Source organism: Geomicrobium sediminis (assembly GCF_016908595.1).
In the GTDB taxonomy this organism is placed as follows: domain Bacteria; phylum Bacillota; class Bacilli; order Bacillales; family Marinococcaceae; genus Geomicrobium_A; species Geomicrobium_A sediminis.
In genome coordinates, this window is sequence record NZ_JAFBEC010000009.1 from 111,955 (window position 1) to 169,625 (window position 57,671).

A 57,671-nucleotide genomic window follows, 5' to 3' on the forward strand; every position below is an offset into this window, starting at 1 on the left:
AACGGTAGTAAAGATCTCATTTATTTTTGATATCGATGGAAACTGAACGATTTCTTTTAGAAAGCTCTCGATGACTTGCCGTTGACGAATGTTACGCCCTGAATCACCTAAAGGATCTTCGTAGCGCATACGAACGTATGCCAAAGCTTCGTCTCCGCTTAATTCAGTTGGGCCTTCTAAAAATTCAAATCCACCATATTCAAAAGAAAATGAGTTGGTAACCGTGATCCCATCAACTGCGTCAATTAGATCTGTAAAGCCTTGCATATTAATTGTTACGACATAGTCAATCGGTATATCGAGTAAGCTTTCAACCGTTTCAACTGTCATATCAGCCCCGCCGAATGCGTGAGCATGATTGATTTTATCGATGGTGTTGTGACCGATAATCTCTGTGCGAGTGTCTCTTGGGATGCTAAGCATTTGAATGGAGGATGTTGTTTGATTGACTGTGGCAACAATTAGTGTGTCTGTTCTACCTAACGTTTCATCCTCAGCGTCCAAGCCGAGGAGTAGAAACGAGATGGGGTCATGCTCTTCAACAAGAGCAGGTTCTGGTCGGTGGACGGAAGGATGAGTACGTTCAATGGGGCGGTAGATGTCGTCAGTCGTTTTCGTGAGTGCACCGTAGGAATAGAAAAGAAATACAGCGATACATAAGGCAAGTGTTGCCATGATTGCCCCAACAATTAAATACGTTTTTTTCATCTCATCCCCCTCGCCACAGAATATCGTTTGTTAATGATATGGCTATAGTTCTTAGTTTAGACGGCCCAAGGATAAGTCATTCATAGCATCTGCAATCAATTTATAGGAGTGAATGCGATCGTTAACGTCATGAGCAGGAGTGTGAATCATCACTTCTTCAGTAGGAAGTTCAGCAATTTTTTTTGCGACAACAGCAGGTTCACCGACAATCATCTTTTGTACATATTCTTCGAACTTTGTTTGCTCATCGGATTTGAACCTGTATTGACTTGCTACTTGAATTGAAGGGATCCCGTCGTTTCCATGACCATGATTGACTTGTTGCTGCCAAAGGAAGAGGCTTTTTGCAAGGAGCATCGCTTTTTCGTTCGTTTCAGCACAAAGAGCAGCAATGGTCATCATTGAGTTTGCCTGTGATCCTCTTGTTCGCGGTATAAATTGGTCGTGATAAAGAGTGATTGCTTCTGTTCCATCTGTATCACTCATCCATTGACCGAAGGCGTAACTTATCCCCAGTTTAGCAGCCAGTTCAGCACTTTTTTTGCTCGTCCCAAGAAGCCAAGTTGAAGGTGGTGTGTTTGGAACAGGGGATGCGTGAATGTGTGTAACCGTTTGATCAATGTATGCTAGTAATTCTTGAACAAGATCCGGCATGTTATAAACAGCTTGTAAGAAGTTATCATTAAGTGCATTGGTTACTTCGGCACTCCCACCTGGGGCGCGGCCAAGGCCGATATCAATTCGATCTGGAAAGAGCGTAGCGAGTGTATGATGAATTTCTGCCACTTTAAATGGCTTATAGTGTGGCAAGAGGATTGCGCCAGTGCCTAAACGAATGCAAGAGGTTTTACCGCCAATCCAGGCGAGTAACACTTCAGGTGTAGAAGAAGCTAGTCCATTCAAATCATGGTGCTCGGTTAACCAAAAGCGTGTATACCCTAGTTGTTCGACAGCTTGCGCGAGCGTGGCAGAGTCTATAAGGGCATCTTGTGACGATTTTCCAGCCGCGATCGGGGAGCTATCGAGTACGCTAAGCTTCATGAACATCTCCTTCTTTCTGCAGTGTGAGTGAAAATGTACCGACTTGATCGGGTTCGTATAAGTTCGTAATTGACGTTGAATAATTGATGATGCTCCCATTAAATGAACGATTTTGATCGGGAATTGTAACAAGAAAACGTTGACGATATAAAAGTGTCGTTACAGCATGATAGTCATTTGAATGCACTTGAAATGTAAAGTGGATAGATTGGTCGTCTTCTGTCCAATCCATGGCTTCTATATGGTTGTCATCTAGCATAATGTGTATCATTTATTGTAGCCTCCTCGTGTAATGCTTATGGTGTAGACAATAACAGATAAACCGTTATGAATCGTATGTTTAGGCTTACTAGGGCGCTTTTTAATCGTAGTATGTGCTGGAAGCACACGTCTCATAAGTGCATCGAACGACGATTAATAAGCTACTTTGTGAAATATTTAACAAATTTATATAATAGTTTTTAGAAGTTTTCGTTATGATAGAGAAAAGAATAGCTACTTGGAAAGGAAGTAATGAATTATGCGGGCGTTTTTAAAGAGAAAAGGAATTGACCTTTCTTGGCGTACGTACATTATTACAGCTTTTAGTTATATGACTCTCGGGTTGTTTGCATCATTATTAATTGGATTGATCATCCAGACGCTCGGAAACCAACTGGGAATTGAATTCCTCGTTGATATGGGGACGCTTGCGATGGGGCTGTTAGGTCCAGCAATTGGAGCTGCAGTGGCTTACGGTCTTGGTGCACCGCCACTCGTACTGTTCGCAGCGATTGTTAGTGGAGCAGCCGGAGTTGAACTAGGAGGTCCTGCTGGGGCGTTTTTAGCTTCAGTTCTTGCGGTAGAGTGCGGGAAGATCGTAAGCAAGGAAACGAAGTTCGATATTTTACTTACGCCTTTTGTGACGGTAGTGGTCGGGTATACAGTGGCTGTGCTAATTGGTCCGCCGATTGACTCGGCTATGCGGGAGTTTGGCGGTCTTATTAACTGGGCAACAGAACAGGAACCGTTAATTATGAGTATGATCGTGGCAGGACTTATGGGATTGGCACTAACAGCACCGATTTCTAGTGCAGCAATTGCGATTATGATTGATTTGAATGGATTGGCTGCTGGAGCTGCCACCATTGGATGTTGCGCCCAGATGATTGGATTTGCCGTAAGTAGTTTCCGAGAAAATCGAACGAGCGGTCTCATTTCGATGGGAATTGGGACGTCGATGCTGCAAGTACCGAACATCGTTAAAAACCCATGGATCCTAGTACCACCAACCGTCACAGGGATTCTACTTGCACCCACTGCTGTCATTTATTTTGGGATGATTAACAATGCAGAAGGTGCTGGGATGGGGACAAGTGGTTTTGTTGGACAAATCATGACGTTAACATCAATGGGATTCACGATGGATGTGTTTATTCTCATATTGTTGTTTCATTTTGTGTTGCCAGCTATGCTAGCATTTTTCCTCTCAGAGCTTATGCGTAAGATGCGTTTAATTAAATTCGGTGATATGAAATTAGAGCAATAAGGGCAAAGAACGGTTATACAATGTTTTGAACTAATGATAGAATTTTGCCTATACATAAAAAGGGGATGATTTGAATGCCAACAGTTACGGTGAAAGATAAAGGAAGCTTTGAAGTAGTGTCAGGAACAAAATTAGTACTGGCTCTAGAAGATAACGGCGTCGATATTTTGCATCGTTGCGGTGGGAACGCAAAATGCACGACGTGTCGTTGTGAGATTATTAGTGGTGATCCAGGTACAATGGAGCAACCTGAAATGGATGCTCGCAAGCGAAGAGGGGTAGAAGATGAATCCATTCGTTTGTCTTGTCAGATTAGCGTCGAGTCTGATTTAACAGTAAACCCTATTCGTCTAGCGAGTGTTGAAGGTCTTGATGCTGGACCGCGTCCTACAGAATAACCGAGTGCCAATAACGAAGAAGATAGGGAGTTGAAGTAACAATGTATGAGCAATTGTATAACCGCTTATTATCTGAATACGCTGAGAGCCAAGATGCTCTCGGTGTTCAAGGTGAACGACTTGCCAAACGACTTAGTAAGATTGCCGAAATTGGTTTAACAGCTGATGGTGGGAGTGATCGCATTGGCTTTTCAGAAGGAGAAAAGCGAGCAAAAGAACTTGTTATAAGTTGGATGGAACATGCTGGCATGAGCGTACGCTCAGATGAGGCTGGAAACGTCATTGCTAGATTAGAAGGAAGTGATCCATCGTTACCACCTGTGATCAGTGGTTCGCACGTGGATAGCGTTCCGAACGGAGGACATTTTGATGGTCCGTTAGGTGTGCTATCGTCTTTGGAAGTCGTTGAGGCTTGGGCAACAGAAGGGTATACGCCAAAACGTGCTTATGAAGTGGTGATTTTTACTGATGAAGAAGGAAGTCGATTTAATAGTGGCCTAACAGGAAGCCGTGCAATGACTGGTGCAGTAGATCTTGATCAACAGAGAGCGCTTCGTGATGCTAGTGGTGATTCATTTGAGGAAGTGTTGGCTGCCATTCAACTGAACGCACAAACCTTTACAAAAGCAAAGCGTGAGTTCCAACTTGGAAGTGACTACATTGAGTTACATATTGAGCAAGGAAAAGTATTGGAAGAGCGTAATCTCCCGGTAGGAGTTGTTTCAGGTATAGCTGGTCCAAGGTATTGGAAAATGACCTTCACAGGAGTAGCAGGACACGCAGGCAACACAGCGATGAACCAGAGGCAAGATGCACTTGTAGCCGCGTCACAACTCGTTCACTCAGTTGCATCTTTGCCGATTCGACATAGTGAGACTGCGGTAGCAACTGTTGGGAAATTAACGGTTGAACCGAACGGTGCGAATGTCATTCCTGGTAAAGTAACACTTGTTGTGGATGTAAGAGATATTACAGCTCCGACGAGAGATGTATTATTCGAAGAAATAAAAGAAGTTGCTAACACAATTGCTCAAGAATGGAATGTGTCCTTGGAGTGTGAAGAAACAATTAATGTGGCGCCAGTACCAGTATCACAAGAAACGAAGGATCGATTGCATTCAGTCATAGAAGCAGAAGGGTTTACATCGATTGAGATTCCTAGTGGTGCGGGACATGATGCGATGTTAATGGGAACACAAATGTCTATGGCTATGATTTTCGTGCGGAGTGCAAAGGGTATTAGTCATCATCCGGATGAATGGACGACATTAGCGGACTGTGTTACTGGTGTAAAAGTTTTGAAACGATATGTCGAACAATTGCAATAAATAAATCAAGGTTTTAATGCAAGTGGGTCTCCTCTGTGTGTTATAATATTCTAAACATTTGTGGCGTGGAGGGTACATCAATGTTGCATGAATATTCGCCGGCAACGGTTGGGGGTGAAATTAACCTCTGGTATGAAGCGGTAAAGCGTAACCATCGTGAGCTTGCGGTCCAGCTGAAAGATAAAGTTTCTGGAATGCTTGAGCAAATGCTCCCGGATCATAAGGTCGTCACGTTTTATCAGCTTGTTTCGTTTAAGCACGATAAGTTTCTCGATGAGCATTGGCTGAACCTACCGTATTATAGCAATGCTCCTCAACCAACAGATGAAATGGATTGCCTATTAGATTTTTTTTCGTATTATCTTCATGCCGAGTCGCTTATGGAGAGTAAGGATTATCGAAATGCATTTAAATATTTCTCCCGTGCAGAAGATATGTTAACTCAAATCGATGATCCGGCTGAACGTGCAGAATTTCTTTTTCGATTTGGACGAGCTTGTTATTCCCTTCATTTGTATGGAGAAGCACATCTCCAATTAACAAAAGCATTAACGCTGTATGAGCAACAATATGGGTATGAGCGTGCTCAAGCCAGTTGCAAGATTTATTTATCTGATGTTGAAAACTGGTTAGGAGAAACAAACAGAGCAAGCCAGTTAATCAGTGAGGTTTTAAGAGTTGAAGAGAACTTGGGCGATTTGAAACCAAGGGTATTAGGGGTTTCAGGTCTACACGCAATGAAGGCTATGAATTATGAAGAAGCTCTTAAGCATTTTGAACGTGCGATTAGCGATGATGAATACGCAACAACGATTGATGGTGTCCAATCGAAAATACTTCTAGCTGTCACGTACTTCTTTTTAGAGCAAGACCACCATGCTCGTTTATTGTTAAATCATGCAGAATATGAGGCGAAAGCAAACAATTATGAGAATCTATTAGCCATCTGTCTCATTTTACGTGGGTTGCATGATTATAGAGATCATACTTATGTGGAAGAAGGCCTTAAGCTCTTATCTGAACCTGGCCTTGAACGTGTGTATTATGATACGACCGTTTTCATATCACGGTACTATGAAGATCTTGGTCAACTCGACTATGCGTTGTATTTCTTAAAGAAGACAGTCGATTTGAAATTGATGCACCCGCAATTAACACTCACGTGATTCTATTGAATCACGTGTTTTGTTTTGATTGCACGATTAAATAGATCGTAAGAATCCCACCAACAACTGCTGTGAAACTTGCAAAGACAAAGACTGCTGGTAATGAGTAGTGTTCAGCAATGAGACCTGCCAACCAAGGTCCTAAGAAAATTCCAGCAGCATAATACGATTGATAAAACCCCATAATGGTCGTCTTCATCGACGGAGGAGCAAGGGTGGCTGCTTGCGACAAACAGATTGGTAATACAAACCCTAATGCAAGTCCAATAATCGCATGAATGATGCTAATGGAAAGCAGACCTGTAGACAGAGGAACGGTAAGAAAAGCAATCGCTGACAGAAAAAGACTGCTCATAACAATGATTAACTCTACTTTTTTTGTGAGTTGTATGGTAGCTACCATTAATGAAGAAAGTGCATGGGGCAGGAAGAAAGCCGTCATGAGTAGAACCATTTGTTGCTCATTGATTCCGAGTGTAGCAGCGTAATTTGGTGTGAAACCAAAAATCGAAATAAACATAACACCGTGTGTAATAAGAGCAATCGTTGCGAGAGGCATTAAAGATTTTGTTTTAAGCGTGCGAGTGAAATATTCATGTGCTTGGAGTGTTTGAACTTGAGTCGCATCATGGTCTACAACTTTGACGAATAATGAGAGAACAAGTCCAATGATTGACACAATCACGCCCACCCAAAATGGCGAGAGCCAACCGAAAGATTCCACGAGCAAACCTGCCGTGAGCATACTCGCAAATTGTGGAAGCACAGTAAAAAGTTGCATGGCCCCCATCGCTTTACCTGCTTGGTCTTGATGAACATATTGTGCATAAAGAATCGTCGCCATCACCCACATCGCTGCGGTAACACCTGAGAGCAGACGACCGATTAACACCATTACGAAGGAATCAAAAAAGACGAGAATTAAGCCACTAATCGCAGCGATCACAAACCCACTCACGTAAAGCCCTTTACGAATCGATCGTAGCCGATCGGATAACATCCCTAGTGGAAAGCGTAAAGCAACTTGCAACACTCCATAGCTACCGAGTATGATTCCGATAGCTGCATAAGGAAAAGAGATCTGTTCTAAGTACAAACTAAAGATCGGTACGTATATGTAAGTCGCGAGCCAAAAGCAAAATACGGACGCTAAAAATAGGATATGATCGAGTCTCGTAATTGTCATAAAAGCACCTCCATTCACAAATTCTAACAAATAAAGTATGAGCATTCGTAGTTTTGTGAGCATTTGCAAGAAAATGATTTCTGTTATAGAGTTATAATTAATAGTAATTTATACTTATTGCTAATATATGCTATCCTCGTACTACTTTAAAGAATACGAGGTGCTTGTTAGATGTCAAAGATTGCAGTTGTATCATTTGGTTTAGGTCCGATTGGAGTAGAAATTCTTAAGAAGTGTAGTCTGGAAGAACATATAGAGGTTGTTGGTGGTGTCGATCTTGATCCACAAAAATTAGACTTACCACTATCTGAACTTGTCAGTGAAGCCCCTACTAATCGTCATATTCATGATAATATTTCGAAATTACAATATATTGTAAGTGCTTATGATCGTAAAGTCGCAGTTCATGCTACAGGTTCGCATCTTCCCTCGGTTTGGCCTCAAATCAAAGAGCTTCTTGATCACGGTTTTCATGTCGTATCCACGTGTGAAGAGCTTCTCTATCCTTGGCATCGCTATCCAGAGCTTAGTGCTGAAATCGATCAATATGCGCAACGAAAGGGGAAAGCAGTCATTGGGACTGGTATTAACCCTGGTTTTGTTATGGATACACTCCCGCTCGTTGCGAGCACTGTAACCGATGGAATTACACGTATTCAAATCAAACGTCACGTTGATGCGAGGAAGCGTCGCGTGCCTCTTCAGCAGAAAGTTGGCATCGGCAAGACGGTTGAAGCGTTTGAAGAACTTGCAAAAGACAATGCGATTGGGCATGTCGGTTTGGAAGAATCCTTAAGAATGTTGGCAACAGGTCTTGGAATAACGATTCAAGAAGTTCACGCATCATTACAACCTATTTTGCTTGAGCAGAAACTGTCTCTTCCTTGGATCGATCTGGAAATTGGAGATGTCGCAGGGCAGCTTCAGAAGATGAGTGCAGTCACAGAAGAAGGAATAACACTCGAACTAGAATTAAAAATGGCAGCAGGTGTAGAGTCTCAAGACGCAATTTCTGTCGAAGGGAATGATCATGTGCAATTACTTATTCCTAATGGAATATTTGGCGACACAGCAACCGCATCAATGATTGTAAATGTAGGAAAGTCTCTAGCGTGGCAAGAGCAAGTAGGTCTTGTAACAATGATGCATGGGGGCTTGCCGAGATATCGTTATAAAGGGTGATTAAGGAAATGAACTTATTAGGATTTAGATATTTTCTTGAAGTAGCTCGTACGTTAAATTTCAGTGAGGCATCGAGGTATTTACATGTGAGTCAACCTGGACTTAGCCAGCAGATCTCATCATTGGAAAAAGAGTTAGGATTTAAATTACTGAAAAGAACGACAAGACGTGTAACCTTAACCGATGAAGGTGCTTTTCTCTATGAAAATTTAAAGCCATCTTTTAATAAGATCGAGAACACGATTGAAGAAATTGCAACACTCAAAAAAGTACCACAAGCGATCATTCATATCTCTACCGTACCGTCTGCGGCTAACCTTTGGTTACCAAGTCTCGTAAAGTGGATGGGAGAGACGAATGCTGACGCTGAACTTTACTTAGATGAAACAACTTCTAAAGTGGCAATTCAGTCAATCAAGAAACAAAAGAGCCATATCGCGTTCGTGCGCATGGCACCGGATTCGAGTGAGCTAGATCAAGAAAATCTAAGTACTTATGAGTTAAGTCAACATCCATTAATGGCGGTTGTCTCAAAAGACCATCGTTTTGCAAATGATGACATATTAGATTTAAAACAGTTAAAAGATGAACCGTTTATCCATTATCATCCGAAAAACTCACCAGAGCTTTATTATTTATTAGAAAGAGCCTGTTTACAGGCTGGCTTTGTACCGAACACCATTTGTAGTGGTCCTGAAATTATGACGATTGAAACATTAATCAGTCACGGTTTAGGTGTAACGCTTATGCCAGAAGACATGGTTCAACTTCTTAGAAATGATTCAGTAAAATCGGTGAGACTTTCAGACCAGGTATTAATGAGCTCAATAACAATGATCTGGGAAGATACTCTCTATACACCTCAAGTCACTAGGGAAGTTATCGGCATTGCAAAAGATGAGTTTTCAAGTATAGCAAGTCAACATTTATAATTAAAGGTTATAAATCTATAACAAATACTTAATTAAAAGCGGATAAAGATCATGGTAGGGTTAATGAGGAATCTATTTGTATCTATTTAGAAAAAATTCCGAATTACTACATGATGGGGGTCATTATTGTGAAAAAGTTATTTGGTACGACTTTAGTCGCTGGCGCATCTGTAGCATTACTTGCGGCATGTGGAGACTTTGAAGATGAACTAGAAATCCTCACGGGTGGAGAACAAGGGGCTTATTACCCACTTGGTGCTCAAGTAGCAACAGTAATTAACGACCATGTGGATAGTCACGATGCAGCGCATTTTTCAACAGGTGCATCCGTTGTTAACATTAACGACATTGCAGATGGAAACGGTCACATTGCCTTTTCGCAAAATGATACGGCTTATTATGCAGAACAAGGTGGAAACGATTTCTTCGAAGAGCCAGTTGAGGGCGTACTCGGTCTTGCAACTCTTTATCCAGAAGTCATCCAGATCGTTGCAACTGAATCTTCAGGTATTGAGACAGTTAGCGATTTAGCAGGAATGAGCGTTGCTGTTGGTGATGTTGGATCAGGTACTGAAGTAGTAGCAAGCCAAATTTTAGACGCACATGGTATGTCATATGATGACTTTAGTGTTGAATACCAAGATTTTGGTGATGCAGCTGACAGCTTACAAGATGGCAACATTGATGCAGCTATTATTGTAGCAGGTACACCAACAGGGGCAATTGAAGCATTGTCTGCACAAGCAAATATTACACTCGTTGATGTAGAAGCAGATGCTGCTCAAGCTCTACTTGATGAGTACCCGTTCTATACAGAGTATACAATTGAAGATTCATACGGTTTAGATGCTCCAGTTAATACGCTTGCAGTACAAGCGATGCTCGTTGCACAAGCAGACCTTGACGACGAAGTCATTTACGATGTTCTGACAGCGATTTTTGATAATGAAGACAATTTTGCAAATGCGCACAATGCAGGTACCTTCATTAGCTTAGACACCGCGCTTGAAGGAATGTCGATTGATTTGCACCCAGGTGCGCAACAGTTCTATGATGAAAATCAATAATAAGGTTTCTAAACGAGGAGGGCGATTACTAGCTCTTCTCCTCGTTTTTTCTAGTCTGATTATTGTCGTTCTAATCATGATGACAAGTGAACGTGAACCAAGGCTACAAATTGTTGCAAATGAAACCGGTGAAGTGCTTTTTAACTATGAAGTGTCACCAGGTACCCAGTTTTATCATGAGTACATCCATTCTGTAATGAAAACACCAATTCGCGAGATTTTTATGATTGATAAAGACTACATCATTGTTCCGAAGGAGACATGGACGAAGTCTTTTGGTGCAGGTATTCCATATGCTGAAAATGAGCAAATGGAAATGATTGAAGGGTATTTTATCGTTCCGAGTTCAAGTCGAGAGATTGATTCGATTCGTTTAATGCCTTCGAACATGTATGAGCATACCTTTCAATATGAAGATGAAGAGATCATCGTATTATCAGAATTGCCGGAGGATGTACGGAAGTTAACAATTGAGGTTACAGGAGGATGACCATGTCAGATTTGGATAAGAAAAAATTCAAAGGCGCTGTCGATGCGACAGAGGTCGAAATCCCCGCAGACCTTCCAGATACAGAAGAGATCGAAGGAAGTGACCGGAAAGTCTTCGGCTGGAAAGCATTACTAATCTTAGTAATATGTGTTGGGATGGCCGCTTATCATCTTTATACTGCAGGGTTTGGTCTAATTGTAGGAACAAGGCAACATTTGTTTATTCACTTGATTTTAGGGTTAGTACTCGTATACTTAATTTTCCCACGGAAAAAAGGGTTAAGTCAGCAAACCATTGTATGGTATGACTTCTTATTAGCGGGTGTTGCGCTCGTTGTCGGTCTGTTTGTTATGTACAGTCAGACATCACCAGCAATTCTCTCAGGTCGTATGGATATGATTCATATGATTGCGGGCGTCATCATGATTCTATTAATTATTGAAGCAACTCGTCGAGTTGTCGGTAAACCACTACTTATTATTGCGCTTTGTTTTATAGCATATTATTTCTTTGGAAACCTGTTACCGCCGCCATTCTCACATAGCCGTGCTAACTTTGATACATTCATTTATGAAATGATGTACACGAGCACAGGGATTCTCGGTACACCGCTTTCAGTATCAGCGAACTACGTCTTTATTTTCGTTATGTTTGGTGCAATTTTAGAAGCAACGGGTGCAGGTAAGATGTTTATTGATCTTGCCCTTCGTATGGTCGGACACTATCGTGGTGGACCAGCGAAAGCTGCCGTTGTTGGTTCTGGTTTTATGGGATCGATCTCAGGTAGTTCCGTAGCCAATGCAGTAACGACAGGAACGTTTACGATTCCTTTAATGAAGAAAGTAGGATTTAAACCGCAAGTTGCCGGAGGGATTGAGGTTGCATCATCCTCGAGTGGACAGCTTTTACCACCAGTTATGGGTGCAGCCGCATTTTTAATGATCGAGTATACACCGTATAGTTATGCTCAGATTATGGTCTCAGCCTTAATCCCGGCCGTATTAACGTATATTGCCATTCTTTGGATGGTCCACATTGAATCTGTGAAAAATGACATTAGAGGTTTGGATAAGTCAACGCTTGTTCCTGCCAAGAGAAGTTTATTGCAACAAGGTTACTTAATTATTCCGATTCTAGCACTCGTATATTTTGTGCTCGTTGGAAATACAGTCTTTAACGCTGCGTTCTTCTCAATTGTTATGTTACTGACCGTTGCGGTGTTCGCTCACCGCTTACGTGAGCGCTTTGGTGCAGGGTTATTAATTGCAGCCGTTCTCGCTGGAATCTCTTACCTTATGCACGTATTACTCGGATGGCACATTGAGATCTCAATAATGATAGCAATTGGAATTTTTGTATGTATCTTCTTCGTACTGTTCCAAAAGCGATACAAAATTGAATCCGCACCTGTTAAATTCGGTGTGCGTGAGCTCGTTGTAAGTTTTGAAATGTCAGCTCGTAAGTCGCTTACCGTTGTAACAGCATGTGCGACAGCGGGAATTTTAATCGGGGTTATTAACCTTACAGGTTTGTCTGGTAAACTACCTACAATCATTGTAGGTTTTGCAGGCGACAACCTATTGCTTGCATTATTCTTTACATTTATCGCGTGTTTAATTGTTGGTCTTGGTTTACCAACGACTGCAACCTATGTCATCTTAGCCGCCATGGTTGCGCCGGCACTGATTGAAATGAACGTGCCAATTATGGCAGCTCACTTATTCGTACTCTATTACGGCGTTCTTGCCGATGACACACCACCTGTAAACTTACCGGCATATGCGATATCAGGAATTGCAAAAGCAGATCCGATTATTACAGGGGTACAAGGTTTCAAATACGATACAGGTGCTTTGCTCTTGCCGTTTATCTTTGCAACAAACACAATTATTCTATTGCTTCCAGAGAACGCAGGTCTTTATGCATGGTATGAAATCGTATGGGCGATCTTTACCGCGCTTATCGGTATTCTAGTATTCGTAACGGTTATTCAACGTTATCTATTTACGAATTACCGTTGGTATGAGTGGATCATTGCATTAACATCGTCACTTGTCTTTATTCACGCTTCAGTTTATACAGACTTACTTGGAATTGGATTGTTTGTCCTCTTAATTGTCATCAATAAGATGAGAAAGAAACGACAAGATCAACAAGCTGATCCAGGTCAGGTAGTCACGGCATAATTATAAGAACTCTACTTGAATGTCTTTCGAGTAGAGTTCTTATTTTTTATGACTGAGGGTGAGACAGAGGATAACGTAAATCAATTGGCGAATTGTGTAGTAACTTTGAAACGACAAAAGTGAAAGATTCCCCTTGTACGCTTTCGGGTAGAGAATAACAAGTTAAGAATTCGGTTGGGAGGGGCGAAGAATGGAGCAAGAGTTTAGGCAAATGGATGCCATTGCATTGAGCGAAAAGCTAATAAGTCGTGATTGGAGTGCTAAGGAAGTTGTAGAAGCGAGCATTGCGAGTGCAAAGCAACAGAATCGCGAAATAAATGCGATTGTTTATGAACGTTATGACAAAGTGAGAGCGGAAGCAGAGTATGCGAGACGAGACACACGTTTTGCCGGAGTGCCGTTACTGCTCAAAAATCTTTCACATATGCTAGAGGGAGAAGTCATTGATGCAGGATCGACGTTATTGAAAAAGCGTGTCGCACAGCGAAACAGTCATTATGTCAATCGTTTAAGAAACGCAGGGTTCTTATTTACTGGCTTTACGAACTCTCCTGAACTTGGCATTAAGAATATTACTGAACCTACGATTCATGGGCCGACACGGAATCCTTGGAATAAGGAATATTCACCCGGCGGGTCTAGTGGCGGCGCAGCTGCAGCGGTTGCTTCTGGGATTGTTCCGATTGCAGCGGCGAGTGATGGCGGTGGTTCGATACGAATACCTGCATCTTGGACAGGGCTCGTAGGGCTAAAGCCAACGAGAGGGAGAATGCCTGTTGGTCCTGGTGTAGGAAGACAATGGCAAGGAGCGGCCATCGACTTTGTTGTGAGTCGCTCAGTGAGAGACAGTGCAGCGGTTCTAGATGAATTGCAAACATTTCAACTAGAAGCGGCGTTTCAAATCCCGTTATTTGAAGGTCGATATTTAGAAGATTCTAAGAATCCATTAGGGAAGTTAAAGGTTGCCTGGAGTGATCAATCCCCTGTCGGTACGGAGGTAAGTGAGAGTGCAAAAGAAGCTGTTAGGCAAGTGGCTTACTGGCTTGAACGGGAAGGTCATTATGTAGAGAACTGTTCACCAGGGATTGATGGCACGAACTTGATGGAAAGTTATTATGTGATGAATAGTGGTGAAATGGCGAATGTCCTGGATTCGCTTGAGAAGACGAAGGGCATTACGATCACTGAAGAAGATTGTGAATTGGAGACGTGGATGCTAGCAACTGCAGGCAGACAAATAGGTGCGAATCATTATTCGAAAAGCATCGCTAGTTGGGATGATGCGCTCGTTCGAATGGTTCGCTTTCATGAAACGTATGATTTGTATCTAACTCCTGCGACGGCAGATCACGCACCTAAGATTGGAGAGTTGACCCCTTCAAAGAAGGACAAAGCAAAATGGATCGAGCGCTTAAATGAGTCTGAACCACTGCAACAACAAGCCCTCATTTACGAGATGTTTCTCCCGAGCTTAACGTATTCACCATTTACACAACTTTCTAACATGACAGGTCAACCTGCAATTTCACTGCCGGTCTATCAGTGTAAGAATGGTTTGCCAATCGGCGTACAAGCGATGGCACAAAAAGGTAATGAAGCGTTGTTGCTACGATTAGGAAATGCGCTTGAAGATAGTTATTTATGGCAAGGGGGTTTACGAGACGAATAACGAAGGGTGAAAAGCGATGGATGACCACATTAACATCATAAAAGCACCAGCAAAGCAGAAATTTCCAATCCAAGCGGGCAAAGTACACGTTTCAGAAGAAACGCAACAAAACATTGAACAACATTGGCAAGAAATTAATAAAGACAATACGTTTTTTCGAGGAACATTGTATCGAATGAATGATATAAAGCTAACGGCAGACGAGTTAACGATTGGGATGAAGGAAACAGATTATGCACATCATTTATATGCTAAAAACAATCGTTTATCTAAAGAAGAAGCGTGTCCAATCCTTGCACCTGTTGCGTTTGTCGTTTCATCAGACGGTTACCTTCTCTTTGGAAGAATGGGAGGTCAAACGGCGAAGCCGGGTGTTATTCAGTGTGCAGGTGGTGGGATTGATCAAGAAGATGTGTCGTTAAACGAGATTGATGTGGTCAGTAACGTTACACGAGAAGTAGAAGAGGAACTAGGGATTAATGTAAAAGACGACCGTGAGGTTAAAGCTTTTTTTGCAGATAAATTGGTTTTCCCAGATCGCATGGGGTGGCTTGCAATTGTGTTTCAGCTTCATTCAACGTTCACGAGAGATCAGCTCGTTAAACGGGTGAACAGGCACAATGAACAGCTAAGGAATAAAGGAGAGATTCCAGAGTTCGAAGAAGTTATTACAGTGAAAAAGACTCCTTCGGACATTCGTCAATTTCTTCAAGAGCATCATAAGGAACTCATTCGTTATTTAAGACCACTTCTCTACAATATGCTATAATTTTGGCGTATTAGAATGAGAGGGAGTGAATGAGATGTACGAAGTAACATTAAACAATGGCGTTAAAATGCCTCAATTAGGCTTTGGGGTTTGGAAAGTTGAGAATGATAAAGTAATTCCTGCGGTCGAGCGCGCATTAGAAGCGGGCTATCGTTCACTCGATACAGCGAAAGTTTATGGAAACGAAGCTGGTGTAGGGGAAGCGATCAGAAATTCAGGAGTTAAGCGTGAAGAATTGTTTATCACGACGAAAGTTTGGAATAATGATCACGGATATAACGAGACGTTACAAGCTTTTGAAGCCAGTCTTGAGCGGCTCGGGCTTGACTATGTAGATCTGTATTTGGTTCATTGGCCGACGCCACAGTTTGATGATTACGTCGAAACCTATCGCGCCCTTGAGCATCTTTATAAAGAAGGCAAAGTAAAAGCAATCGGCGTCTGTAATTTTGAGATTGAGCATTTACAACGTCTTCTCGATGAATGCGAAGTTGTTCCTGCTTTAAACCAAGTCGAGTGCCATCCGTACTTGCAGCAAGAAGAATTGCGAGCGTTTTGCGATCAACATAACATTTATGTGGAAGCATGGAGTCCTCTAAACCAAGGAGGAGATAGCTTACAAGACGCTACAATCGTGCAAATTGCGGAAGATGTAAGTCGTACTCCGGCTCAAGTAATTCTCCGTTGGCATTTACAACACAATCGCATCGTCATCCCTAAGTCGGTTACACCAGCGAGAATTATCGAAAATTTACATGTGTTTGATTTTGAGCTAAGTGATGATCAAATGAAGAGAATTAATGAATTAAATCGTAATGAGCGCCAAGGTTTTGCTCCAAATGATATGAATAAGCGATAAAAAAAGAAGACCATTCGTATAAAAACGGATGGTCTTCTTATGCTTATAACTTCCGAATATAACGGATGAGGTGAACGACCCCGACGCCATTAATGACAAAACTCGCCCCAACGATCATTGCCCATAACCATAGAGAAAAGTGGACGATGAATGTTAGAAATAACAGAACGAGTCCGATGAATACAAAAATCATTCCGTTTCTTAGTTGTGGATCCATACTTGACCTCCGTGCTAGACGATTGCACGTTATTATACCATGTCTTTATCCGACATACGCGACTAAACGTTTAGCCGCTTCTAGTAAGTCTTCTTCAGATGTTGCGTAAGATAATCGTAAATACCCTTCACCTGCGCTTCCAAATGCAGTTCCTGGAACGCAAGCGACACCCGTTTCATCTAACAGGCGAAGTGCAAAGTCGCGTATGTTCGAGTCATTGTGCTGAACGTGAACAAATAAGTAGATCGCGCCTGTTGCTTCCATGACCGTAAGGTTCGTCGCTTTTTCTAACGCAGACTGTAGTAGCACTCGTCGTCGTTGGAACGACTCTTTCATCTCAGTGACTGCCTGTTCACCATCTTTTAGAAGTGTAAGGGCGGCTTGCTGGGCAAACCCAGGAGTGCAGGCGGTATTAAATTGGTGGACTCTAAAAATTGCCGGATAATAGGCGGTTGGAGCGTGTAAATAACCGACACGCCAGCCTGTCATCGCATATGCTTTCGAGAAACCATTAATCGTAATCGTTCGTTCTGCCATGCCAGGAAAGCTGGCTATGCTGTAATGTGGTGTTTCATCTGCGATGATTTTCTCGTACATTTCATCGGATACAACAATAAGGTTATGTTTTGTTGCCAAGTTTGCAAGTTCCTGCAATTCTTCCTTTGAGAGAACCACGCCTGTCGGGTTGTGTGGTGTGTTGATGACAAGGATTTTCGTGTTCGGTGTAATCGACGTTTCAATTTGTTCAATAGGTGAAATGAATTTTCCGTTTGCACTTTCCATTGGAATGTGTACCGGTGTTGCTCCTGCCATATGAGCGGCAGAGTCATAATTCGGCCAAGCTGGGCTTGGAATAATGACTTCGTCTCCAGGGTTTAAAAGGGCAAGAAACGTATCCAATAACGCTTCGCTTCCTCCATTTGTGACGATGATTTCTTCAGCTTTGGCGGGAATGCCGTTTTCATTTGATAATTTGCTTGCAAGAGCTTCTCGTAACGCTTGGATTCCTGTGTTCGGGGTATAATGAGTGTCGCCTGCTTTAATGGCTTCAAACGCAGCAGCTTGTGCGATGGCTGGTGTATCAAAATCAGGTTCTCCTAATGTGAGGCGGAACACATCATGACCAGCATTTGCCCGTTCAGCAGCTTTTGCAGAGATTTCCCTGATCTTCGAAAATTCAACGTTCGTCATCCGTTTTGCACTTGACGGTAACATAAATTTGCCCCCTTTTTCATCATCATAGCATGAATATGCAACTCGTACGTATAAAATCCGGTGGACGTTCTCATACTAGTATTGTCTTGACTTAAAACATCAAGGCACCACAAGGATTAGTCCCTTTATTGGGATGATTTTCTCTAACTGGATGACCCCTTTCAATGATTGCGCGCATTGGAAGGGGTTATTTATTTTTGTCTAAAAAGAACGATGCATAATGCCGATGGCTCGGGGCAAACTGTTCAGAGAATTGTTTGAAGGGGGCTGTAAATATGGTCAGAGAGGCTGCACATACGCTTAAGAAAAGTCTTTTATGGGACTTGCTTACGACTGTGGATCATAAAAAAATTGCGATTTTATACTTAATAGCCGGTACGTTATTCTTTGGAAAAGCGGGGCTTATGGCAATTTTAATTCGTATTCAACTTATGATTCCTGAAAATACGTTTGTAACCGGACAAACGTACAACGAATTGTTGTCGATGCACGGTACGATCATGCTTTTCTTGGCAGCAACACCGTTACTTTTTGCTTTCATGAATTACTTCATTCCATTGCAAATTGGAGCGAGAGACGTTGCGTTTCCTTTTTTAAATGCGTTAGGGTTTTGGTTTTTCTTCTTCGGCGGTATATTGCTGAGTCTATCGTGGTTCTTTGGGGGAGCGCCAGATGCAGGGTGGACGGCGTACGTACCATTATCGAGTCGAGATTATGCTGGTATTGGGCTCGATTTCTACGTTCTCGGTCTACAAATCTCGGGGTTTGGAACTTTAATTTCAGGGATTAACTTTATTGTAACGATGATTACAATGCGTGCCCCTGGGATGACCTTGCTTAGAATGCCGTTGTTTTGTTGGACGTCGTTTATTACATCAATGTTAATCGTATTTGGGTTTACCCCACTTGCAGCAGGTTTAGCGTTACTCATGCTTGACCGAATGTTTGATGGGCAGTTCTTCTTAGCAGCAGCAGGAGGGAATGCGGTCATCTGGCCACATATTTTCTGGATTTTCGGTCACCCAGAAGTATACATTCTTGTTTTGCCGGCATTCGGAATGATTTCAGAAATTATCCCTGTATTTTCGAAGAAACGTTTATTCGGTTATACAGCGATGGTATTTGCCACGATTGTCATCGGGTTTTTAGGATTCATGGTGTGGGTTCACCACATGTTTACGCTAAATCTCGGACCAATTACGAATTCAATCTTTGCCATTTTAACGATGTTAATTGGTGTACCGACAGGGATTAAGATCTTTAACTGGCTATTCACGATATGGGGCGGAAAGCTTCGTTTTACAACAGCGATGCTCTGTGCTTCTTCGTTCGTACCGACATTCGTATTAGGCGGGGTAACTGGGATCATGCTTGCCATGTCACCGGTGACGCATTTGTACCACGATACGTACTTCGTCGTTGCCCATTTTCATTACATTATTCTCGGTGGGATTGTGCTCGGCCTCCTCGGTGCGACGTATTATTGGTACCCAAAAATGTTTGGGCACTGTTTAAATGAGACACTCGGTAAGTGGATGTTTTGGATCTTTTACATTGGGTTCCATTTAACATTTTTTATTCAACATATTCTTGGTCTAATTGGTATGCCACGTCGGGTGAACGTCTATCTTGCTGACCAAGGTTGGGATGGAATGAACTTGATTTCATCGATTGGTGCATTCATGCAAGGGGTGGCGATTATCTTGTTATTAATTAATGTCATCTACTCAGCGAAGAAAAGACCGAATCATCCCGTTGATGACCCTTGGGATGGCCGTGCACTGGAGTGGGCGACACACACGCCTGTGCCGGAGTATAACTTTGCGCAAGTTCCTCAAGTAAGATCTCTAGATCCTTTATTTTATGAAAAGATCCACGGAGATGGAAAAATGAAACCTACAGAACCACTTGGTGATATTCACATGCCGAACGGTTCATTCTTACCATTTATGATTGCTCTAGGTTCTTTTATCGCAGGTTTCGGGCTAATCATGAAACATATGGATGCATGGATCAATCCGTATATTGTTGTTGTGCTTGGCTTGCTCGTGATGTTCGGATCAATGGCTGTTCGCTCATGGAAAGAAGATCACGGCTATCACATTACAAAAGAAAACGTTGAGGCTATGGAACGGGAGGCGTTAGCAGATGAGCGAAACCGTTGATGTTTCGAAAGGTTTGCCAGCTCATCCGGAGCGGGCAACATTAGAAGGAAAGAATAAATTCGTAGGCTTTTGGGTGTTCTTATCTGGTGAAGTGACGATGTTTGCCACCTTCTTTGGAACGTACCTTGGACTTCGGAACGGTACAGCAGGTGGACCTGAGGCGGCGGATCTATTCCATATGCCACTCGTATTTATTATGACGATGATCTTACTTACGAGTTCATTAACGAGTGTCATTGCAATTACGGCGATGAAGAAGAATCAGTTTAAAAAAATGAAGCTGTGGATGTGGATCACCTTTTTCCTCGGTGTTGCCTTCCTTGGCTTTGAGATTTATGAGTTCGTGGAGTATGTCCATTATGGGCTAGGCTTTTCAACGAGTGCATTTGCTAGCTCATTCTATTCACTCGTCGGTTTGCACGGTGCACACGTCGTGTTTGGTTTAGGGTGGGTGCTGTTGTTGCTCATTCGTTATAATCGTGCTGGAATTACGCTCACGAACGCTCCGAAGTTCTATATGTTTAGCTTATACTGGCACTTTATTGATGTTGTCTGGGTATTTATCTTTACAGTCGTTTATCTCATGGGTATTGGAGGAGGTTGACGAATATGGCCGACCACTTATCAGAGCCATTTGAGAAAAGCGCAATGACAAACGAAGAGAAAGTAAAAACAGAACGAGAGATGCGCATTCAATTTATCGCCTTTGCATTTATGATTGCATTGACGTTTCTCGCTTTTATTGCAGTCGGTGCAGAAGTTGCACCTCCAGGCTTTGTCATTTCGTTTATTATCTTCTTGGCGTTCATTCAGTTGTTTTTACAGTTGTACTATTTCATGCACTTAAAAGACAAAGATCATGGTTGGGCGAATACGTTTATGGTTTCTGGACTCGTATTATCGATCCCGACGATTGTCGCGTTGATCTTAATTATTGGTGTTGTGAAGTATTAACGAAAAGGCTGTCCTTACAGGTCACTAATCAGTGGACCTTTTAAGGAGCAGCCTTTTTCTATAGAAAACCATTTGAAAACTCCACATTCATCTAATGTCATTACACCATCCACCTATGGATAACGCTACATAAACTGTTATAAGAACATGATGTAGAGGGGTGAATCAGAATGGCAACAAATCAAACAGAACTACTGCTGGAGCTTGCTCTACAAACGAATCCGATTGTAATTGAAAATGATTTTTTGATCAGTCAAACAGTCACGATATCTTACAACGTCACATTCGTAAGTGGAAATGGTGGGCCATATATATTAAGTCGTGAATTAGCGTTTTCGAATTATATGTTCAATATTATTTCGAATAGTTCAATGCAAGTGTCGAACTTAATATTGGATGGGGATGCGATAAACCATCCTATTGGGGACACAACGAATCGCAGTTTGATTGCAGTGAGCGGAGGAAGTTTGTTTTTGGAGGCAGGTTCGTTACTGAGGAACAATAATGCTTATTTAGAAGGGGGAGGTGTCTATCTAAGAGGTAGTGAGAGTGCTGTTAATACACTTGTTATGAGAGGGAATGCTCGAATTACGAACTGTTACACGAGGGTGACGGGTGGTGGTATTATGGTTGCTCTTCGGAATAATGCAGATTCGGTGACCATTTCAGAAGATGCTCTGATTGATTCAAATAGTGCACAATTTGGCGGTGGGGTCTATTTTCGGTCGTATGTCCTAGGTGTAAGTAGCAACTTAAACATAGGAGATAACGTTCAAATTGCAAACAACATGGCTTCTTCAAATGGCGGTGGAGTGTATGTATCCAATTTTATTAATGGAAATACAGTCCCACTATCCTTAACGGTTACTGGCAATGCAGTGATTAGTCAAAATAACGCAAACAACGGAGCAGGTGTGTATGTATTTGCAACAAACGTAGGGGATCAATACGTGCAATCAGGCAATGCAATCTTTGTAGAAAACGTTGCAAATAACAACGGTGGTGCAGGCTTTTTAAACTTCTTATCAAGTAGCCGTGCAAATGTTCTCATGACCGGTGGTACGATAAGGGAGAATGTTGCTAATAACGCATCGGGAGGGTTTCAAGTAACTTCAGCAGGTGGAGGAACTTGCGATCTTTCGAATGTAGCGTTTATAGACAATTCCACGAACAACTCGCAAGCAGGTGGGTTTTATTATGCGAATTCTTCGTCGGAACCTTCTGATATTGCAATGAATGCAGTAGTATTTGAAGGGAATAGAGCAGAAGGAAATGGTGGCGGAGCAATTTTAATCGGTGGACCTGGACTTCTTACAACCACTGTTATAAATAGTACGTTTACAGAAAACGTTGCAGGCTTATTAGGTAGCGGTGGGGGAATTGTCATCAATAGCACCGCAGTCTCAACTACTCAAATTATAGAGTCAATGTTTATGAATAATACTGCAACTGTTGATGGGGGTGGAATATTCTTTGGTCAAACCGCAAATGGAAATGATCAGTTTTCAATTGAATCAACAACTGTGGTAGACAATACAGCAACTCTCGACGGAGGGGGCATACATTTCTCAGCAGCAAACGGAGTATTGACCGCAAGCATCTCTAATACGAATGTATCAAATAATCTTTCTACCAATGGCAACGGTGGCGGAGTGTGGATTGCGGATCCGAATGCGAATCTTATGTTAAGTGGTGCGACAACGATTACAGGCAATACTTCCATTCAAGGGAACGGCGGCGGTATTTATTATAATGCAACAAACGGTGTATTACGTGCTACTGGTCCTGTCGTTATTCAAGATAATGTTGCGAACAACAATTTACAATTAGCTTCTAATAATGGCGGAGGAATTGTTGTTGTAGCTGGCTCAGTAATCATCGAGGATAGTACTCAAATTCTAAATAATTATGCAGGTCGTTACGGCGGTGGGATTTTTATAGGTGTTGGGGTATCGGTAACGGCTATTGGTGGAACAATTTCTGGCAACATTGCAGGACTTATTGGAGGAGCTGTCTATATAAGTACAGGAGGTACGCTAACTTTAATAGACGCAAGCATTATTGGAGTGCCCACTCCAAATGAGGCTCCGATCGGACCAGGGATTTACAACGGCGGAACTCTGAATATAAGTGGAGTAAGAAACATTACCAATGGTCTTTATATTCCTTCTGGTGCTAATGTTGCACAAATTCGAGGTCCTCTCGCTGGGTCAGCTATTCAATTGAACAACACTCCTTATGTTATGACGAATCCTGAAGGTATCCCTATTACTGTAGCGGTCGCTACACCTGAATACCCCCTTCTTAGCCAAAGTGACGCGGATGCTTTCTTAAAACCGGTCACAGGATTTGATGGTTGGGAGGTTCGACTGAATGCAGAACGTACAGCAGTGGAAATCGCACCAGCGGTATACACGATAACGTATGAAAATTTACAAGGCGGTCAGAGCAATAACCCGCAAACGTATACGATCTTTGATTTACCAATCGTATTGAACGATCCTGATCCAATACCAGGATTACGGTTTGTCGGATGGCGAGATGCAGATGGTAATTTCATTACTGTCATTCCAGAAGGGACTACAGGAAACCTCATTTTGTATGCGGTGTTTGAAAACATTACGCCGCCTGTCCCACCTGGACCAGTTGTAACAGGTGAGCAAATGATTTCCCAATCTATTCGAATACGTTGTTGTTGTCCAAAGCCTTGTTCAGGCTGTAATCAATCACCAAAAGCATGATGAAGTGTAAATAAAAAAGAGAAGGCCTGTAAGGTTGTACTATAAACCTCACAGGCTTTCTCTTACTTTTCATTTCATTAAAAAGTCTTTTTAACGATCTTACCGTCTTTCATAACGAACGGGATGTTTCGTTCATCTTCAAGAACGTGGATGCGTTCTAATGGATTTTCATTGACGAGGATTAAATCGGCAACCTTACCCGCTTCAACGGTTCCATGTTCCTTGTCGATGCCCATGCATTCAGAAGCTGTTTTCGTCGTTGCAACAATGGACTCCATCGGGCTCATACCGATGTCGCACATCAGACCTAATTCACGAAGGTTAATGCCGTGAGGGAAGACACCAGCGTCTGTACCCATTGCGATTTTCACACCTGCTTTATAAGCTTTTTGAATACTTTCTTTATGCGTTTCGATGACTTGTTTTGATTTCTCAATGGCAAATGGCGCCATTGTGTTTGAGTGCTCAGCTGCTTCAAGTACGGCTACTGGCGCAAGTAATGTTGGAACGAGATACGTTCCATTTTCAAGCATCAGTTCAATGACTTCGTCATCAATGAAAATGCCGTGTTCAATTGAATGAATGCCTGCACGGATGGCGTTTTTAATTCCTTCTGCACCTTGTGCATGAGCCATGACTTTGACTCTGTTTCTAAATGTTGCTTCTTCGACCATCACAGCAAGTTCTTCTTGAGAAAACTGCGTGAATTCAGGGTGGTCGGTCGGGCTTGAAACACCGCCTGTTGCATGGACTTTAATGACATCCGCGCCAGCGCGAAGCATTTGACGAACGACTTTACGTACTTCTTCTTTGCCATCGCACAATCCGCTTGGCATACCTGGATAGTGAGGGAACGTCGTATCGACACCAGACACGTTCCAATTGTCGCCATGTCCACCTGTAATCGTTAGAGGATTAATGCTCACTTGCATTCTTGGTCCTTCGATGAGCCCTTGATCAATGGCGCGTTTCATCCCAACATCAGCAAAACCAGCGTCGCGGACGGTCGTAATTCCCGTATGTAACGTTTTTTTCAAGTAACCGACGCTTTCGTAAAAACGAAAGGAGAACGGTGTTAATAGCGTATCTTGTACGTTACGCATTTGCATGGCCATATGAACGTGGGTGTCAATGAGCCCTGGAAGTAAATAATTCCCTTCACCATCAATGACCTCAAATGAGGGATCCAATGTAGAATTGCTTGAGGTGATTTGTTCAATTTTTCCGTCTTTAACAATCACGGTTTGATTTTCTTTCGCTTGTGAACCTGTCCCGTCAATGACTGTGACATTTTGAATGGCATAGTTTGTCATGATTAAATCCTCCTAAGATAATGTTCCAATTAAGATACTCGCGATTGCAATCGATCCGACGGTTACAGATGTAAATCCACCGATCAACATAGGTGCTACAAGTTCGTCCATTATTCGCTTGCGTTCCACTTCGTCACGACCTGTACTTCTTGCGACTTCTTCGACAATCAAATAGTCACCTGGAAAACCGTAAAGTGCGGTAAGAACAACAGGGATTGCTTTTGTTGGTTTCCATTTGAAGATTTTTGCGCCGATTAAACCTCCTAGAACAAGTCCCGTAATACCGATGAACATAATTGCTAGTGCAGGAGCGATCGACGCAACAATCTCATTCCAAGTCACCCCAACAAGGGAAGCAAGGACGACGAAAAATAGTGCAACCATGGTAATTCCTGAGCTATTTGCTTGCTCTAACGCTTTTTCTGGGAATGCACGTAAAGCCGTTCCAGTTACACCAATGACAAGCGCGAACAAACTGGCATTAATTCCCGTTATTTGGTCAAGGAATACTGCTAAGGCTCCACCGCAGAAAAGGATGAATAAGATGATAAAGTTACTTTCTAAGTAGCGCTCAGGAATGAGTGGTTTCTTTGCTTGTTTCTTTTGATCTGTGGCTGCAGCAAGCTTCGCGTAATGATGATTATCAGTATCGGTACGAATGCTTTTCGCATAGCGACTAAGTAGAATCGATGTTAATGGCATTCCGATGAAGTTCTGTAAAGCGAAGATCGTAACTGGGATGGCAACAAGCGTTGTCAAACCGGCAGCGCGTAATCCTTCAGCAGTAATTAAGTAGGCAATGATTCCGCCTGTAATCGGACCAGTTCCTGCAACGGCGGTCTCGTAGTTGAACAGAAGAGTGACGATCGTTAATACGGAAACGACTGAAATAAGTAAGCCAATTCCAGTAATAATGACGGCTTGATATTGCTTTTTCATCACAGAGAGAGGAATCATCGTTCCTAAGTGAACGATTAGAATAGGGACGAGCATACTTCCGAAGGCAACAAATGTAGTTGCTTCAATGAATTCAGGCGGAAGTACTTCGGCTTGAAGTAAAATGAATACGATCCCGATGACGACGAGTAATGTCGGAATTTTTGCTCTTGATTTGATAGAGAGAACTTCTCCTAGAGCAACAAGGGCAAGGAAAAATACAGCTAAGTAAATAGGTTCCATAATACGCTCTCTTTCTTTTCTCGATTGTGAATCGGAGTTGTAGTTGTGAATGTCTAGTCTTCGTTGCTTTCTTTTAGAAAAGAAGAGCACGCTCATGAGCGTTTAACGATGGGGATCTGTCGCAAAGAAGCAACATTCGAAGTTGTAGTGGCAATAGTCTGACCACTCAAGGCGCATAATAGCCTCCCTTTTTAAAATTTTCTATAAATAGTAGTATAACGTATAATCCTACATAAGAGAATGGGTTTTCGCTAACTATTGAAGGTAAAATCATGAATTTTGTTTTATAAAGCATGTTTGAAGGATAGCAATTGCTTTATAGAAAAAAGCTTGAACTCTATTTAGAGCTCAAGCTTTTTTCTACATGGTCATCGGGTGGTCTTTTTTCTTACGTCTTCCTAGCAGTTTAATGATGAGTGGGTAGGATAGAGAAAGAATGGTTAATAAAGCGAGACCGATTGTAATTGGTGATGCGAATAGAATCGATACAGGACCGTCATAGATTACTGTTGCACGCATAAAGTTCTGCTCCATATCGTTTCCGACAATCAATGCTAAGATGAGTGGAACGACTGGGTAATTTAACACTCGCAATAGGAGACCGAGTACACCTGCAAGAATAAGAATGTAAAAGTCTACCGTACTATATCCGAGTGTATAGGCACCTAGGAACGAAAGAACGAGAACGAGTGGGTACAATACTTTTGGCGGTGTATGTAGGACTTTAACGAGCATCCCGACCATTGCGATATTAATAATTACAAGAATGATATTACCAATGAACATAGAGTTAATTAATGTCCAAACGAGATCGGGGCTGTTTTCGAACAAGAGCGGACCTGGTTGTATACCAATCATAATGAGTGCACCTAACATTACCGCAGTGGCGCCAGAGCCTGGAATAGCCATCGTAAGCATCGGAATCATCGAGCCGACAGCTGCGGAACTATTCGCGGATTCAGGTGCTACAAGACCTTCGACAGCTCCTTTTCCGTATTCCTCTTTGTTCTTAGCGATTTGCTTTTGTGTACTATAAGCGAGTAAGGAGGAGATTGTACCTCCAGACCCAGGAAGAATACCTAGGAAGAAACCAATGGGACCACTTCGTAAGATCGGTGCGAGTGATTTTTTCCATTGTTCTTTTGTGAACCATTTGCTACCAATATTTTGGTCTGGCTTCTTTGCTTTGTTAATGTTGAACATGTTATAGAGTACTTCACCGAGTGCGTAAATTCCGATAATGATGACAATGAAATCAATACCATCGGTCAAGTGTGGCACATCTAATGTAAAGCGATGAACCCCGGATTGTAAATCAACACCAATCGTACTAATTCCTAGTCCGATAAACATCGTTAAGAAGCCTTTTGCAATATTACCCATGGATAACGCAACGACCGCAGATAGTGCGAAAATGAACAGCATGACATACTCAGCAGGGCCGAAGTTCAAGGCGAACTGAGCGAGTGGGATGGCAAGGAAGATAAAGCCGAAGATCGCCATAACCCCACCGATTAACGATGCGATTGCGGCAATAGACATCGCTTGTCCGGCTTGTCCTTTTTTGGTCATTGGATAGCCATCAAACGTTGCTGCAATCGAAGATCCGTCCCCTGGCGTGTTAATTAAGATTGAACTTCTTGATCCTCCAAACAACGCTCCATAGTAAATGGCAGCCATTAGAATTAAAGCACTGATCGGTTCCATACCGAATGTTAAAGGGATTAAAACAGCAATCCCTGTGGCAGGTCCGAGTCCGGGCAGAATTCCGACAATCGTACCGAGTATTGCCCCAATCACCAACCACATGAGGTTGATCGGTTGGAGCGCTGTATATAAACCATCGATGATAATGCTAAAGTCCATACCGGCAACCTCCTAAGGTAAGCTAATTTCGAGCAAGAAACTAAACGTATACCACGTTGTAAATGCTGTAATGATTGTGACTGAGAGATTCAAGATCCAATGTTTTAAGCCGTTCAGATAGAAGAGTAATGCGCCTAAGAAAAGAATTGTTGAGATTAAGAACCCTAAATGTTCAAAGATCAATGTGTAAACGAGACAGAAGCCAAGCACGATCCCGACGACTTTTAAAGTGCTTTTACGAGACAACATTTCTAAGTCTTCGTTTTGTCTAATGTTCTCTTTTCTCATATTAATTAAGTCGACAATCGAAAAAATCAGAATTCCAGTGCAAATAATGAGTGGAAAATACCGCGGTGCATTCGGTTCACCGAGCATTGCGGGCTGTAATTGAAAGATCATAATTGCATAGATAAGACTTGCGACAATAAAAAGAACAGGTAATGATAAACGGATTATATACATGTGACTACACCTCTATGGCATTAAGCCAACACTTTCAATAATGTCATTAAACAACTCGTTTTGTTCTTCAAGGAAATCTTTTGTTTCGGCACTATCCATATAAAAGTCAAAAAACATATTTGATTCTAAATCCCGTTGCCATTGTTCACTTTCTGCCATTTCACCAAACCATTCATCGTATTGCGCAATTTCTTCTTCGCTCATATCTGGTGGCCCCATTACCCCACGCCAATGGGGGAATTCAATATCAACACCGAGTTCTTGCCACGTTGGTACGTCTGGAAACATCTCCAAACGTTCTGGTGACGTTACGGCATGAATATCAATTTCACCTGCTTCATATTGACTGGAAAGTACAGACATTGAGTTTACGAGAATGTCGATGTGACCTCCGAGCAAAGCATTCATTGCTTCACCACCGCTATCATAAACGAGAACTTGCAAATCTCGCGGTTCAACACCAGAGAGCATAGCAATTTGAGACATAGATAAATGGTAACCGCTTCCAAGTGCAGGGCTAAGACCGAAGATCAACGATTCTGGATCATCTTGTAATTGAGTAATTAACTCATCGGCGTCTTGAACGTCAGCATTCGTAGCTGTTGCCCAAGCGATCCATTCTGTCAGTAACATGACGATCGGTGTAAAATCTTCATAGGATAAATCACTTTGACCGAGCAAGTTGTTTGTCAAAAGAAGACTAGAGTTTACAGAAGTAGAGTGAGCATCTTGGCGCTGTAAATATTGCCAACCGACTTCGCCGCCACCACCAGGCATGTTTTCAACGTTGAAATCTTGGGTAATGATGTCATCACTCGTCATCGCCCGGTGAACGGACCGTGCGGTCATGTCCCACCCTCCGCCAGGAGAAGCTGGAGCGATGAGTTCCATACGTTCTGTTGGGAACTCAGTTCCTTCACTTGAGGCACTTGAATTACAAGCGACAAGCAGTAAAATAGGTAGACTAATTAAAACAGGTTTCCACATACGATCACCTCTGAAGATGTATTCGATGATAGCGCTATCATTATAGGATAAAAATTATTGTATAATGAAAGAAGCGCTTTCTTTTTTTAGACTTAATATCGTATGGGTAACTATATACTAAAAATAATTATAAATAAAATAATAATTTTTTATTAAATCCGATTAAATTGTTTTATAATATTAGCACAATAGGAGGGTGGCTTATGGATCAAAAGGATTGGTTTATGCTCAAGACCATCTTTGAAGAGAAGAATATGACGCGATCTGCAGAGAAACTATACGTATCCCAACCTTCTCTGAGCTATCGATTGAAAAACCTCGAGTCAGAATTTGGGGTCACGTTGTTTTATAAAACGAAAAGTGGATTAGAGTTCACCACAGAGGGAGAGCATCTCGTATCATATGCCAAAGACATGTTGGAGGCATTGCAAAGAACGAAAGACGAATTGCAAGACTTACAAAGCAACGTCCAAGGGACTCTTCGAATTGGAGTCTCGAGTAACTTTGCTCAATATGTATTGCCTGAGATGTTGCACCGGTTTTCTGAGCTTTACCCTAATGTCCAGTTTCACGTGCAATCAGGACTAAGCAATGAAGTCTATGCCATGTTGCAACAGTCACAAGTTCATGTAGCGATTGTACGTAATGACTATACATGGCACGGTGAGAAATATCTCCTGCGTGAAGAGCAGCTACAAGTCATTTCCAAAGAGAGAATTGATCTTAATTCACTTGATGAACGAAGATTAATTAATTATGAAACGGATCGCTCATTAAAAGAAACCATTAATGAATGGTGGATCGACCAGTTTAAGAATCCTCCTACAGTTGAGATGGAAGTCGACCGACTTGAGACGTGTAAAGAAATGGTCAAAAAGAATTTCGGGTTTGCCATTGTGCCTGACATTTGTCTTCTTGAGTCAGATCAGTTGTATAAACAAGGCATCTATAGAAAGAACGGTGAACCCGTTACGAGAAATACGTATTTAATGTATCATCCTCAAACTCAAAATCTATCGATTGTACATCGCTTCATTGAGTACCTTAAAAACAATCAACTCTGATAAAAATATTTTATGAGATACTCTAAAATATTAATATTTCATTTATTGTAAGTGCTTTCTTATACTAGAAGTAACAAAGAGGTACTGCTTATGAGGAGGACTTACAATGGAAAGCTATTCTAAATCGTATGATGTGATTGTTGTTGGTGGAGGAAATGCAGCGTTTAGCGCAGCGATCTCTGCACGTGAAAAGGGTATGGGCGTACTCGTCGTTGAAAAAGGTTCACAAGATAAGCGTGGAGGCAACTCATACTTTACGGATGGTGCGATTCGCATGGCTTATGGTGATCTTGAAGGGCTTCGCTCTGTATATAGTGACTTAAAAGATGAGGATTACGACCGTGTTGATATGCCTGTTTACGGTGAGAAAGAATATTACGATGATATTATGCGAGTGACAAATGGTAAAAGCGAACCCGCTTTAGCGAAAGTCTTAACGTCACAGTCGTATCCGACGATCAAGTGGATGCAATCACACGGAGTGGAATTTATCGTTAACGAAAATCAATACTTTGAAAAAGATAACAAAATGAGCTTCTGGGGCGGTCTGCCAGTTAAAACGTACCAAAAAGGCATTGGTCTCATGACGGCTTGGTGGAAGCGTGCGGACGAATTAGGCGTTGATGTTCTGTATAACACGAAGGGGACGTCACTCGTAAAGTCTGACAACGCAATTACTGGACTTGTTGTTGAGCAAGACGGTAAGGAAATGCAAATCGACACAAAAAGCGTGATCCTTGCATGTGGTGGCTTTGAAGCAAGTGAACAAAAACGAATGAAATACATCGGTGATGAATGGAAAAATGCGGTCGTACGTGGAACCGAGCATAATACGGGTGATGGACTTGATATGGCGATTGAAGCAGGGGCTACGCCAATTGGAGATTGGTCAGCGTGTCATGCGCATACGACAGATTACAATGCACCACGAGTTGGTGACTTTGAGAAGCCAGGAGATATTTATAAGAAGTCATCGTATCCACTTGGTTTGATCGTGAACAATGAAGGCGTCCGATTCGTTGATGAAGGTGCAGATTTTAGAAACTATACGTATGCTAAATATGGGAAAGAAACATTAAAGCAACCTGAACAAAAGGCATTCCAACTTTACGATCAAAAAGTACGTCCTCTTCTTCGAGTAGAGTACGAATTGGAAGAAGCGTCCGTTGTGAAAGCTGATTCTTTAGAAGAGCTTGCAGAGAAAATGAACGTACCGAAAGAGAAGTTCTTGGAAACAATTCACACTTACAATGCGTCTGTTCAAGAAGGTGACTACGATCCAAGTGTAAAGGATGGCAAGTCTACAAAAGGGTTAACTCCAGCTAAATCAAACTGGGCGCTTACATTTGATGAGGCACCGTTTTATGCTTACCCAGTAACGTGTGGAATTACGTTTACGTTCGGTGGTATTAAAGTGAATGACCAAGCAGAAGTACTCGATTCAGAAGAGCAACCTATTGGTGGTCTCTATGCAGCAGGTGAGATGGTAGGCGGTTTGTTCTATGAGAATTACCCAGGCGGTTCTGGACTAATGTCAGGGGCAGTATTTGGGAAGTTAAGTGGAGAAACCGCAGCTACCTACGTTGAGAGTGTGACTACGAAGGCATAAGCAACATCATCGCCTGCAGATTGTCGAGAAAGCCCTGTTTCTAAGACCAGGGCTTTCTTCCTTACAGTCCAGTGGATATGTAGGTATTATAATCATTTTAGTTTCTAGATCGCTAACTACGATGAACTTCATCGTAGTTTTTTTGTTATCGCTTCACCTTTTTCAATAAATCGGGTATAATATAGATTAATCACATTAATTTACTTGGGATTATATCGAAAGTAGGTGGAGCAGTCATGGGAAAGATTGTTGAGGCAACAGTTAATGATACTTGTCACATATTGAATTTACAAAAGTTAGCGTATGTTTCTGAAGCGGAGATCTACAATGACTACACCATTATGCCACTAAAAGAAGATCTTGAGACAGCTAAGAAATCGTTTGAGAAGAATATAGTATTGAAGTACGTGGAAGACGACGTAATCATCGGCTCTGTTCGTGCGTTTCAAGAGGATGGTGTCTGTTACATTAACAAATTAATGGTTCATCCTGCTTGTCGGAATCGAGGAATTGGTCAAGCGTTAATGGAAGAAATTGAAGTTAAGTTTGATCCAGTCGTGTACAGGTTGTTTACCGGTGCAAAGTCTGAAAAGAACATTTTCTTATATGAAAAGCTCGGATATAGCGTTTATCGTACGGGTAAATTTGATTTCGAGGATACAGAGTTTGTATTTATGGAGAAGGAACAAAGGCCAGTATGAGTTTACATCCAGCGATTAGAGATATTATTGAACGTAGTCAGCATGAACAATTGCCATCCTCTTTGGAAGAAATTGAGCAGCTAAGAAGTGAATACGTAAAAGCGCGACATGCAAGTAGCATGCCCGAAGCGATCGTTGCCTCGTCTGAGGATTTATCGGCAATAGATGGTGAACGCTCTGTTCCAATTCGTTTGTATACGCCTAAAGGTACGGCGCCGTTTCCTGTGATCGTTTATTACCACGGGGGCGGCTTTGTCGTTGGGGACCTTGAAACGATCGATGGATTTTGTCGTTATCTCTGTTACAAAAGTGAAGCGATTGTCGTATCAGTTGATTATCGACTTGCTCCAGAGCATCCGTTCCCAGCTGCGTTTGAAGACGCGTATGTGGCAGCGAAATGGGCAGCAACAAATGCTCAGCAATACGGAGGGGAGCCAAAGCGATTAACGCTTTCAGGTGATAGCGCTGGTGGGAATTTGGCAGTCAGTGTGATGTTGAACAATCAACTTCATAACGATTTTGTAGTAGATGCACAGTTGTTGTATTACCCGTGGCTCCTTCTTAATGATCAGTCTGACGCTCATCTCGTTCATGGAGAAGGATTAAATCTAACGACCGCTCAACTTCGTTGGTACGAGTCATGTTATGCGCCTAGCCAGTGTTGGAAAGCGAATCCGCTATTAGGTTCTGCATCCGGTGCACCACCATCAGTCATTATCACCGCAGAGCACGACCCACTGCGTGATGATGGACTACGCTATGCAGAACACTTACAAGTAGCAGGCACAAAAACGGTCGTTCATAATTATTCAGGGCTTGTGCATAGTTTTATTCATATGATGAACGAAGTAGATGAGGCTAGAGAAGCGGTCGATACGAGCATTACGGAATGGAAGCACCAACGATTAAAGTCATACCAATAAACGGCATCGCTCATCATGAGTGATGCCGTTTTAGTATTCTGAGGGGTGCCTTCACTGCAACAACGAAAAAAAGCTCCCACAAACTTGTGGGAGCAGTAGCATTAATCGTTTTTGGAAACACCCCAGAACACAAACCCGTCTTGATAACGGAAGTTGTCAATATACTCCTGGGTCGTTGCCACCCGTTTGAAATCTCCAATACGTACGACAGGGATATACTCCCAGTACCACTCAAGAACTTCATCGTATTTGTCTTGTGCTTCTTCAAGTGTGGCAGAAGCACGGAAGTCATCGACAACCGACGGCACTTCACTCCAACCTGGATAATCCGGGTTCATGAAAACATTTGAGCCTGGCTCTGCTGCCGATACGTTCGCTAATACAAAGATGTCATAAGCATTTTCATCTTGGTTCATTTCAAGTAATGTTGGCCAGTCGTACACTTCGATTTTTACATTGAGACCCATTTGTTCCATCTGTTGTTGAAGAACGACTGAACCGTTGTACTGATCCTCGTAATCACGGGTCGTGATAATCGTAATTTCTTCCCCGTCATAACCGATGTCACTTAAATAATCATCCATATTACTCGAGTCGTTCGTGTTGTAGATGTCTTGACCGACATCGCTTGGCCATTGTTCGAGTTGATGGTACATCATAATATTGTGGTTGAGAACGTAATAGTCATCACTTGCATAAGCACCTGTTAAAATGGCTTCACTATCAATGGACGTTGCTAAAGCTTGTCTTGCATCTTGTTCTGTAAAGAATCCTTCTCGTTTATTGAAGTGAATTGTCAAATAGGCGCCTGGATACGTATGGTTTGTTAAATTTGGATCACTTTCAAGCTGATCAGCGTTATCAAATGGCACTGCATGAGCGACGTCAAACTGTCTGGACTGCATGCCTGAAACACGGGTAGAAGAATCCAAAATGAATTCAAAAAGCAATTCATCAACAAGAGCTTCTCTCGCACCTGCAAGACCATCAGCTGGTTCATCGCGGATAGCGTAGTCTTCAAACTTTACGAGTTTAATATGTTGGTCTTGAATCCATTCATCGAATTTGAATGGACCAGTTCCAATGTACTCTTTAACGCCAGTGCCATCAGCTTCTTCAGCAATCTCAGCAGGCATAATGGCTGGGAAACCTACGCTGTTAAAAGCAAGGATAGGCAGGGCAGTTGCCATCGGCTCACCTAAATCTAATACGACCGTCTTGTCATCAAGTTGTTCAATGGTTGCCTCATCGGGAAGCTTGTTGCCGTTACCTGGGGAGTCTAGCCACTTATCCATCGAAGCAACTACATCTTCAGCGGTCATCGTTTCGCCGTTATGAAAGAGAACATCTTCTCGCAAAACGAACTCAATGGCAGTACCGTCTTCGCTTAATTCATAGGATTCCGCCAGCATCGGTTCGATGTTGTACGAGGAATCGACCGTTACGAGACTTTCATAGACGTGCCGCATCATATCCGACGTTGCAATTGCCGATGATTCATGTACGTCAAGAATCGGAGGTTGTGCGGAGTAAGCAACTTTCAACTCTCCTCCAGTCGTTGCTCCTTCTGTTGGTTCAGCAGAGCTTTCTGTATCTCCTGAGTCATTACCACATGCGGATAGAAGAACAGTGCCAATCATGGTAACCAAAGCAAACCTAGGAAACTTTTTCATGTTTGTCATCCCTACCTTTAGTTAGAGTCGTGTTTGCGATCTTTCGCTGTCCATTCAAGGATATGGTTAGCAAGTACATTCGCCGTTTTAAGGACACTATCAATTTCAACGTATTCATCAGGAGAGTGAGCGCCTGAACCGACGGGTCCAAAACCGATGCCTGGTCGATTGTAGTATTGTGTGAAGCGTGCATCATTCCCGCCTGTTCTGCCGATGATTTGTACGTCATTCGTATCGAGCACGTCTTTCGCTGTTTGAAGAAACTCTTGTACATAGTCATCATCAGGATCTTGATACCATGCTTCTGTTGTCCAGCCGTACCACTCAATTTGTGGGGGGTGTTTTCTTAACCACCCATCATCTTCGACAGCGTTTAAGATTGTCTTCTCCACTAAGTCACGAATTTGTTCCCGTGTTTCACCAGGGATAAAACCGATGCGACATTCAATGGTTGCTTTCCCTGCAACATTGGACGCCCAGTCACCAGCTTGGAACGTTCCGATATTTAAGTTGACGGATTGCTTATCAGAACCACGTTGATAAAGTTCAAATTGAACTTCTTCAGCGCGAGTTTCTTCAAGCTGTTGAAGCGCATGATAAATCGGATACATTTTACTGATCGCATTGACGCCATCTTGGGTTCGGCTTGCATGGGCGGTTTTACCGTACACACTTACGCGAAAGTACATTACGCCAGTATGAGAAACGGTGACGTTTAAGCTGTGAGGTTCTGTCGTAATAAATCCGTCAGTGACGTACCCTTCGTCAAGACAAGTGAGCGCACCACCTGCACCGCCGGACTCTTCTTCAATCGTGCTGTGCAATTGAACGGTTCCAGCGGGCTTTAAGCCAAGATCAAGTAATGCCTTTAGTGCAAACCAGTTCGCAAGGAGACCGGATTTCATATCCATAGAACCGCGACCGTATAAACGATTTCCTTCAATAATTGCGGCGTACGGATCTTTCGTCCAGAATTCGATCGGCTCTGCGGATACGACATCAACGTGACCTTCGAGTGTGAGTGATCGTTTATCGGAGTCACCATGGTAGATGCCGATTACATTGTAACGGTTATCAAAAGAAAGGCCCGAACTGGAGAAGCCTTCATGATCTTGAATCTTTTCATAGTCTGGCTGAACGGTGACGGTCTCTAGACCAAGATCTTCATATTTTTGTTTCATAAAATGAATCATCTCTTGTTCAGTACCAACTACGCTTTTCATGCGTACGGCTTCTTGGATGGCTTCAACTAACTCTGTCTGGTTTTCGTTAATATAGTGATCAATTCTTTCCTTTGCAGAAAGCTGGACTTTCATAGATTCTCCTCCTCGTCTCTCACTAGATTTTGCTATTTAGGTTCGAACTCTTTTGCTACAGCAGGGGATATACCACCAGCTTTTGCAGGTGGGCCAATGCTGATCATATCGACGACAACCATTGTAGGACCTGGTTCTTGAACAGCGTTTTCTAGTGCTTCTCCAAAATCATCGGTCGTTTTTACGCGAGTTGCCTGAAAGCCGATAGATTGGGCAAGTTGAATGAAGTCTGGTGTGTGCAAATCAACAGCAACACGGCGTCCGTATGTTGCATCTTGGATGTTACGCAATACACCATAGCCGTGATCATCAAAGAGAACGACGACTAATGGGAGCTTTTCTTCAACAGCGGTTGCCATCTCACCTAAATTCACCATGAAACCGCCGTCTCCAGCGAATACGAGGCATCTTTGGTTTGGTTGTCCAATTTGTGCGCCAATCGCTGTAGGTAAGCTCTGCCCGATTCCTCCTCCTGTTGCGTGGATGGACGTTCTAGGCTCATAAATCGGGATAAGTCGGTGTCCCCATTGATAAGCTGGAAGTGTAATGTCACGAACGAAGATGGTGTCCTTTGGCATGACACGGCGCATATGATCGGCAATTTCTCCATATGGACTCATCGCTTCGCGTAGCTCACGGTCTACTTGAACTTTGACTGCTGTTACTTCAGCTAAGAAGCTTGATTTATCGGTGAATGATTCTCCTTCAAATTGCTTTGTAAGGGCATCGAGTATGTCATAAGCGTCACCGATGAGTGCATGTTGGCAATCATAGTTTCGGTTAATCGATAGGGCGTCGGCATTAATCGTAATGTGCTCATCTGGAATTGGGACAGAATAGTTTCCCGTTTCGTTCCAGCGAAAGCGTACGCCAATACTGATCAGTAGATCGGCTGACTTCAAAAGGTCGATCGTCGGTTTGGTTGCCGCATAATTTCCGATGCATTGTGGATGGTCTTCTGGTATGGCACCTTTTCCAGACTCGCTCGTAATAACAGCTGCGCCAATTTGCTCTGCGAACTGTGCAAGTAATTGATGTGCAGAAGCTTTCACGACACCTCCACCGACCCAAAGCACAGGTCGCTTTGCTGATTGAATTTTCGAAAGAACTTCTGAATCGAGCGTAAATGTTCCCCGATTTAGTTGTGGTTCTTGTTGAATGATGGAACGATTGACGAGCTTTGATTGCATATCAATCGGAATTTGAATTGTAATCGGTCCTGTAGGCTGTGCTTTCGTCTGTTTGATTGCTTCACGTACGACTGTCTGGATGTTCGTCGGGTCAGTCACTGCAATGGCCGTTTTACATGCACCGTCCATCATTTTTAATTGATCTTTGCATTCATGAATGTACCGTTTAGACGTTCCGACAAATGCACTCGCCACGTCTCCTGTAAGGTGTAAAAGTGGTGTGCCTGCATTCCAGGCTTCTGTCAACGCACCAGCCGCGTTGCCAGCACCGGCTCCTGTACTCGTAAGAACGACACCGAGCTTTCCGGTAGAGCGAGCATATCCGTCAGCCATATTTACGGCACCGCTTTCGCCACGAGCGTTGACGATTTTAATCTTATTGCTTCGAAGGAGCGCATCGTACATCGGCATGTTATGAATACTGACAATTCCGAAAACGCACTCGACACCTTCTCGTAGTAACTCTTCAACGATTAAATCTGCGGCTTTTTCTTCGGTACTAATCTTCACTTCTGAGGAACTCATACTATACCTCCTAAATAATAATACGTTACCGTTAGTATTTGTCTTGCGAATGAAATCTCCTTCTAAATAATAAAAAAATTTACGATATAAATTGTGAAGAAGTTAGATAACCTGACAAGGAAAAGGAAGAAAAGCCTTTATAAATAAAGCATTTCGCACATTATTCAATGCGTTCATTTTTCGTCAAAAAAGTTGGGGGAAATAAAGATACTATTATTATAATCATGAAAAAAGCCCACGATTACGAAATCGTGAGCGTAAGATTTATTTGCGTGAGCCAACGTGCTGGATGTAATCCGTGATAAATGCTTTGGCATCAACGTGTTTCGCGACGTGTACGTTCGGGGTTCGCTGTAGTCCGTTTTTATAATCACAGACCGTTTGACCGTCACATAGCGTGCTGTTCGTTTCCACATCGACGTAGTAAGGGAACGTCGTCACGAAAGGTTTGCCGATTGCTACGGCAATGGCGAGTGGGTCGTGCATCGCAATTTCTTTTAAACGATTTCGCTCCCAGGAAACGTTGAAATAAATAGCTGTTGCTTCTCGAATAAATGAATAATAGCTCGTTCCTTTTAGGGACTCTACGTCCTCTTTTGACATCAGGGCTTGTTCTGTAACATCTAAACCAATCATTGTCAGTGGAACACCGGAATGAAGGACTAGCTTGGCAGCTTCTGGATCAACATACATGTTAAATTCAGCAGCAGGAGTTACATTGCCGTTCCCATTCACAGCACCGCCCATAAAGACGACCTCTTTTAGGCGATGTGCGATTGAAGGATCCTGCTGTAAGGCAAGCGCAAAGTTCGTCATTGGCCCGGTAAGAACGAGGGTGATTTCACCAGGATAGTCATGCGTAATGCGAATGAGATAGTCCCATGCGGATTCTTTCTCAGTGCGATCGATAAACGGTACGTCGTGGAGGGCACCTCCGATTCCATCATCACCGTGAACCGCATGTTCAAAAAATGCTTGTCGTACGAGTGGTTGATTGGCACCTGCAAAGATCGGAACGTCTAAGCCAATCAAATCCAATACTTTATGTGTGTTGCAAATGGCTTTATGTAGTGAAATGTTGCCGGATACGACCGATACACCAAGAACGTCTACGTTGGGTTGATGAGCGAGTAGCAATAGCCCGAGAGCGTCGTCAATGCCAGTATCGACGTCTACAATTATTTTTTTTGTCATGATTGTCCCCTTTTCAATAAAGCTGCATGCTACACTTATAGAATAGTTCAAAAAGAAAGGTAACTCCAGTAATGAATGAAAACCCGACCGGGAAGAAGCGGTACGCACTAGCGTTAATATTGAGCATGTTGACGGTGCTCGGACCGCTTAATATCGATATGTATTTACCTGCTTTTCCCGACATTGCCAGCGATTTGTCGACATCACAATCCCTTGTGCAAGCAAGTTTAACGGCTTGTTTATTAGGACTTGCAATCGGGCAACTCGTAATTGGGCCGATCAGTGATGCAAAAGGGCGTCGAATGCCGCTTATGATTTCTGTGTTGTTATTTGTGCTTGCCTCATTGCTCTGTGCGGTAGCCCAAAACATTGAAACCCTTATTGTTGGACGCTTTCTTCAAGGATTCACAGCGGCAGCAGGGTTAGTTGTCTCTCGAGCTGTGGTTCGAGATGTGTTTGATGGAAAAGCGTTAACGAAGTTCTTTGCATTACTGATGGTTATTAATGCCGTTGCTCCTATTGTTGCGCCGATTGCAGGTGGTGCACTCCTTGCAATTCCAGCGTTTGAATGGGATGGAATTTTCTATACGTTGTCGTTCCTCGGCTTGATTGTCGTTGGAATTGTTTATTTTAGCTTAAAAGAAACACTGCCAGAAACAAAGCGTTCACCAAGTTCCTTTAAACATATCGTGTCAACTTTTTATGAGTTGTTAAAAGACCGGACGTTTATGGGGTTTGCTCTTGCGTTAGGGTTTGCACATGGCGGAAGCTTTGCGTATGTAGCAGGAACACCGTTTGTTTATCAAGGCATTTACGATGTGAGCCCACAACTGTTTAGCGTGTTGTTCGGAATTAATGGGCTTGCGATGATCATTGGTTCGTACGTCATCGGACGCTTTAGTGGCATCATTCGTGAACGAACACTGTTGTTTACAGCGCTTATCATTGGGGTGAGTGCCACGTTCATTTTGTTCGTCATGACGGCGATTGAAGCGCCACTCGCTGCCATTGTGATTCCAATCTTTGTCTATATGACGGGAATGGGAATGATTTTGACGAGCTCATTTACGCTAGCTATTGCAAAACAAGGCCACCGGGCAGGGAGTGCAAGCGCGTTGCTTGGTGTATTCCCGCTACTTATTGGAGCCGTCGTGGCGCCGCTTGTTGGATTAAATGAAGGTTCAGCGGTACCGATGGGGCTGATCTTGTTTAGTACTTCGCTACTCGCATTAGGGGCATATGTAATCTTAGCTAAGACGAAGAAAAATCAATAGAAGTCAGGAGGATCAAAGATGATTAAAAAAATCGAACATGTTGCACTCGTAGTCAATGACTTAGCACATTCCATTGAATTTTATCATCGTTGTTTTGGGTTTAACGTACGGCTTAAAGGAGAGAATGAAACACGTGAAATGGCGTTTCTTTATCTAGAAAATGAGCCAGGCGTTGAGATTGAATTGATTCGGGATAAAGTTGATTTAGGAAATTATGAAACGAAGAGTGTGATCAACCATATTGCATTTACAGTGGAGCGTTTAGATGAGGAAGTAGAGAAGCTGAAAGAAAAGGGAGTCACATTCCTAACGGATACACCAAAACCAACGTTAGATGGTGGAACGATGATCCTTTTTCACGGTCCTGATAAAGAGCTGTTGCAACTCGTCGAGCGTGGCACATCGTAAAAGCAAGGTGGAGATCACAAGGTCTCTGCCTTTTTTTATGGACTGAATTACGTGTTCAAAGCAACTTTATGAGGGGAAGGTGAGGCATTTGACTCCGAAGAAGAGGCGTTTACTCGTCGGGATCTTACTATCCACGTCTTTTTTGAGTGTACTAAATCAGTTTTTATTAATCACCGCTTTCCCACAGATTATGTCTGACTTTCAAATCAACGCAACAGAAGTTCAATGGTTAACGACAATTTTTATGTTATCAATCGCGATTCTCGTTCCGATTACGGCGTACTTAATCGATCGCTTTACAGCGAGAGCGCTATTAATGGCTGCTGTGTTGAGTTTTTTGGCAGGAACATTTGTTGCAGCGATAGCACCGAATTTTGAAACGCTCCTCGTCGGGAGGGTGTTGCAGGGCGCTGGATCTGGCATGATGATGCCACTCATGCAGACGATTTTGTTACTCGTGTACCCTCGAGAACAACGGGGATATGCAATGGGGCTCGTTGGACTCGTCATTAACGTTGCTCCTGCAATTGGTCCAGTCATTTCAGGCGTGCTAATCGAAGCATTTACGTGGCGAGCGGTATTTGTTCTCACGTTGCCCCTCGCGCTTTTTTTACTCGTACTTATTTATTTCTTTATGGAAAACGTTACGAAGCAGCGTCCGACGAGCATTGATATATCGTCGATTTTACTATCTACTCTCGCTTTTGGTGGGATTTTGTACGGAGTGAACAGTACCGATGACTCTGCATTGGCTACGATTTTAATTTGGGTCGGGTTTTTGGCGCTCATCCTCTTTGTCATCCGTCAGTTTAGACTTGAAACCCCCGTACTTGAGTTGCGTACGTTTCGTTCGCCATTGTTTGCATTGGTCATTGTCATTACAACGCTGTCATTTAGTTTATTGATCGCTGGAGAGACGATCTTGCCGATGTATGTACAAAATGTTCAGTTGTATTCAGCTTTTCATTCGGGATTAATTATCTTTCCTGGAGCGATTACGCTCGCTGTTATGTCACTCGTAGCAGGGAAATGGTTCGATCGTTATGGAGGACTTCGTCTAGCGCTAATCGGGTTTGTGTTGTTATGTAGCTCTTCAATAAGTTACGTATTCATCTTGTCCCAAGAGACTCCCGTCGTCGTCACAGCATTATTGTTCATGGTCTTTATGGCAGGCATTGCGATGATTAATATGCCGCTTACGACAGCGGCATTAAATGCACTTCCGAATGAATGGATTTCTCACGGAACAGCAATTACGAATACCGTACGACAATTCGGTGGTTCGATCGGTCTTATCTTTATTATTTCGTTTATTACAAGAGCTGCCCCAGAAGCGGGTGGTGCGAATCCAATCGCTTTTTTAGAAGGGGTACAAGCAGCGTTTTTAGCAGCGTTTGTCTTTTCTTTAGTTGGCTTGTTGTTAACCCTACTGTTGTTCAAAACGAAGACGAGCTAAAAACTACACATAATCTCCACATTGGCTCCATTGTTCCTCCATTTAGAATGAGTATACTGTAAGTTGTAAGCACATAGTTTGGGGTGAACGAACGTGTGGAAGAATGTAGGTATGATTAGTGTGTTTCTTTTTGCGGCATTTGCAGGTATGCTGATCGCAAAAGAAAGTATTCAAGTAGAAGATGACGATGAAGCAATCACTTTTGAGGTGCCTCATTTAGAACATTCAATTGATGACAATGAATCTGTATGAAACTTTACATCGAACAAGGAAACAGCTGCCGGTGGCAGCTGTTTTTTTATGAGCGTGTGTTATCTACTCGGGCAAGGACTGCAATCGTTGGTGCTTGTCCTGTATAAGTCGTACCCGAAACATCATCAAAATATTTTTCAACAAGAAATCCAGCGTCAATGAGCTCTTGCTCTAGTTGCTTCAAAGTGAAGTATTCATTCCAAATGTAGTGAACGACCGTTTCTTCTTCTGTTGTAACCACTGTTTGTTCGAGCGTAATGTTTTTTGTGTAACGGGTATTTTTCGTTAATGTAAGATGTGGTTCATTGGACCAAAATCCTGAGGATGGATGATGTTCCCAAGTCATCGCTTCTTCAAATGCATCGTATTGATGCATTGAAAAGACATCGAGAAATAACTGACCTTCAGTAGTAAGCGTTTGTTTTAAATTGTGCAGTAATGTTTTGCGATTTTCTTTAGATAAGGCGCCATAATCACAATAGATCATCGTTGCGAAATCATGAAGCATCTCGGTTGGAGGTGGTTGAAGGTAATCGTGCACATAATAGGTGCTCTGACTGTCATGAGCTTTTGCATATTCAACTGAGCGACTAGAAAAATCAAGTCCAGTCACGTTATGCCCAAGTTTTGCAAAGCGTTTCGTATAAAGACCAGGTCCACATCCGAAATCAATGATTCGTGGGCCAGCGATTGTCGAGATAAATGCAGCGGATTTGTCAATAAAGTGGTGATTGCGGGTAGCGCCCTCAAACGAAGGATCAAGGTGTGCTTGTAACATGTTTTTGGAGATGTGTTCGTTTGTCCAAATCGAACCTTCAGATGGGGTGAACACTCGGTAATGTTAATACGTGAGATGGAATTGTAAACACGTTTTGTTCCTCCAATTTGAATACATACAGAGACTCGTGAGAGTGTCTGTAGTAGTTTTAAGAATCAATGAATGAGAGATCGACCTTTCATGTATGTCACATTATCATGGTAGAATTACGAATAGCAAACGAGAACGAGGAGGGGTTTCAATGACGACCATTGCAATGATCGGGATTGGCGCAGTAGGTGCTGTTTACACAAATCTATTAAACCAAGACGAAACGACAGAACTTTATTGCGTGATGGATGATAAACGAAAAGAGCGATACGTACGAGAAGGGATGAACGTAAACGGTAAAGAAACCAAGTTGAACTACGTCACACCAAGTGAGGTGAACAAAGAGATCGATTACGTGATCTTTACTGTTAAGAATACACAACTTCATGCAGCGATGGATCTCGCACAGTCCATTGTTGATGAACGTACGACGTTTTTATCGCTATTAAATGGGATTGATAGTGAACGAGAGTTATCTGAGCGGTTTGGTGAAGATCGTGTATTGTATGGCTTGACGAATGGAATTGATGCAACAAAAAACCTTCATGACGTGTTCTATACATATCCTGGAACTCTGTATTTTGGTGAAAAACGTAATGAACAGGTCACCGAACGTGTACAACAGTTACAAGCTGTGTTTGAGCGAGCGCAAATCCCTTCGGTTGTCCCCGTCGATATGGAACGTCAATTGTGGCATAAATTTATGGTGAACGTCGGTGTAAATGCAGTGACCGCAATCTCGCGCTCGACACACGGAGTTTTACGTGACTCTGAAGAACTATTGAATGTGAGTAAGCGGGCGATGAATGAAGTTATTCAGGTTGCAAACACAAGCAACATTGCTCTTACAGAATCTATGATTGATGAGTTCTTTGAAAACGTTTGGACGAAAGTAGGATACAGTGGAAAAACATCGATGTTGCAAGATATCGAGGCGAAAAGAAAAAGTGAGAATGATTATTTTGCAAAACGAGTCATTGAGGTGGCGCAAAAACATGGCATTTCAGTACCTGTTAATGAAACGTTATATGCATTCGTACATCATGAAGAAAAGCGCTTTTGAAATGACGAAATGTCATTAATGTCAGATTATCGCACGATCTTTTTTGAAAAAATGACTGGACATTTGAACGAGGAAGCTATAGAAATAGAACTATAAACACATTCGCTTTCGTAGAAGAATCGACATCTTTAGTGGGGATTTTACAAAAAATTCCGTTGAGTTCAGGGGGCCTACATGAATAACGCAGACATCGTATTAAAGAGCCGTGCAATTTTTACAGGAAATGAAGAACAGCCGTTTGCGGGCGGTCTAGCAATCTCAGGGAATAAAATCGTCGCTGTTCTAAAGGACGAAACGATTCAATCTTACATAACGGATGAAACGACCGTGTATGAATACGGTGATCAACTGATCATGCCAGGGTTCTACGATTTCCATGTTCATTTATTTGCAGGCAGTTTATCCGAGCAAAGCGTGTTACTTCATGCAGCGAAATCAGAAGAAGAGGCTGCACAAATGGTGAAAGTATTTGCTGATGCGCATCCTGAAGATGAATGGATTTTCGGTTTTCGTTGGTATCATATTTATTGGGATCGTCATGAGTTGCCAACAAAATCGACCCTTGACCGACTCATTCCAGATCGGCCTGTCTTCTTGTTCAATGATGAGTGTCACGGTGCATGGTTAAACAGTAAAGCGCTAGACATTTTAGGCATTACGAAGGATAGTGAAAATCCCCCGTTTGGTGAAATTGTGAAAGATGAGTATGGAGAACCGACTGGCTTTTTGTATGAGACTGCAATGGGTTTCGCTCAACAAGCGTTTGATTCGTTGTCAGAAAGTAAAAGAAGGCAGCTGTTGCAGACATTTCTAGAAAAAGCTGCGAGTTATGGGGTTACATCTGTTAGCGATATGCTTCCGTTACCAGGGTTATCGCTTGGAGATTTAGAGATGTACAGAACGTTCGAAGAAGAAGGGACACTTACGACGCGGATTCATTTTATGTCCGCATTGGATGGAGATTTAAATCAACCGAAACACCTTCGTGACACGTACAAGACTGACAAGCTAAAGTTCAATGGGCTAAAGCAGTTTCTTGATGGTGTACCCATTGCGTATACTGCGCTTTTAGTGGAGCCGTATTCAGATAAGCAGGAGACCATTGGAGATACGCTAATTCCGTCAGATGTTGTACGAGAATGGGTTGTTGAGGCTGATAAGGAAGGATTTCGAGTGCGCTTGCATGCATGTGGTGATGGGGCCGTTCGACTCGGTCTAGACTGTTACGAAGCTGCACAAATTGCAAATGGTGTACGAGATTCAAGGCATACAATTGAGCATATTGAAGTCATTCATGAAACGGATTTACCGAGGGTAGCACAGCTCGGGGTGATTGCGTCTATGCAACCAGAACATTTAGCAGCAGCAGAAAACTTTAATGACAATGTGTATGTTGATCGTTTAGGGAAAGAAAGAGAACCTTTAACGTGGCCGATTCGAACGTTGCAAGACCAAGGAGTAGCAATTGCTTTTGGTACGGACTTCCCAGTTGTAGGGCTCGATCCTTGGTTAGAAATTTATCGAGCAGTTACGAGAAAGCATGATGACGGTCTTCCTGAAGAGGGTTGGAATGCAAAAGAAAAAATTTCACTTCAACACGCGTTGCAACACTATACGAAAGGGTCTGCACATGCAAGCTTCACTGAGGACCGGCTCGGAACGTTAGAAGTAGGCAAGCTTGCTGACGTTATTGTGCTAAAGCAAAACCCCTTCACATCATCTGAAAGTGAATTGAAGGAGATCAAAACAGCGCTTACGATCATGGATGGAAAGGTCGTTTATGAAGCGTAAGTCGATCATTCATGAACGTAAGGAGGTGTCCGCAGTTTTTCTTTGCTAGCCTATTATTTGAAATAAGGGGGTCTTTAAAATGAACAAGTTTGCAATCGGTACATTGTTTCTAGGGGTTGCTGTTCTTAGTGCTTGTGGTAATGGTGGAAACTCAGATTCTGACGTTGCAGGGGGTGAGCAGGAGCTTGCTAACGAGTTGTATTTCTTTAACTGGGGTCATAACATTGATGAGCAAATTCTCGCTGATTTTGAAGAAGAGTTCGGTGTAGAGGTCATTTATGATACGTATGCGTCCAATGAAGAGATGCTTACCCAAATTAATAGCGGTGCAATCTCCTATGACATTATCATCCCAACAGACTATTTTATTGATCGAATGATTCAAATGGATCTACTTGCAGAGCTTAACATGGAAAATATTCCGAACTTTGAAAATATCGCAGAGGAGTTTCAAGATCTGGAGTTTGATCCAGAGAATCGTTACTCTGTTCCTTATCTTTATGGCAGCACGGGCTTAGCGTACAACACAGAAGTGTTTGAGGAACCACCGACAAGTTGGGAAGTACTTTGGGACCCAGAATATGCTGGCAAAGTAACCGCGCATGACACATCTCGAGACTTTGTGTCGCTCGCTTTGCAAAGACTCGGTAAAAGCATTAACGATTTAGACGATGCTAGCTTAGAAGAAGCACAAGGGATTTTAGGTGACCTTAATGCGAACGTTTTGAAGTATACGACTCAACCAGCAGCTGAACTCATTAGTGGACAGTCGGTCGCATCACTCGCTTATTCCGATCAAGCTGGAATTGCGATGGCAGAGAATGACGCAATTGCTTATGTTTTACCTGAAGAAGATGGTGGCATGCTTTGGATGGATAATTTCGCAATCCCATCGAATGCGAATAGTCAGTATACAGCAGAGGTCTTTATCAACTTCATGTTAGATGCAGAAGTAAGTAAGATGCTCACCGATTACATTCCGAGCAGTAACCCAAACGCGGCTGCTAGAGAGCTCATGTCAGAAGAAGAGTTATCGAATCAAGCTTCGTACCCTGACATTCCTGAGTCATCAGAATACTATGTTGATCCTACACAAGATGAAACGAGAGCAATCAACCGAATCTGGAACGAAGTTCGAGCACAATAGGAATACGAGTCAACAGCCTTCTAGTGACATAGAAGGCTTCTTTAAGAAGGGAGAATTCAGGTTGAATGAGACGATGGTAGAAATTAAACAAGTAACAAAAGCATTTGATGAAGGCATTGCAGTCAATAATCTCAATTTAACCATTCGTGCAAAGGAATTTATTACAATTCTTGGACCGTCTGGGTGTGGGAAGACGACGACGTTACGGATGATTGCAGGCTTTGAAACACCTACATCAGGTGAGATTTGGCTTTCAGACAAAGAAGTGGGGCGATTAGAGCCGTATCAACGCGACGTGAATACCGTCTTTCAAAGCTACTCGCTATTCCCTCACATGACTGTTTTTCAAAATGTCGCTTTTGGGCTCAAGATGAAGAAGATGAAAAAAGATCAAATTGCAGCAAAAGTGAAAGAAGCACTGGCGCTCGTCCAGCTCGAGTCGTTTGCTGATCGAAGTCCAAAGCAATTAAGTGGTGGTCAACAGCAACGGGTCGCCATCGCAAGAGCGATCGTTAATGATCCGAAAGTGTTATTGCTCGATGAGCCACTCGGTGCGCTTGATTTGAAATTACGCAAACAAATGCAATTGGAATTAAAACAATTGCAACAACGCTTAGGGATTACGTTTGTTTATGTCACGCATGATCAAGAAGAAGCGTTAACGATGTCAGATCGAATCGTTGTCATGAATAAAGGTGAAATTGAACAGCTAGGGACGCCTCAAGAAATCTACGAACATCCACGAACACCATTTGTAGCAAGCTTCATTGGTGAAGCCAATGTATTATCGGGTGAGGTGCAAGAAGTTCAAGTTGACCACGTTGTTGTTGCAATCGGAGACATGTTTGTGATCGCTAATCATAATCCAGACGTGAAAAAGGGAGATGAGATTCTTTTTTCAATTCGTCCTGAGAACGTTCAATTCTATGAGTCTAATGCGACACCGTTTACTGTATCAGCAACGTTACAAGAAATCATCTACGCCGGTGCGATTATTAAATTTATATGTGAAACAACGAGTGGGCAACGATTAATCGTTCAAGCTAGTGGCGATCGGTTGCGTACAGTAAAAGAGGGAGATGAGATGATTATTGGTTGGGATGCGAAGCATGCGATCGTATTGTCGGCGTAAGAATAGCGGGTGTGGACAATGAGAAAAAAGACGAAAATTATACTCGGTATTTTCTCAGTTATGGTGTTTTTGTTTTTTTACATACCTTTGTTTGTAGTGATGGCATTCTCATTTAACGATTCGAGTGTAGGTACGGTATGGACGGGATTTACAACGCAGTGGTATGAATCACTCTTTTCTAATCGACAAATTCTAAGTGCCGTGCAAAATAGTCTTTATATTGCTGTTGTTACGACCATTATCTCGACGATCCTCGGTACGTTAGCAGCGATTGCTCTGTATCACTATAACTTCCCGGGCAAGCGATTTTTGAATGTAATCTTCTACATTCCAGTGGCGATGCCTGAAATTGTTGTCGGCATATCATTGCTCGCGCTTTATGCGATGGTCGGAATGACTCTAGGCTTAAATACGGTCTTTCCGGGTCACGTTGTTATGGCGACTTCCTTTGTTATGCTCGTTGTTATGGCACGGTTACATGGATTTGATCCTGCGATGGAAGAGGCTGCTAAAGACTTGGGCGCAAACAAATGGCAAACATTTTGGCGTGTTACATTTCCGCTGATTTTTCCTGGAGTACTGGCAGCGTCATTGCTCGCGTTTACGATTTCACTTGATGAATTTGTAGTTGCGTTTTTCACAACAGGCCCTGGTTCTAATACATTACCTGTTCTTATTTACTCAATGGTTCGACGTGGCGTCTCTCCTGAAATTAACGCCTTATCGACGATTATGCTTATCTTTATCGTCATTGTCGTCCTCATTGTTGGACGAGTACTCATTCAAATTCAATCAAGAGGGGGAGATCGTCCATGAAACCGATTCGGAATGCTTACGCTCTCCTTTCTCCAGCGATTGTCTGGTTAACACTCTTTTTAGTCGTTCCGGTGGCACTGATTACAGTGATCAGTTTCTCAACAGATGGTGGATACGGTCTCATTATTTATGAGTTTAGCTTAGATGCTTACATTCAAGCTTTTGATCCATTTTATTTACAGATTATTTGGCAATCGGTCGTGTGGGCATTTGTCTCCACCGTTATTTGTTTAGTCGTAGGCTATCCGTTTGCTTACTTTATTGCTCATTCAGGTAAATGGAAGAATATCTTGTTAATTCTCGTTATGATTCCTTTTTGGAGTAACTTGTTAATTCGTCTATATGCGTGGGTCATTTTATTAAATAATGAAGGGGTGATTAATCAATTCTTGCTATCAATTGGCTTGATCTCAGAGCCAATCACAATGTTATATACTCCATTTTCAATTGTCGTTGGGATGGTTTATGGGTTTTTGCCGTTTATGATCTTGCCAATTTATGCGTCAATTGAGCAGTTAGATCGAAGGTATCTAGAAGCTGCAGAAGATTTGGGAGCAGGTCCTGTTTCAACGTTTTTGCGTGTAACATTGCCGATTACGATGCCTGGGGTGATTGCAGGTGTATTTATGACATTTATTCCGGCAGTTAGTGTTTTTGTGATTACGGACTTACTCACAGGAAACCGCTTAGTCATGATCGGAAATGTGATTCGTGACGCTTTCGTCGTTGAAATGAATTGGCAGTTAGGTTCTGCGCTATCCATCTTACTCATGGCGCTCGTATTATTGTCTGTATTAATTTTCACACGCTTTACGTCTAGTCGATCAAAGAAAGCGACACGTTAACACATCGTTTAATCTAGGAGATGGAAATATGGAAACTTTATCAATGTGGGAAGCAACATCAACACAGCGCCTACATCGCACATCGTTAGATCAAGATGTATCGACAGATGTTGTCATAATTGGTGCAGGTTATACAGGGTTATCGACCGCCTACCATTTGCAAAAGCAAGGCATTCAGACGGTTGTTCTCGAGCAGAGTTATGTCGGCTCTGGAGCGAGTGGTCGAAATGGGGGTGAAGTGTTAACGGGTTATCACGGTTCAATGAAGCATTGGATGGAGAAAAAGGGAGAACAGGCGGCAAAGGAAATGTTCCAACTATCATTAGATGCGATTAACCTCGTGGAACAAATCATTCGCGAACAAAACATCCAATGTGACTTCAAGCGTAATGGTGATTTCTATGCGGCTTATAAAGAAGCAGATTTAGATGCGATGAAAGCCGAACAAGAAGTGCTACACAAGCACTTTGATCATACAGTAGAGATCGTTGAACGAAACGAACTTCGAAACGAACTTGCGACATCGTTTTACGTCGGAGGAAGGGTAGATCCAAAAAGCGCTCACTTTCATCCGTTTAACTATGCGGTCGGTCTTGCAAAAGCCGTCGAAGGGCACGGAGGAACGATTTTTGAACGTACGGAAGCTTTAGCCATCAAGCGTTCGAAACAACAAGTCGTCATTAAAACTGAGAAGGGCACGGTGACGGCAAAGGAACTCGTCATTGCCACGAATGGCTATGCTGGACCCTTGCATAAAACGATTCAAAGATCGGTCGTCCCGGTTGAAAGCATTATGATTGCTACAGAACCACTGCCAGAAAAGCTCGTAGAAAAGCTAATTGTACATGATCGTGCCGTTGCTGATTCTAAGAACCTCTTATATTATTTCAGGCGTACGGCAGACAATCGACTTGCTTTTGGAGGGTCAGGAAGAAGCTCATCAAAACGAGATCAAAAGCGATTGTTCGAAAATTTACACAAAGGAATGTTGACGGTTTTCCCACAATTGTATGATCGCAAGATTGCATTCGAATGGGGCGGGAAAGTTGCATTTACGACTGAAAAGTTGCCTTACATCGGTCAATTAGACGATGGAACATATTATGCGTTTGGTTATGCAGGACATGGTGCTGCAATGTCTTCAATGCTCGGTAAACAACTAGCTGAAGCCATTTATTCTCATACGCCCGTGTCCATTCCGCTAGCGAAACGCCAATTGCAGACGATTCCATTCCATCAACACTATCAAAAAGGGATTTCATTGATGAAGTTTTATTATAAGCATCAAGATCGTCGCTAAATCTGAAAAGAGGAAGGATAATCATGCTTAAAACAGAATCGTTGGATGAACCGTTAATACGAGCAATGAAACCGAATGATATTATAGATGTCGCAGCATTAGCTGCAAAGGGATTCGGGAACGAACAGATTGTATTCAAAGAAAAGCATTATGAAAAGCACCTTGAGCATTTTCCAAACGGTCAGTTTGTTGCGGAATTAGAAGGGAAGATTGTCGGTTCTTGTTCGAGTCTCATCGTGGATATGAGTGATTATGCGAAACAGCATACAATATCAGAGATTACGGGTAATGGCTATTTCCACAATCATAACGGTGATGGAACCCATCTTTACGGTGCAGATGTAGTGGTTCATCCGTCGTATCGTGGACGTAAAATTGGACATCGTCTCTATGAACAACGGAGACAGCTATGTAGAAAGTTAGGGCTAAAAGGGATTATGTTCGGTGGACGAATCCCTCACTATCATCGCTATGCTCAAGAGTTGTCTGCGGAGGAATACTGTCAGCGAGTCATTAATGGAGACTTACAAGACCCGGTGATGAGCTTTCAACTAGGGCAAGGCTTTCAATTTCAAAGAGTGCTTGAAGGATATTTGCCAAAGGACCATGAGTCTTTAGAATACGCAACGTTAATGGAATGGAAGAATACAGACGCGTAAAAAAAGGGAAGCCATCGGCTTCCCTTAAAAAATTCCTAATTCTTCTTCACAATCAGGAATTCATAAATTAATTGATCTAATTCTCTGGATTTCTCTAGTACGTCGGGGTTATTCAGGCCCTTCTCTTGGGCAAGTGTGTTCATTTCATTACGGAGTAGGTCGATGTTGTTCGTTACTTGTACGAGTGGTTGCATCCGGTTCCCCCCTTAAAGAAAAAATCTCTAGCAGAGAAATTAAGATAAGTACGAGTACTATTACGTACATATTACCCGTTAAATAGCATAATTGAAACCAAAATTATTGCAATTTTAGTGAATTTTTTTACTAAACTCGTTTCCCCCTTGCTTTATAGCGGTTCTTTAGATCGAATATAAACATAAAAGCGTAAGCTTTTTACTTGTATGGATGAAAATTTGAGGAAAAATGAAGCGATCAGAGTCACGTTGCCTTAGCTATTCGATAACACATGCATTATGCATATATACATACTAAATGAGAGTTTTCCCTTGCTGAATCAAGTTTTGTTTGGCATATAATTTGCAGTTTACTTAGGAAAAGGTATAAGGGGGAAACATCTTGGAGTATGGAATCATGTCAGTTATACCCATTCTCATTTTAATTGTGGGCATTATCGTTACGAAGCGATTACAGGAAATGCTCATATTATCGGTATTTGTATCAGCGTTACTACTCTATGGGACAGGTTTTTTTACTGGGTTCATTGAACTCCTGTATATGGCGATGGCAAGTGATACGTTTCAATTTCTTGTGTTGATTATTTTTGGATTTGGTGCGATGATTGCTATTTTTGAGAAGTCAGGGTCGTTGCTTGGGTTCGGGAGTACGTTAGCGAGATTCGCGACAACTCCTAAGAAGAGTCTATTAACGACGTGGTTTCTCGGTTTAATTATATTTATTGATGATTATCTGAATGCATTAGCTGTGTCGTCCTCCATGAGAAGCATTACCGACAAGAAGCTAGTGCCCCGTGAACATTTAGCATATACCGTCAATGCCACTGGTGCATGCATTTGTGTGCTAGTACCATTTACAAGCTGGTCAGCTTTTGCAGTTGGTGTTGTGAATGATTATAATCTCGGATTTTTAGATTATGTTGCAGCGATTCCGTTCATGTTCTATCCGCTTGCTGCAGTCATTATTGCATTGCTTCTAGCTGTAGGGCTCTTACCGAAAGTAGGGCTAATGAAAAAAGCTTATGAACGTGTGGAACAAGGTGGTCCGACGATGCCTGAGGAAAAAGGTTCGGCAATTGTTAAAGCTACGATCAATACGGATGTAAAGAAATCAAGCCCGTTAAATTTCATTATTCCAATTATCGTTCTAGTGATTGTTATGATGTACTTTGATAATGATCTCATACACGGAATCATTGCGGCGCTCGTCGTTCAAGCAATCATGTACATATCGCAAAGAATCATGACACCGACTCAGTTCATGACCAACTTTGGAGAAGGTCTGACAACGATGACGACGCTTGCGTTTATAATTCTTCTCGCATTAGCGCTCGGTGAAGGAAATCGAGAGCTCGGTTTATCTGAATATATGATTGAAGTGTTCACGGTTTTCATATCGCCTCAATTACTACCTTTAATCGCCTTTTTGGCGTGTGGATTTATTGCGTTTATTACAGGGAATTTCTGGGCGTTAATCGTACTAGTTGCTCCAATCTTTATGCCTTTGTCGTTTGAGATGGGTGTGAATCCGTCCTTAATGATTGCAGCGATTATGTCAGGGGTTGCTCTCGGTAGTCAGGCGTGTTTTTATTCAGATGCCATTTTTATGACCTCTGCCGGGACAGGTGTATCCCCAGTATTGCAAGTACGAACGATTATGCCTTACGTAGTGTTAGGGGTCATCATCGCGACATTGTTATTCCTAGGTGCAGGCTTTATTTTCTAGTACTTCGTTTGATGAAGACAAGCGTTTCGCAATAGGTGAAGCTAGGGAGAGGTATGATTGCGAAGAAACGTGGATCCAATTAAGAAGAAGCCCAGATCATATGATCTGGGCTTCGTACACACTCTATTAGAGTCCAATCGATAGATACTTCGTCTCGAGGTATCCTTCGATTCCTTCAGGGCCACCTTCGCGACCGATTCCACTTTCTTTCATTCCTCCAAACGGAGCTTGTACAGCAGACGGACCACCGTCATTCCAGCCGATAATCCCGTAATCTAAGTTTTCGGCAATGTAGAGTCCACGACGGTAATTCTCTGTAAAGTAGTAAGCAGCTAAGCCGAATGGTGTATCGTTGGCAATCGCGATTGCATCGTCAATTGACGTAAAGGTCGTAATCGGTGCAACGGGACCGAAGGTTTCTTCATGCATGATCGTCATCTCATCCGTTACGCCGTCAAGAACGGTTGGATGCACGAAGTAGGTTCCTTTTTCCTCGTCTTGATCAAAAGAACCACCTACGAGTATGCTTGCACCTTTTTCTTTTGCGTCGTTAATTTGGCTAACAATTTTATCGAATCCGTTTTTGTTAATGATCGGGCCGATGTCTGTTGTGGGATTCGTACCGATGCCGACTTCTAGTGATTTAACTTCTGCAGCTAATTTGGACGCAAACTCGTCTTTAATCGCTTCGTGAACGATAAGGCGATTTGCGCAAATGCACGTTTGCCCCGCATTGCGATATTTCGATGCAACGGTTTGCTTAACTGCAAGATCAAGGTTTGCATCTTCATCAATAATTAATGGCGCATGACCACCAAGTTCCATGGATACTTGTTTAACGGTGGTGGCGCTCTGTTTCATGAGAAGCTTACCGACGTTTGTTGAGCCTGTGAACGTTACTTTCTGAATGATTGTGCTTTCCGTAAACTGCTTCCCAATCATGACGCTATCGCCGTTCACCACTTGCAAAACGTCTTCAGGAATGCCTGCTTCGTGGCCTAATTCAACGAGTCGAATGGCAGTAAGTGGTGTGTCTGGGGCCGGTTTAATAATGAAACTACAGCCTGCTGCTAGTGCAGGTGCTGCTTTACGCGTAATCATCGCAGCAGGGAAGTTCCACGGTGTAATGGCAGCGACAGGACCAACGGCTTGGCGAGTGACGACAATTCGTTTTTCCGTCGAAGAAGCAGGAACGGTTCGACCGTACACACGCTTTGCTTCTTCAGCGTACCACTCAATATAGCCAGCTCCGTAGACAACTTCGCCTTCAGCTTCTTTTAAAGGCTTACCGTTTTCAGCTGTAATGAGCGCTGCGAGTTCTGCTTTGTGCTCAAGTATTAAGTTATACCAAGTACGAAGTCGTTTGCTACGATCTTCAGCGGTCGTTTTTGACCAAGTGCGGTAGCCTGCTTCAGAACGTTCAATCGCTGCTTTAACGTCTTGTTCAGTCTGCAGGGAGATTGTATCTACAATCTCACCTGTGGCTGGGTTTTTGATTTCAATCGTCTTTGTTGTAACTGTCATGTATGACACTCCTTACGCGTTTTGAAATGCAGCTTGAACGATATCAAGACCTTCTGCAAGTTGCTCATCTGTGATGACGAGTGGGGATAGGAAGCGTACGACGTTTCCATTCACACCTGCAGTAAGAAGAAGCAATCCATTTTCATTTGCATACTTTGCAATCGCTGCTGTACGCGCTTTATCAGGTGTCTTCGTTTCGCGATCTGTGACGAGCTCAATGGCCACCATCGCTCCTAAGCGGCGGATTTCCCCGATGCCGTTATCTGTTTTCATCCATTCGTTCGCACGATCTTCAATCGTTTGACCGATGTGTTCAGCGCGCTCATTTAATTTTTCTTCTTCAATAATGTCAAGAACAGCAAGTGCTGCGACGCATCCGAGTGGGCTACCTGCATACGTGCCGCCAAGCTCTCCAGGATCTGCTGCATCAACGATGGCAGAACGACCGACAACACCACTGATTGGAACGCCTGCTCCCATTGATTTCGAGACAGTCACTAGGTCTGGAACAATATCGAAGTGTTCAGATGCGAACAATTTACCCGTTCTTGAAAATCCTGTTTGGATTTCATCAGCAACAAAAACGATGCCATTGTCTTTACAGAATTGAGCGACGTGTTGTACGAAGCGTTTCGGAGGAACGATAAACCCGCCTTCACCTTGTACTGGCTCCATGACAACACAAGCAACCGTTTCAGGAGCAACTTGTGATACGAAAAAGTTGTTAAATTCTTCAATGATGAAGTCTGTGTAACGCTCTTCACTCATTTCTTCAGGGCGCTTGTACAGATACGGGTAAGGCGCTTGATACACTTCAGGAGCAAAGGGACCGAACCCGAACTTGTAAGGCTTTACTTTACTCGTCATGCTCATCGTCATGTTCGTACGTCCGTGAAAGGCTCGGTTAAACGTAACGATCGCTTGACGACCAGTGTATTTACGAGCCATTTTAACCGCATTTTCTACGGCTTCAGCACCAGAGTTTAGGAACAAGGCTTTTTTCTCGTGATCTCCTGGTGTGAGGTGAGAGAGTTTTTCTGCCAGTTCAATATACGGTGCGTACATCATGACGTTAAACCCAGGGTGAATGAATTGATCAATTTGCGCTTTGATTGCTTCGTTGACTTTCGGATGATTGTGACCGACGTTAATCGTACCGATTGCCCCTGCGAAATCAATGTACCGGTTGTCATCTTGGTCGTAAACAATTGCACCTTCACCGTTTGCAGCGATGTTTCGGTTACCGTTTCCAACACCTCGTGCAACGTAACGATCTCGTTTTTCTTGCCATTCAGCCGTGCTTACGTTTGTTTGAACTGTCATGATAAATGCCTCCCATAAGTAGTATTTTCTTTTTATTTTGACTGTATATCTGTAAAATAAAAAGCACCAAAAATAAAAATTTGATGGTAC

General features: G+C 42.6%; 52 protein-coding genes (1 of these 52 running past the window's edge). 33 read left to right on the plus strand and 19 right to left on the minus strand.

Translation table 11 applies throughout. From position 1 onward, the window contains the following. The 3 genes in view from JOD17_RS15625 to JOD17_RS15635 are tightly spaced (at most 51 nt apart) and all read right to left on the minus strand, a layout consistent with a single transcriptional unit that may run on beyond the window. Window positions 1-708, minus strand: partial view of an LCP family glycopolymer transferase gene (locus tag JOD17_RS15625; protein WP_204698868.1) — the 5' portion only. Its footprint begins 195 nt before the window's first position; only the first 708 of its 903 coding nucleotides appear in the window; its start codon is at window positions 706-708; the stop codon falls past the left edge of the window. Window positions 709-759: 51 nt separating this feature from the next. Further along, window positions 760-1,749 carry an LLM class flavin-dependent oxidoreductase gene (locus JOD17_RS15630; protein ID WP_204698869.1) on the minus strand — a complete coding sequence of 330 codons (990 nt, stop codon included), beginning with the start codon at window positions 1,747-1,749 and terminating at the stop codon, window positions 760-762. Continuing rightward, window positions 1,739-2,020 carry a DUF3219 family protein gene (locus tag JOD17_RS15635; RefSeq protein WP_204698870.1) on the minus strand — a complete coding sequence of 94 codons (282 nt, stop codon included), beginning with the start codon at window positions 2,018-2,020 and terminating at the stop codon, window positions 1,739-1,741. The genes JOD17_RS15630 and JOD17_RS15635 overlap by 11 nt, the downstream gene beginning before the upstream one ends. A gap of 249 nt (window positions 2,021-2,269) precedes the next feature. Here JOD17_RS15635 and JOD17_RS15640 point away from each other — a divergent pair, with 249 nt between their 5' ends. The 4 genes from JOD17_RS15640 (at window position 2,270) to JOD17_RS15655 (ending at window position 6,169) form a co-directional block, all read left to right on the plus strand. Beyond that, window positions 2,270-3,277 carry a PTS sugar transporter subunit IIC gene (locus tag JOD17_RS15640; RefSeq protein WP_204698871.1) on the plus strand — a complete coding sequence of 336 codons (1,008 nt, stop codon included), beginning with the start codon at window positions 2,270-2,272 and terminating at the stop codon, window positions 3,275-3,277. A 74-nt stretch (window positions 3,278-3,351) separates the two neighbouring features. Then, complete coding sequence (locus JOD17_RS15645; RefSeq protein ID WP_204698873.1) at window positions 3,352-3,675, plus strand: 2Fe-2S iron-sulfur cluster-binding protein; 324 nt, start codon at window positions 3,352-3,354, stop codon at window positions 3,673-3,675. Window positions 3,676-3,716: 41 nt separating this feature from the next. After that, complete coding sequence (locus JOD17_RS15650) at window positions 3,717-5,003, plus strand: Zn-dependent hydrolase (RefSeq protein WP_204698875.1); 1,287 nt, start codon at window positions 3,717-3,719, stop codon at window positions 5,001-5,003. 80 nt (window positions 5,004-5,083) lie between these two features. Next, complete coding sequence (locus JOD17_RS15655) at window positions 5,084-6,169, plus strand: response regulator aspartate phosphatase (protein WP_204698877.1); 1,086 nt, start codon at window positions 5,084-5,086, stop codon at window positions 6,167-6,169. A gap of 10 nt (window positions 6,170-6,179) precedes the next feature. Here the strand turns inward: JOD17_RS15655 and JOD17_RS15660 are convergent, their stop codons facing one another. Continuing rightward, window positions 6,180-7,355 (minus strand): MFS transporter, encoded by a 1,176-nt coding sequence (locus tag JOD17_RS15660; protein WP_204698879.1) that lies wholly within the window; start codon window positions 7,353-7,355, stop codon window positions 6,180-6,182. A 171-nt stretch (window positions 7,356-7,526) separates the two neighbouring features. Here JOD17_RS15660 and JOD17_RS15665 point away from each other — a divergent pair, with 171 nt between their 5' ends. The 8 genes from JOD17_RS15665 (at window position 7,527) to JOD17_RS15700 (ending at window position 16,509) form a co-directional block, all read left to right on the plus strand. After that, on the plus strand, window positions 7,527-8,537 hold the full coding sequence (locus tag JOD17_RS15665) for a hypothetical protein (RefSeq protein ID WP_204698881.1): 1,011 nt from the start codon (window positions 7,527-7,529) through the stop codon (window positions 8,535-8,537). 8 nt (window positions 8,538-8,545) lie between these two features. Further along, window positions 8,546-9,469: a LysR family transcriptional regulator gene (locus tag JOD17_RS15670; protein ID WP_204698883.1), complete on the plus strand. Its 924-nt coding sequence runs from the start codon at window positions 8,546-8,548 to the stop codon at window positions 9,467-9,469. Between the two features lie 128 nt (window positions 9,470-9,597). Further along, window positions 9,598-10,536: a TAXI family TRAP transporter solute-binding subunit gene (locus JOD17_RS15675; protein WP_204698885.1), complete on the plus strand. Its 939-nt coding sequence runs from the start codon at window positions 9,598-9,600 to the stop codon at window positions 10,534-10,536. Further along, window positions 10,520-11,026 carry a DUF1850 domain-containing protein gene (locus tag JOD17_RS15680; RefSeq protein ID WP_204698887.1) on the plus strand — a complete coding sequence of 169 codons (507 nt, stop codon included), beginning with the start codon at window positions 10,520-10,522 and terminating at the stop codon, window positions 11,024-11,026. The genes JOD17_RS15675 and JOD17_RS15680 overlap by 17 nt, the downstream gene beginning before the upstream one ends. 2 nt (window positions 11,027-11,028) lie before the next feature. Continuing rightward, complete coding sequence (locus JOD17_RS15685; RefSeq protein WP_204698888.1) at window positions 11,029-13,212, plus strand: TRAP transporter permease; 2,184 nt, start codon at window positions 11,029-11,031, stop codon at window positions 13,210-13,212. A 190-nt stretch (window positions 13,213-13,402) separates the two neighbouring features. Beyond that, window positions 13,403-14,881 (plus strand): amidase family protein, encoded by a 1,479-nt coding sequence (locus JOD17_RS15690; RefSeq protein WP_204698889.1) that lies wholly within the window; start codon window positions 13,403-13,405, stop codon window positions 14,879-14,881. Window positions 14,882-14,897: 16 nt separating this feature from the next. After that, window positions 14,898-15,650: an NUDIX hydrolase gene (locus JOD17_RS15695; protein ID WP_204698890.1), complete on the plus strand. Its 753-nt coding sequence runs from the start codon at window positions 14,898-14,900 to the stop codon at window positions 15,648-15,650. Between the two features lie 34 nt (window positions 15,651-15,684). Further along, window positions 15,685-16,509 carry an aldo/keto reductase gene (locus JOD17_RS15700; RefSeq protein ID WP_204698891.1) on the plus strand — a complete coding sequence of 275 codons (825 nt, stop codon included), beginning with the start codon at window positions 15,685-15,687 and terminating at the stop codon, window positions 16,507-16,509. A gap of 43 nt (window positions 16,510-16,552) precedes the next feature. On the opposite strand, the gene JOD17_RS15705 is transcribed toward JOD17_RS15700, so the two are convergent. Together JOD17_RS15705 and JOD17_RS15710 are read right to left on the minus strand one after the other, a co-directional pair. Continuing rightward, complete coding sequence (locus JOD17_RS15705) at window positions 16,553-16,726, minus strand: hypothetical protein (RefSeq protein WP_193745061.1); 174 nt, start codon at window positions 16,724-16,726, stop codon at window positions 16,553-16,555. A 45-nt stretch (window positions 16,727-16,771) separates the two neighbouring features. Further along, on the minus strand, window positions 16,772-17,941 hold the full coding sequence (locus tag JOD17_RS15710) for a pyridoxal phosphate-dependent aminotransferase (RefSeq protein WP_204698892.1): 1,170 nt from the start codon (window positions 17,939-17,941) through the stop codon (window positions 16,772-16,774). 275 nt (window positions 17,942-18,216) lie between these two features. On the opposite strand from JOD17_RS15710, the gene JOD17_RS15715 reads away from it, so the two are divergent. The 4 genes from JOD17_RS15715 (at window position 18,217) to JOD17_RS15730 (ending at window position 23,801) form a co-directional block, all read left to right on the plus strand. Beyond that, on the plus strand, window positions 18,217-20,106 hold the full coding sequence (locus JOD17_RS15715) for a cbb3-type cytochrome c oxidase subunit I (protein ID WP_204698893.1): 1,890 nt from the start codon (window positions 18,217-18,219) through the stop codon (window positions 20,104-20,106). Next, on the plus strand, window positions 20,090-20,710 hold the full coding sequence (locus tag JOD17_RS15720) for a cytochrome (ubi)quinol oxidase subunit III (protein WP_169966587.1): 621 nt from the start codon (window positions 20,090-20,092) through the stop codon (window positions 20,708-20,710). The genes JOD17_RS15715 and JOD17_RS15720 overlap by 17 nt, the downstream gene beginning before the upstream one ends. A 5-nt stretch (window positions 20,711-20,715) precedes the next feature. Continuing rightward, window positions 20,716-21,060: a cytochrome C oxidase subunit IV family protein gene (locus JOD17_RS15725; protein ID WP_204698895.1), complete on the plus strand. Its 345-nt coding sequence runs from the start codon at window positions 20,716-20,718 to the stop codon at window positions 21,058-21,060. Between the two features lie 170 nt (window positions 21,061-21,230). Next, window positions 21,231-23,801: a beta strand repeat-containing protein gene (locus tag JOD17_RS15730; protein ID WP_204698896.1), complete on the plus strand. Its 2,571-nt coding sequence runs from the start codon at window positions 21,231-21,233 to the stop codon at window positions 23,799-23,801. Between the two features lie 77 nt (window positions 23,802-23,878). Here the strand turns inward: JOD17_RS15730 and JOD17_RS15735 are convergent, their stop codons facing one another. The 5 genes from JOD17_RS15735 to JOD17_RS15755 all read right to left on the minus strand — a co-directional run bounded on the left by JOD17_RS15735 (window position 23,879) and on the right by JOD17_RS15755 (window position 29,608). Next, complete coding sequence (locus tag JOD17_RS15735; RefSeq protein WP_204698898.1) at window positions 23,879-25,114, minus strand: metal-dependent hydrolase family protein; 1,236 nt, start codon at window positions 25,112-25,114, stop codon at window positions 23,879-23,881. A gap of 12 nt (window positions 25,115-25,126) precedes the next feature. Further along, a complete protein-coding gene (locus tag JOD17_RS15740) occupies window positions 25,127-26,293 on the minus strand; it encodes a hypothetical protein (RefSeq protein WP_204698900.1) in 1,167 nt (388 codons plus the stop codon). Between the two features lie 360 nt (window positions 26,294-26,653). After that, window positions 26,654-28,159, minus strand: coding sequence for a tripartite tricarboxylate transporter permease (locus JOD17_RS15745; RefSeq protein ID WP_204698902.1), 1,506 nt, complete (start codon window positions 28,157-28,159; stop codon window positions 26,654-26,656). Between the two features lie 12 nt (window positions 28,160-28,171). Then, window positions 28,172-28,621 carry a tripartite tricarboxylate transporter TctB family protein gene (locus JOD17_RS15750; RefSeq protein WP_204698903.1) on the minus strand — a complete coding sequence of 150 codons (450 nt, stop codon included), beginning with the start codon at window positions 28,619-28,621 and terminating at the stop codon, window positions 28,172-28,174. 12 nt (window positions 28,622-28,633) lie between these two features. Then, entirely contained in the window at window positions 28,634-29,608 is a 975-nt protein-coding gene (locus tag JOD17_RS15755; RefSeq protein ID WP_204698904.1) for a tripartite tricarboxylate transporter substrate binding protein, read from the minus strand. Between the two features lie 203 nt (window positions 29,609-29,811). Here JOD17_RS15755 and JOD17_RS15760 point away from each other — a divergent pair, with 203 nt between their 5' ends. The 4 genes from JOD17_RS15760 to JOD17_RS15775 all read left to right on the plus strand — a co-directional run bounded on the left by JOD17_RS15760 (window position 29,812) and on the right by JOD17_RS15775 (window position 33,905). Beyond that, complete coding sequence (locus JOD17_RS15760) at window positions 29,812-30,672, plus strand: LysR family transcriptional regulator (protein ID WP_204698905.1); 861 nt, start codon at window positions 29,812-29,814, stop codon at window positions 30,670-30,672. A gap of 106 nt (window positions 30,673-30,778) precedes the next feature. Then, a complete protein-coding gene (gene tcuA, locus JOD17_RS15765; protein ID WP_204698906.1) occupies window positions 30,779-32,281 on the plus strand; it encodes an FAD-dependent tricarballylate dehydrogenase TcuA in 1,503 nt (500 codons plus the stop codon). A gap of 236 nt (window positions 32,282-32,517) precedes the next feature. Then, window positions 32,518-32,982 (plus strand): GNAT family N-acetyltransferase, encoded by a 465-nt coding sequence (locus JOD17_RS15770; RefSeq protein WP_204698907.1) that lies wholly within the window; start codon window positions 32,518-32,520, stop codon window positions 32,980-32,982. Beyond that, window positions 32,979-33,905, plus strand: coding sequence for an alpha/beta hydrolase (locus tag JOD17_RS15775; RefSeq protein ID WP_204698908.1), 927 nt, complete (start codon window positions 32,979-32,981; stop codon window positions 33,903-33,905). Before JOD17_RS15770 ends, JOD17_RS15775 begins: the two co-directional genes overlap by 4 nt. 101 nt (window positions 33,906-34,006) lie before the next feature. On the opposite strand, the gene JOD17_RS15780 is transcribed toward JOD17_RS15775, so the two are convergent. From JOD17_RS15780 to JOD17_RS15795, 4 genes are all read right to left on the minus strand, one after another. After that, entirely contained in the window at window positions 34,007-35,578 is a 1,572-nt protein-coding gene (locus JOD17_RS15780; protein ID WP_239575616.1) for an ABC transporter substrate-binding protein, read from the minus strand. A 17-nt stretch (window positions 35,579-35,595) separates the two neighbouring features. Next, window positions 35,596-36,894, minus strand: a complete 1,299-nt coding sequence (locus tag JOD17_RS15785) for an ArgE/DapE family deacylase (RefSeq protein WP_204698911.1) — start codon at window positions 36,892-36,894, stop codon at window positions 35,596-35,598. 32 nt (window positions 36,895-36,926) lie between these two features. After that, window positions 36,927-38,609 (minus strand): thiamine pyrophosphate-binding protein, encoded by a 1,683-nt coding sequence (locus JOD17_RS15790; RefSeq protein ID WP_204698913.1) that lies wholly within the window; start codon window positions 38,607-38,609, stop codon window positions 36,927-36,929. Between the two features lie 264 nt (window positions 38,610-38,873). Next, window positions 38,874-39,803 (minus strand): nucleoside hydrolase, encoded by a 930-nt coding sequence (locus JOD17_RS15795; RefSeq protein WP_204698914.1) that lies wholly within the window; start codon window positions 39,801-39,803, stop codon window positions 38,874-38,876. 71 nt (window positions 39,804-39,874) lie between these two features. Here JOD17_RS15795 and JOD17_RS15800 point away from each other — a divergent pair, with 71 nt between their 5' ends. From JOD17_RS15800 to JOD17_RS15815, 4 genes are all read left to right on the plus strand, one after another. Continuing rightward, window positions 39,875-41,077 (plus strand): multidrug effflux MFS transporter, encoded by a 1,203-nt coding sequence (locus JOD17_RS15800; protein WP_204698915.1) that lies wholly within the window; start codon window positions 39,875-39,877, stop codon window positions 41,075-41,077. 18 nt (window positions 41,078-41,095) lie between these two features. Next, window positions 41,096-41,485: a VOC family protein gene (locus JOD17_RS15805; RefSeq protein WP_204698916.1), complete on the plus strand. Its 390-nt coding sequence runs from the start codon at window positions 41,096-41,098 to the stop codon at window positions 41,483-41,485. A gap of 79 nt (window positions 41,486-41,564) precedes the next feature. After that, window positions 41,565-42,941 (plus strand): DHA2 family efflux MFS transporter permease subunit, encoded by a 1,377-nt coding sequence (locus JOD17_RS15810; protein WP_204698917.1) that lies wholly within the window; start codon window positions 41,565-41,567, stop codon window positions 42,939-42,941. Between the two features lie 93 nt (window positions 42,942-43,034). Next, on the plus strand, window positions 43,035-43,193 hold the full coding sequence (locus tag JOD17_RS15815) for a hypothetical protein (RefSeq protein ID WP_169966568.1): 159 nt from the start codon (window positions 43,035-43,037) through the stop codon (window positions 43,191-43,193). 46 nt (window positions 43,194-43,239) lie between these two features. On the opposite strand, the gene JOD17_RS15820 is transcribed toward JOD17_RS15815, so the two are convergent. Beyond that, on the minus strand, window positions 43,240-44,025 hold the full coding sequence (locus JOD17_RS15820; protein WP_204698918.1) for a methyltransferase domain-containing protein: 786 nt from the start codon (window positions 44,023-44,025) through the stop codon (window positions 43,240-43,242). A 187-nt stretch (window positions 44,026-44,212) separates the two neighbouring features. Here JOD17_RS15820 and JOD17_RS15825 point away from each other — a divergent pair, with 187 nt between their 5' ends. The 8 genes from JOD17_RS15825 (at window position 44,213) to JOD17_RS15860 (ending at window position 52,814) form a co-directional block, all read left to right on the plus strand. Continuing rightward, entirely contained in the window at window positions 44,213-45,124 is a 912-nt protein-coding gene (locus JOD17_RS15825; protein WP_204698919.1) for a ketopantoate reductase family protein, read from the plus strand. 174 nt (window positions 45,125-45,298) lie between these two features. Then, window positions 45,299-46,915 carry an amidohydrolase gene (locus JOD17_RS15830; RefSeq protein ID WP_204698921.1) on the plus strand — a complete coding sequence of 539 codons (1,617 nt, stop codon included), beginning with the start codon at window positions 45,299-45,301 and terminating at the stop codon, window positions 46,913-46,915. A gap of 79 nt (window positions 46,916-46,994) precedes the next feature. After that, window positions 46,995-48,062 (plus strand): ABC transporter substrate-binding protein, encoded by a 1,068-nt coding sequence (locus JOD17_RS15835; RefSeq protein WP_204698923.1) that lies wholly within the window; start codon window positions 46,995-46,997, stop codon window positions 48,060-48,062. A 61-nt stretch (window positions 48,063-48,123) separates the two neighbouring features. Further along, a complete protein-coding gene (locus JOD17_RS15840) occupies window positions 48,124-49,194 on the plus strand; it encodes an ABC transporter ATP-binding protein (protein ID WP_420827946.1) in 1,071 nt (356 codons plus the stop codon). 18 nt (window positions 49,195-49,212) lie between these two features. Continuing rightward, window positions 49,213-50,010: an ABC transporter permease gene (locus JOD17_RS15845; RefSeq protein WP_204698925.1), complete on the plus strand. Its 798-nt coding sequence runs from the start codon at window positions 49,213-49,215 to the stop codon at window positions 50,008-50,010. After that, a complete protein-coding gene (locus tag JOD17_RS15850) occupies window positions 50,007-50,855 on the plus strand; it encodes an ABC transporter permease (RefSeq protein ID WP_204698926.1) in 849 nt (282 codons plus the stop codon). Before JOD17_RS15845 ends, JOD17_RS15850 begins: the two co-directional genes overlap by 4 nt. Before the next feature lie 28 nt (window positions 50,856-50,883). After that, window positions 50,884-52,155 carry an NAD(P)/FAD-dependent oxidoreductase gene (locus JOD17_RS15855; RefSeq protein ID WP_204698927.1) on the plus strand — a complete coding sequence of 424 codons (1,272 nt, stop codon included), beginning with the start codon at window positions 50,884-50,886 and terminating at the stop codon, window positions 52,153-52,155. 23 nt (window positions 52,156-52,178) lie between these two features. Further along, window positions 52,179-52,814 carry a GNAT family N-acetyltransferase gene (locus JOD17_RS15860; protein WP_204698928.1) on the plus strand — a complete coding sequence of 212 codons (636 nt, stop codon included), beginning with the start codon at window positions 52,179-52,181 and terminating at the stop codon, window positions 52,812-52,814. A gap of 35 nt (window positions 52,815-52,849) precedes the next feature. Here the strand turns inward: JOD17_RS15860 and JOD17_RS15865 are convergent, their stop codons facing one another. Next, complete coding sequence (locus JOD17_RS15865) at window positions 52,850-53,008, minus strand: aspartyl-phosphate phosphatase Spo0E family protein (protein WP_081831659.1); 159 nt, start codon at window positions 53,006-53,008, stop codon at window positions 52,850-52,852. Between the two features lie 382 nt (window positions 53,009-53,390). Between JOD17_RS15865 and JOD17_RS15870 the strand changes: the two genes are divergently transcribed. Then, complete coding sequence (locus tag JOD17_RS15870) at window positions 53,391-54,734, plus strand: Na+/H+ antiporter NhaC family protein (RefSeq protein WP_204698929.1); 1,344 nt, start codon at window positions 53,391-53,393, stop codon at window positions 54,732-54,734. Between the two features lie 126 nt (window positions 54,735-54,860). Here the strand turns inward: JOD17_RS15870 and JOD17_RS15875 are convergent, their stop codons facing one another. Together JOD17_RS15875 and gabT are read right to left on the minus strand one after the other, a co-directional pair. Next, window positions 54,861-56,258, minus strand: a complete 1,398-nt coding sequence (locus JOD17_RS15875; protein WP_204698930.1) for an NAD-dependent succinate-semialdehyde dehydrogenase — start codon at window positions 56,256-56,258, stop codon at window positions 54,861-54,863. 12 nt (window positions 56,259-56,270) lie between these two features. Beyond that, window positions 56,271-57,581, minus strand: a complete 1,311-nt coding sequence (gabT, locus tag JOD17_RS15880) for a 4-aminobutyrate--2-oxoglutarate transaminase (RefSeq protein WP_204698931.1) — start codon at window positions 57,579-57,581, stop codon at window positions 56,271-56,273. Window positions 57,582-57,671: the final 90 nt, after the last annotated feature.

Coding starts and splice junctions, on each gene's coding strand:
- JOD17_RS15630 (WP_204698869.1), bottom strand. CDS start 1,749: ATGAAGCTTAGCGTACTCGATAGCTCCCCGATCGCGGCTGGAAAATCG.
- JOD17_RS15635 (WP_204698870.1), bottom strand. CDS start 2,020: ATGATACACATTATGCTAGATGACAACCATATAGAAGCCATGGATTGG.
- JOD17_RS15640 (WP_204698871.1), top strand. CDS start 2,270: ATGCGGGCGTTTTTAAAGAGAAAAGGAATTGACCTTTCTTGGCGTACG.
- JOD17_RS15645 (WP_204698873.1), top strand. CDS start 3,352: ATGCCAACAGTTACGGTGAAAGATAAAGGAAGCTTTGAAGTAGTGTCA.
- JOD17_RS15650 (WP_204698875.1), top strand. CDS start 3,717: ATGTATGAGCAATTGTATAACCGCTTATTATCTGAATACGCTGAGAGC.
- JOD17_RS15655 (WP_204698877.1), top strand. CDS start 5,084: ATGTTGCATGAATATTCGCCGGCAACGGTTGGGGGTGAAATTAACCTC.
- JOD17_RS15660 (WP_204698879.1), bottom strand. CDS start 7,355: ATGACAATTACGAGACTCGATCATATCCTATTTTTAGCGTCCGTATTT.
- JOD17_RS15665 (WP_204698881.1), top strand. CDS start 7,527: ATGTCAAAGATTGCAGTTGTATCATTTGGTTTAGGTCCGATTGGAGTA.
- JOD17_RS15670 (WP_204698883.1), top strand. CDS start 8,546: ATGAACTTATTAGGATTTAGATATTTTCTTGAAGTAGCTCGTACGTTA.
- JOD17_RS15680 (WP_204698887.1), top strand. CDS start 10,520: ATGATGAAAATCAATAATAAGGTTTCTAAACGAGGAGGGCGATTACTA.
- JOD17_RS15685 (WP_204698888.1), top strand. CDS start 11,029: ATGTCAGATTTGGATAAGAAAAAATTCAAAGGCGCTGTCGATGCGACA.
- JOD17_RS15690 (WP_204698889.1), top strand. CDS start 13,403: ATGGAGCAAGAGTTTAGGCAAATGGATGCCATTGCATTGAGCGAAAAG.
- JOD17_RS15695 (WP_204698890.1), top strand. CDS start 14,898: ATGGATGACCACATTAACATCATAAAAGCACCAGCAAAGCAGAAATTT.
- JOD17_RS15700 (WP_204698891.1), top strand. CDS start 15,685: ATGTACGAAGTAACATTAAACAATGGCGTTAAAATGCCTCAATTAGGC.
- JOD17_RS15705 (WP_193745061.1), bottom strand. CDS start 16,726: ATGGATCCACAACTAAGAAACGGAATGATTTTTGTATTCATCGGACTC.
- JOD17_RS15710 (WP_204698892.1), bottom strand. CDS start 17,941: ATGTTACCGTCAAGTGCAAAACGGATGACGAACGTTGAATTTTCGAAG.
- JOD17_RS15715 (WP_204698893.1), top strand. CDS start 18,217: ATGGTCAGAGAGGCTGCACATACGCTTAAGAAAAGTCTTTTATGGGAC.
- JOD17_RS15720 (WP_169966587.1), top strand. CDS start 20,090: ATGAGCGAAACCGTTGATGTTTCGAAAGGTTTGCCAGCTCATCCGGAG.
- JOD17_RS15725 (WP_204698895.1), top strand. CDS start 20,716: ATGGCCGACCACTTATCAGAGCCATTTGAGAAAAGCGCAATGACAAAC.
- JOD17_RS15730 (WP_204698896.1), top strand. CDS start 21,231: ATGGCAACAAATCAAACAGAACTACTGCTGGAGCTTGCTCTACAAACG.
- JOD17_RS15735 (WP_204698898.1), bottom strand. CDS start 25,114: ATGACAAACTATGCCATTCAAAATGTCACAGTCATTGACGGGACAGGT.
- JOD17_RS15740 (WP_204698900.1), bottom strand. CDS start 26,293: ATGGAACCTATTTACTTAGCTGTATTTTTCCTTGCCCTTGTTGCTCTA.
- JOD17_RS15745 (WP_204698902.1), bottom strand. CDS start 28,159: ATGGACTTTAGCATTATCATCGATGGTTTATATACAGCGCTCCAACCG.
- JOD17_RS15750 (WP_204698903.1), bottom strand. CDS start 28,621: ATGTATATAATCCGTTTATCATTACCTGTTCTTTTTATTGTCGCAAGT.
- JOD17_RS15755 (WP_204698904.1), bottom strand. CDS start 29,608: ATGTGGAAACCTGTTTTAATTAGTCTACCTATTTTACTGCTTGTCGCT.
- JOD17_RS15760 (WP_204698905.1), top strand. CDS start 29,812: ATGGATCAAAAGGATTGGTTTATGCTCAAGACCATCTTTGAAGAGAAG.
- tcuA (WP_204698906.1), top strand. CDS start 30,779: ATGGAAAGCTATTCTAAATCGTATGATGTGATTGTTGTTGGTGGAGGA.
- JOD17_RS15770 (WP_204698907.1), top strand. CDS start 32,518: ATGGGAAAGATTGTTGAGGCAACAGTTAATGATACTTGTCACATATTG.
- JOD17_RS15775 (WP_204698908.1), top strand. CDS start 32,979: ATGAGTTTACATCCAGCGATTAGAGATATTATTGAACGTAGTCAGCAT.
- JOD17_RS15780 (WP_239575616.1), bottom strand. CDS start 35,578: ATGAAAAAGTTTCCTAGGTTTGCTTTGGTTACCATGATTGGCACTGTT.
- JOD17_RS15785 (WP_204698911.1), bottom strand. CDS start 36,894: ATGAAAGTCCAGCTTTCTGCAAAGGAAAGAATTGATCACTATATTAAC.
- JOD17_RS15790 (WP_204698913.1), bottom strand. CDS start 38,609: ATGAGTTCCTCAGAAGTGAAGATTAGTACCGAAGAAAAAGCCGCAGAT.
- JOD17_RS15795 (WP_204698914.1), bottom strand. CDS start 39,803: ATGACAAAAAAAATAATTGTAGACGTCGATACTGGCATTGACGACGCT.
- JOD17_RS15800 (WP_204698915.1), top strand. CDS start 39,875: ATGAATGAAAACCCGACCGGGAAGAAGCGGTACGCACTAGCGTTAATA.
- JOD17_RS15805 (WP_204698916.1), top strand. CDS start 41,096: ATGATTAAAAAAATCGAACATGTTGCACTCGTAGTCAATGACTTAGCA.
- JOD17_RS15825 (WP_204698919.1), top strand. CDS start 44,213: ATGACGACCATTGCAATGATCGGGATTGGCGCAGTAGGTGCTGTTTAC.
- JOD17_RS15830 (WP_204698921.1), top strand. CDS start 45,299: ATGAATAACGCAGACATCGTATTAAAGAGCCGTGCAATTTTTACAGGA.
- JOD17_RS15835 (WP_204698923.1), top strand. CDS start 46,995: ATGAACAAGTTTGCAATCGGTACATTGTTTCTAGGGGTTGCTGTTCTT.
- JOD17_RS15845 (WP_204698925.1), top strand. CDS start 49,213: ATGAGAAAAAAGACGAAAATTATACTCGGTATTTTCTCAGTTATGGTG.
- JOD17_RS15850 (WP_204698926.1), top strand. CDS start 50,007: ATGAAACCGATTCGGAATGCTTACGCTCTCCTTTCTCCAGCGATTGTC.
- JOD17_RS15855 (WP_204698927.1), top strand. CDS start 50,884: ATGGAAACTTTATCAATGTGGGAAGCAACATCAACACAGCGCCTACAT.
- JOD17_RS15860 (WP_204698928.1), top strand. CDS start 52,179: ATGCTTAAAACAGAATCGTTGGATGAACCGTTAATACGAGCAATGAAA.
- JOD17_RS15865 (WP_081831659.1), bottom strand. CDS start 53,008: ATGCAACCACTCGTACAAGTAACGAACAACATCGACCTACTCCGTAAT.
- JOD17_RS15875 (WP_204698930.1), bottom strand. CDS start 56,258: ATGACAGTTACAACAAAGACGATTGAAATCAAAAACCCAGCCACAGGT.
- gabT (WP_204698931.1), bottom strand. CDS start 57,581: ATGACAGTTCAAACAAACGTAAGCACGGCTGAATGGCAAGAAAAACGA.